The following is a 57,671-nucleotide window of genomic DNA, read 5'->3' on the forward strand; positions in this document are numbered from 1 at the left end:
TGCCACGGAAATTATAACATTTCCACTCAAGGGGAGGCTTTCCTCTTTTATTGTTTCTGGAAAAATTCCCCTACCGAGTAAAATTTTACACTAAGAGCCGCGACAGGGTAAGTCTTCCAAGCATAAGCCCGCCCTATATGTCAAAGCATAAGAGACTGCTTCTTTTAAAATCCCGCCCGCCTTCCGCCTATGGACTATTTCATCACTGCCGCTGCTGCCTGCGCCACGTCTATACCAATAGCCTCGATGCTTCGGAGTTTTCCATCTCTTGTACAGGAAATCCGTTTCCAGCCATACCGGTCCACCAGCTCCTGATAAGCGCCGCAGCATTTCTTCAGATAGTCCAGATGCTGCTCGTGGATATCCATGGATCCTCCCTGAAGGGCTCTTTTTTTAACAAGACCTTCGGACACCGAAAGAGGAATATCAAGAAGAATGACCAGATCGGGCCTTGGCAGCTCCAGTTCCTCATATTCCGTTTTTTCCAGCCAGGAGAGGAATTCTTCCCTTTTCTCTACATCTTCATACTTGGTCATCTGATGCACCATGTTGCTGGTAGTGTAGCGATCGGCAATGATGATGCCGCCCTTTTCGTAGAAGCTCTTCCATTTCATGCGATAGGAAGCGAAGCGGTCTACCGCATAAAAAAGGGAGGCTGCATAGGGATTGACATCAGAAGGGTCCCTGCCAAAGTCTCCTTTCAGATACATTTTCACCAGAGATGACGAGGGGCTGTCATAGTCAGGAAAGGATACATGCATGACTTCCCTTTTTTCCTGCCTCAGTTTCTTCTCCAGAAGGGCAGACTGGGTTTCTTTACCACTGCCATCAATTCCTTCCAGTACGATGAGGGTTCCTTTCATTCTTTCTCCTTCCATAAAAGAGGCAGTTTCCGGAGAAACTGCCTCTGTCTATTATCCTTTTCTTTTGGGATTGAACACATTCATAGCATGGTCCACTCCGTCCTTCAGGGCGGATTCAATGGAGTCTGCTGTATGAATCTTTGCGTCTTCAATTTTCTGGATATCTTCTCCGTAGGGACGGCTTAACACATGCTCCACCACTGTATGACCGTCTTGAGGATGGCCTACACCGATGCGGAAACGGTTGAAATTTTCACTTCCCAGATGGGCGATGAGGGATTTAATCCCGTTGTGTCCGCCGGAAGCTCCTTTTTTACGGATTCTTGTCTTTCCCGGCGGCAGGTCCAGATCATCGCAGATAATATAAATATCATCCAAATCCACCTTGTAGTAGCGGGCAATGGCCCCTACCGCTTCGCCGCTATTATTCATATAGGTCAGGGGCTTTACCAGGAGCACCTTTTCCCCGTTTACCAGGGTCTGACCGATTTCCGCCTTCATGTCCTCCTTCCAGAGAGTCACATGCCAGCGACGGGCCAGTTCGTCGATTACATCGAAGCCCATGTTGTGGCGGGTATGCTCATACTCTTTCCCCGGATTTCCAAGTCCTGCAATAATTTTCATTATTTATCGAAGAGCTGGCTTACGGAAGCATCGTGGAAAATACGGAGGATGGCTTCGCCCAGGAGCGGAGCGATGGAAAGAACGGTGAGTTTGTCCTGGATTTTTTCTTTCGGAATAGGAAGGGAATTAGTCACAATCAGTTCCTTAATGTTGGAATTTCTGATTCTCTCTGTAGCCGGGTCAGTAAGTACAGGATGGCATACGGCAGCATACACATCTCTGGCACCATATTCAGCAAGCGCTTTGGCACCTTCGCAGAGGGAGCCGGCAGTATCTACGATATCATCCACAACGAAGCAGTTTCTGTCTTTCACATCACCGATGATGTTCATCACTTTGGCAACACCCGGTTCCGGACGGCGCTTTTCAATGATGGCAATCGGTGCACCTACTCTGTCAGCCAGTTCGCGGGCACGGGTTACACCGCCCAAGTCCGGGGAAACGATGGTCAGGTTATCCAGGTTCTTGGATTTCACATAGTCTGCCAGAAGGGATGCAGACATGAGATGATCTACTGGTACGTCGAAGAAACCCTGAATCTGGCCTGCGTGGAGGTCCATGGTCACCACTCTGGTCACACCGGCGGTGGACATGAGGTCTGCCACCAGCTTGGCGCTGATTGGTTCACGGCCTCTGGTTTTTCTATCCTGACGGGCATAGCCGTAATAAGGCACCACCACAGTGATGTGACGGGCAGAAGCTCTCTTCAGGGCATCCACCATGATGAGCATTTCCATGAGGTTATCATTGACCGGTGCTCCGGTAGGCTGAATGATGAAGCAGTCCTTGCCGCGGACACTTTCATTAATCATGACCTGAATTTCACCATTGTTGAAACGTCCGCAGATAGCCTTTCCCAGCGGCACTCCGATGTAGTCAGAAATTTCCTTTGCCAGTGCCGGGTGTGCGGTTCCTGTAAAAATCTTCAGTTTAGAAGTGTCTTCCATGTCCATTTTGCTGCCTCTCCCTTTCCTTTCAATGTGAAAGTGTAAAAAGTTTTTCCATGGTCTGTGGATAGAATCCCATCATCCACTATCCTATGCTTTTATTATATACCAGTTTACCGGTAAAATAACAGTGAAAAATAAGATTTTATAAAAGGAAATCAATCCTTATAGGTGTCTTCCTTCACCCAATCTTCAATATTCGTCTGACGGGCCCTTGCCACGGACAGCGCCTTGGCTGGCACATCTTTAGTAATGGTGGAACCGGCGGCAGTGAAGGCCCTTTCACCGATATGTACCGGTGCTACCAGGTTCGTATTGCAGCCGATAAAGGCATGGTCATCCACCCGGCAGCGGTGCTTTGTCTTTCCATCGAAATTGACGGTAACAGTACCGCAGCCGAAATTCACATTCCTGCCTAAATCCGAATCACCGCAGTAAATGAGGTGAGGCAGTTTAGTGCCGTCATCTACTGTGGAATTCTTCACTTCTACGAAATTACCGATTTTAATATGGTCATGGAGCACCGTGTTCGGGCGGAGATGGACGAAAGGTCCGATTTCATCAAAATTCCCGATAGTGCATTCATGGGCATAGACCCGGTTGAGATGGGTGCCTTCCCCCACAGTCACATCGGTGAGCTGAGTATCAGGGCCGATAATGCAGTCTTTACCAATCACTGTCTTTCCCTGGAGAATGGTACCGGGATACAAAATGGTATCCTGTCCCACTTCCACATCCTGTTCCACGTAGGTGTTTTCCGGATTGATAATGCTGACGCCCCGGGCCATCAGCTCTTCTGCCTTTCTAAGACGGAGCACCCGGTCTGCAGCTGCCAGCTGGACTCTGGAATTAACACCCATGGTTTCGTCAGCATCCTCTGCTGCCACAGGAATGACCTTCTGCCCTTCACGAATCATAATTTCAAACACATCGGTCAGGTAATATTCGCCCTGAGCATTTTTGTTATCTATTTTCTTCAAAGCATCCAGCAAAGGGCCTGCTTTGAATACATAGGTGCCAGTATTGATTTCATGGACTGCCAGCTGCTCTGGCGTGCCGTCCTTCTGCTCCACAATGGAAGTCATCTGGCCTTTCTCATCCCGAAGAACACGACCGTAGCCGAAAGGATCAGTCAGAATGGCTGTCAGTACGGCAGCAGATGCATTTTCCTTCCGGCAGGTCTCTGCCAGGGATGCAATCGTTTCACTCCGAAGAAGAGGGGTATCGCCGCAGATGACAAGCACATAACCCTCCCGGTCCGTCAGGAGAGGAGCCCCCTGCATCACCGCATGGCCTGTGCCAAGCTGCTCTGCCTGGTGGACAAAATCCACATGCTGTCCTGAAAGATCCTTCCTCACCAGCTCTTCCTTAAATCCTGTAATTACCACACACTTTGCAAAACCGGCCTGCCGTACCACCCGGATTACCTGCTCCACCATAGGCACACCGCACACGCGGTGCAGAACCTTCGGTAAAGCGGACTTCATGCGAGTCCCCTGTCCGGCAGCCAGAATCAGGGCTGTTAAATCTGCCATTGTTCCTCCTGCTGCAAACGACCTGAAAACTATATATACACGGATATCATTGTCAAATATAAGTAAAACCCGTAGCTTTTATTTTAGCAAATGAGAATGATCATGGCAAGGTAAAATAGAGAGAGTCCTGGCCCATTCTGTTCACCCATCTGTTTCAAAAAGAATTATGAAACTTTCGCCACCAGTTTCCTGTTTATAAGGATACCATCTTCCTCACGCCAGGCAGAAATTTTTTGCCTCTCCTTTCCCGCCTGTGAAACAAAAAAGCAGCCCCACAAGGGAGCTGCTTTCGGCTCGCAGGAAACTCTGTCCTTTTCCCCACAGAAATGAGAAAGGCGGTTCCCTACATCTTTGATGCTATAGCATCATGGATCAGGGCTGCATAGGCTGCGGTGCCTTCGTTATTGGGATGGATATTGTCCCCTCCCAGCCATTCAGGATGCTTGGTCACTTCCCCCTGCCAGTCTACCAGTGTGACATTAGGATATGCCCGGGCTATCTGTCTCAAATAGGCATTGTTGCTGTCCTGCCAGCTGGTGGCGGGACAGTGGACAGTGACCCAGAAAATATGGCGGTCAGGGCCCAGATAGTCCAAAAGGCCCCGGGTTTCCTCTTCGTACTGACCATCCAGAGGACCATTGGTACCAAGAGAAACCACCACCGTATTTCCGAGGACTCCCATCTGGTTCATCTGACGGGCCACGTCAAGACCAGCGCCCACATAACGAGATACCTTGGCATCAATGTAGCAGTCCGGGAGCACATCTCTCAGTGCCATGGCAGAGCCAAGCATGACAGAATCCCCGATGCAGGCCACATGATCCAGAGCAGGCCGGCTCTCAGCCCCCTTCTCCTCAGGAATGGGAATAGCTTCAGTCTGCTGGGCTTCCAGCATCTTTTCATTTTCTGCAAACTGTTCCTTCATTTCAGCCATATCCGCAGCCCGGCTATCGGCGGAATTCCAGATGCCCCGGCACCCGTAGGCCATGAAGGGAAAGGCGGGCAGGGAAATCAGAAGGATGGCTGCCGCCTGAATCGCCATTTTTCTCGGGTGAAGAAAGAGCCGGGAAGGGACGGAAAGAAGCCCTGAAAGAAGCTCCGTCCACACCGAGAGAAGAAGGATGAGCAGAAGCTCCAGCGCTTCCATGGCATAAGGCATGGTTCCTTCCCATTTCATATAGCGGAAAAGGAAAATAACCGGGTACTGCCACAGAAAAATGCCATAGCTGTATTTGCCAATCCAGCGGAAAAGAGGATTATCCATGAGCTGTCCAAAAGGAAGCCTGCTGTCCGCTGTCCAGAGAAGAAGCAGCAGAAATACCAGTGTATAAGCCCCCATAGCCCACTGATAAACCTGGGGAAACTGGCCGTCCAGCAGCACATAACCGGCGCCTGTGAAAAGGAGGGCAAAGAGGTAGAGCAAAGAGACTCCGCTTTTCCGGAAAGTTCCCATTTCTTGGGAAGGAATGCGGCGAGCCAGATAAAATCCCAGAGCCCCGCCAAGAAGAAGGGCATAAATTCGGGTATCGGTACCGTAATAAAGTCTTGTCATATTCATGCCTTCCCCAAAATCAAAAGGCATGATTCCCATGGCTGCCACACCACCTGCCAGAAAGAGAAATGTGCCGGCCCGGGGACTCAGCACTCTGGAAACGGCTATATAGAGACCAAAAAGAAGAGGCCACAGCAGGTAGTACTGCAGTTCGATTCCCAAAAACCAGAGGTGGGTAAAAGGAGACTGATTGGCCATTCTGGTAAAATAATCAGCATTTTCGCTAATCTGCCACCAGTTATTGTATCCCAGCACCACCGATACCACTTCCATCCGGATGGCTTTAATCACATCCGGCGCCAGGACGGAATATATCCCTACCGTCAGTAAAATCATAATCAGGAGAGAGGGGTATATCCGTTTAATTCTTTTCCATATATAAGACCGGAGCGAAAAGGAATGGCTGATTCTGCTCTTTTCGCTCGTATAGGCCAAAAGACAGCCGGTCAGCACGAAAAAAAGGGATACCCCCAGCCAGCCGCCCCGAATCGTCTGGGGAAACATATGAAACAGGGTAACCCCCGTGATAGCCAGGGTTCGAAGGCCATCAAGTCCTGAAATACGGTTTTCCTTGCCGTCCTTGCAAGAACAGCTGTTTTCTGTATCAGAAGCAATGTCTTTCACTGCTGCATATTCGTTTTTCATTTGACTTCTTTCTATCCGGCATGTTCCGGAAATGACAGGTTATTTGAAAAAGCAGGAATCCCTTCGCCGGATCTGCCTTGTTGAAGATTTGGATGCCGTGGGCGCTCCTGAGATTTCTCAAGAAAAGCGCCTGTGATTTTCTGCAAGTGTCCTATATTTTATATCATTTCCTCCCCTTTTTCCATCAAAAAATCCCTTTTTTTCGATGGGGAAAAAGGGATTTTTTAATGATACAAAGAGTTCTTTCATCAGAAGGGGTCTTACTTTTCTGATAACTTCTTCAGCCTGTCCGAAAAGGCCGGCCTACCGCCCATGGATTCCGCACTCCTTACGGCATCCAGAATGGCCAGGCGGATTGCTTCTTCTGCCAGATAGCCCACCGTGTCCACCGGCGCTTCCACTTCGCCGGAGGCCATGGTGAATACCGTATCTCCGTCCATAGTGGTATGGACCGGACGGATGGCTCTGGCATAGCCATCATGAGCCATGCCGGATACTGCTTTGCATTCCGCCTTGGTAAGCCTGGCATTGGTCATCACACAGCCGATGGATGTATTAGTGCCCATGTGCCTTTGAAAGCCTTTCATCATCAGTTCATGGGAAGAAATAAAATGGCTGTCATCATCGGACAGTGCACCGGCCAGAATGTGATCTCCTTCATAGATTTCGCCGCAGGCATTAACTGCCATGTAGGCGCCTACATAGAGACCGCCGGGAAGTCCGAATTCCGCATAACCGGCGCCGCTTTTCATGGCATGGGCAAATCCCCTGAGCTTTCCTACGGACGCACCGGTACCGGCGCCATAGCAGCCCACAGGAAATGTATCAGAGGCTTTAGACGCTGCCAGATAGCCCATTTGTATATCCGGATGGGCATGGCTGCTGCCTATGGACAAATCAAAAAGTACGGCGCCGCAGACAATGGGCACTGTAATATCACCTACCGGAAATCCTGCTCCCTGCTTTGCCAGGTAATTCATAACGCCGCTGTCTGCCTCCAATCCGAAGGCAGAACCGCCGGAAAGAACGACAGCATGGATTTTCTGCACCGTCTTTTCCGGACTCAATAAATCAGTTTCCCTGGTGCCCGGTGCGCAGCCTCTCACATCGACGCCCGCCGAAGCGCCATCTTTAGGCGCCAGAATGACCGTCACACCGGTGAGGCCTTCCCTGTCTTCCGCCGTACCGATAGTAAAGCCCGGCACATGAGTTTTTCTGTATTCCATTATACTTCCCCTTTTCTGGCCATAGAAAGGCATCGCTTCAAATCTTCCGGCACCGGTGCTTCAAAATGCATGGGCTTTCCGGTGACCGGATGCGTGAGGTCCAGTGTCCAGGAGTGAAGAGCCTGTCCTTCGATGGGAAAATGATCTTTCTTCCACCCATAGAGAGGATCATTCACCACAGGATGGCCGATGTAGGCCATGTGCACGCGAATCTGGTGGGTACGGCCCGTTTCCAGCTTCAGTTCCAGGAACGAATAGCCCGGCATAAACTCCTCCACTCTGTAATGAGTGACTGCAGGCTTTCCTGTTTTAGGCTGCACGTCCCATTTCATACGGTCCTTCACGCTCCGCCCCAGAGGCAGGCGGATGACCCCTGTATTTCCTTCCATCTGCCCGTGAACCAGGGCCAGATAATGGCGCTGGGCTTCATGGGCCCTGATTTCTTCCTTCAGTACAGGAAATGCCCTTGCCGATTTAGCCGCCACCATAACGCCGGACGTGTCTTTGTCCAGCCGGTGCACAATGCCCGGGCGGATGGGATCCTCACAGGCAGTAAGGAGGGAAGGTCCGCAGTGATACAGGAGCCCATTGGCCAGCGTACCGTCAGGATTTCCAAAGCCCGGATGCACCACCATACCCCGGGCCTTGTTAATCACAATCATATCCTCATCCTCATAGAGAATTTGAAGGGGCAGGTCCTGGGGCACCAGCGTGAGCTCCTTCTTTTCTTCCCAGGAAAAGGAAATTTCATCTCCCGCTTTCACATGGTAATTGGGCCGAAGCATTTTGCCGGAGGAAAGGAGAGCCCTTCCCTCCTTCATCTGGTTCTGCACCTCCGACCGGGTCAGCCCCGAGGCATCCTGCAGCACCTTGTCCAGCCGGGTTCCCTCTTCTTTTTCCGTAATATGACAGGTTATCTGGTTCATTCACTGTGTCTCCAAAAGTAAAAAGCAATAAGACCTACGCCAAGGCAGATGAAAATATCGGCCACATTAAAAATAGGCCAGATGCGGAAATCAAAAAAATCTACCACCGCCCCCAGACGGACGCGGTCAATACCGTTTCCTAAAGCGCCGCCAAGAAGCATGCCTACCGCCGCGGGAAAATAGAAAGGCTTTTCCGGGATTCTTTTCCTCATCACGAAAAAAGCAACGAAAAGAACGGCCACAATGGCCAGGAAAAACCAGTCCTGATGGGGCAGAAGGCCGAAGGCAGCGCCGGGGTTCAGGATATAGGTCAAATGAAATACATTCCGTATGAGCGGAATCGTTTCACCCAGCTCCATGTGGCTGACTACAATCCATTTCACCAGCTGGTCGAAAACAGTTACGAAAATAGCAATCAGTACGGTCGTCATAAAATCCTCCTGGCTTGTATTATATCATATGGGAATCAGAGATTATACGAGGTTTATAGATAGACTGTACCGAAAGGGATGCCTGATGGCACTTGACTTTCTCGAAAATACAAAAACCGCAGAGCTCTGGGCTCTGCGGTTTCATATGTTTTTATTAATAATTTACAAAAACTTCCACATTCTGTCTTCCAAAATTGTAGCATTCTTCGAAGGTTTCCATGCACAGGTCGATACGGTCGCCGATAATGGCTCCCCCTGTATCGGCTGCCACTGCTTCGCCGTAGTTTGGAATATAAACGGTGGAGCCCAGGGGAATGACTCTGGGATCTACAGCTACCGTACCATGACCTGCCCTGGTGCCGGTAGCAGTGATACCGAAGCCATCGCCATCAGTGGGATGATAGGCGCTGGCATTCATGCTGCGTACATAGCCCTGGGTGCCTTCTACATCGCCGCTCTTGGCAATGCCCGGGGTTCCGTGGGCAATCACTTTTACATCTCCTGCTTCTGCCTTGATGACCTTGCCGTCAGAAACGTATTCTTCCATTTCCACTTCCCTGCGGCCCGGGGTGCCTTCCTGCACCACTTCCAGCTGTCCCGGCTGCAGGCTGGCATCATACCACTTCTGATAATGAACAGGAATGGATTCCGTCCGGTTCACCACCCGGGAAGTATAAGGCACCACATGGATCTGCATGCCCTGGGTGACCTTCATCATACCATCTTCGATGGGCATCATTTTCTTCCAGTCAAATCCCGCTTCGTTCACCACGCCCTGCACGGTCTGCTGGGTGGTATACAGGGTTTTGGCTCTGCCATCGGATACAATGGTGACCGGCACCGCTCTTTCCACTACCACCACAGCGCCATTTTTCACATCGCTGCTGCTGGTCCAGAATTTGTCATAGGCATTCAGAGTGACTTCTGATTCGCTCAGCACTTTTTTGAAGCTGTTTGACCTGGTGGTAACCACCTTTTTGGTTTTGCCATCATACACTGTGACCACTTTATCTTCATCGGCCGTGCCGAAGCCGAAAGCCATGGTAAGGTCCGTCTGGGCTGCCATGGACAGAAGAAGAAGGGAGCACAGTGCTGCTTTTGCTGCTTTTTCAAAGGTTGAATGTTTCATATGTTTCTCTCCTATGGCTGTCATTCTACCATAGGTAGACTTTTTGTCAAATTTCATTGAGTTTACATATTATAAAATCAGATTTTATTCAGTATTTATCGTGTATTTTCCATTTATTCATCCTATTTATTTCGTGCAATAAAATCATATCTGCAGTCATAAAATATCTATTTTATCCTGTTTTTATCGTATATTTCCAATATGGCTGATTGTCAATTTTGTCCCCCAGTAATGGACATTAATGAAAAATTAGTATATGATGAGTTCGGAATAGGCCGTTCTTTTCGAATTTCCGCCCTATCTGAACGTTTCCCGGGCCTCTGATTGTAAACTATTAGGAACGCGCTCTATTTCTTGGAGGTGGCCCTTTTTTGTCCCATGTCAAGGGCTTTATGAAACCTGTGTTCGCTTATATATTTGCCTTTAGTGGGACTCCATAGCATAAAAATCCCTGTTTTTTATAAGATTCTCCCAAAATCATTAATATTTCAAGGCAAAAGTGGAAAAGAGAAGGACTTCATTTCTTTCATGCTCTTTCTTTTTTCTATTGAAAATCATTCCGATTAATCTATCATTCTATGAAAAAAAGCCCCGAATTTCGGGGCTTTTTCCTCTTTATTCATGTTTACCGAATACCGGCACATAAGGTTCCATTTTCTGGGCCAGGGTCATTTCATCCTCCCGGTCCCTCTGTTCCGCCAGCTTCTGGAACCTAGCCTGGGCGGCCACCTTGTTTTCCGGGGCGATAAATTTCCGCCAGCTGCCGTCGGACTGCATAATGTGGGCTTTCTGGTTGTCAGCCAGTTCCAGATCAATCATGTTTTTCAGCCTTCTGCAGATATCAGGATCCTTCACCGGAATCATCAATTCCACCCGGTCATTTAGATTTCTCGGCATCCAGTCGGCACTGCCGATATAGAGCTCTTCCCTGCCGCCGTTGGCGAACCAAAAGACGCGGCTGTGTTCCAGGAAGCGGCCAACCAGACTTCTCACAGTAATGTTGTCGCTCACTCCCGGAATGCCGGGGATAATGACGCAGATGCCCCGGACGATAAGTTCGATTTTCACACCGGCCCGGGACGCTTCATAGAGTTTGGCTATGATTTCCTTATCCAGAAGGGAATTCATCTTGGCAATCATATGGGCCGGTTCTCCCTGCAGGGCAAAATGGATTTCCCGGTCAATGAGCTCCATGCACCGCTGGCGCAGGTTAATGGGGGCCACGATAAAAGAGTCCCAAATCGGCGGATCAGAGTAGCCGGAAAGGAGGTTGAAGAAGGCGGAGGCATCACTGCCGAAGCGGTCGTTGCAGGTGAAAATGCCGAGGTCCGTATACAGTTTGGCGGTGGAAGCATTATAGTTGCCTGTAGCCACATGGACATAGCGGCGGATGCCATCCTTTTCCCTGCGAATCACCAGGGTACACTTGGAATGGGTCTTCAACCCTACCAGGCCGTAAATGACGTGGGCCCCTGCTTTTTCCAGACGCCTTGCCATGAGGATGTTGTTGGCTTCGTCAAACCGGGCCTTCACTTCCATGAGCACCGTCACCTGTTTCCCGTTCTGCGCAGCTTTCTCCAGAGCCTGAATAATGGGGCTGGAAGAGGAAACGCGGTAAAGGGTCTGCTTAATAGCCAGCACATTGGGATCCGAGGCAGCGGAAGCCACGAAGTTGACCACGGAATCGTCGAAGGACTCATAGGGCAGATGGACCAGAAGGTCCTTTTCCCTGATCATATCAAAAATATTCTTCCTGCCGTCCTTACTGAGCTGAATCATGGACCAGGGGCGGTGAGGATGGGCCTCGGGGTAGCGAAGGTTATCATAGCCCTTGATACCGCAGAAGGAGAAGAAAGCGGTCACATCCAGAGGGCCGTCGATTTCATACATATCTTCGGACCCCAGATTCATTTCCGAGGTCATGAATCGGCGCATGAAACGGCTGGTGCCCCGTTCATATTCCAGTCGCACTGCTTCCCCGCGCTGTCTCTTTTTCAGCTGCTTTTCCACTTCCACCACCAAATCCTGAGCATCTTCCTCATCCAGGTTCAGATCCGCATCCCTGGTAATACGGAAAGGGCGGGCTTCCAGCAGGTCAAAGCCGATAAACAGGCGGGCTGCAAAGTGGCACAGCACCTGTTCCAGGAACATGAAATCATGGCGGGAGGGATTCTCCGGATTGTCCGGCAGCCGCACAATCCGGGGCAGCACCGAAGGCACCGGCACAATGGCCGTCTTCACGTCAATATCGTTTTCTTCATCCAGAGTCATGTCCCGCTCATTCCGTTCCAGCAGCAGGGCAATGTTCAGACTCTTGGAGGCCAGGAAAGGGAAGGGATGGGAGGAATCCACCGCCATAGGAGTTACTACCGGGAAGATTTCTCTTTCAAAATAATCATCCAGCCATTTCATCTGCCGCGGCGATGCATCTTCGGGACGGATGAAATACAGGCCCTCTGTTTCCAGTTCCTTCAGTATCATTTTCAGATACCGGTACTGCCTTGCCACCAGGCGCTGGCAGGTATCGGAGATGGCTTCCAGCTGCTCTTCCGGCGTCATGTTGGCAATATCTCTCCGCTTCACGCCGTTTTCCTTCTGATGCTTCAGGCCTGCCACGCGAATCATGAAAAATTCATCCAGATTGGAGCTGGTAATAGCCAGAAATTTCAATTTTTCCAGAAGGGGATTGTTGGGGTCCACCGCTTCCTGGAGAACCCTTCTGTTGAACTGGAGCCAGGACAGTTCTCGATTCAGATAATACCGATGATTCTTTACATCCACGTCCATAATTACCTCCGCTCAAGTTTGGCTTCCATGCCGAATATATTTTCAAAAAATTCTTTTTCCTTATCAAAGAGCCATGTTTCCAGGGCTGTATTCTCATCGCTTTCATATTCAATGAGCAGGCAGTCCTTCACGATTCTGGCGGACACATCCTTCAGCTTCTGCTTTCTGGACATATCCATGGCCCGCACCAGACGGAAAATGGCGATAAGCTTCAGCGCCGTCATCTTCGATTCATCAGAGAGGATGCGGAAAGGCTCATCATCATCGCTGGGCATGCCTTTGTGGTCATAGTACACAATGCAGGCCACAATGTCCTTTTCCTTGTCGGAAATACCGAAAATATCGGTACCCTTCACCATGCTCCAGGCCTGGATGGAAGAGCCCAAAAGGTTTACGTATTTCCCGATCTGGTACAGAATAATGGCCATGCGGAGCAGGAATTCGTCTCTTTCATTAAGGCCGTTGTACCGGTCAAAAGCGCGGATAATATGATAGCTGTACCGCTCCATGGCTCTGGCATGATCCGGTTCATAATAATAGGAAGCCGCAATGGAGCGGGTCAGTTCCAGATTCTGGGCCCGCATATACAGAAGGGCGGGATCCTTTGTTTTCTGGGCGCCGTAGAAAAGGCTTGCCGCCTCTACGAAGGTCATGCCCATCATCACCACATTCTTCACGGGCACATTATCCAGGATTTCCTTATAGATATGAATGGTAGGCGATACCACCGATGCCAGAGATTCTTCAATATGATACTTCTGCCGCAGCATGGACGTGGAAAGACTGCCTGCTTCCTCATGGAAGCGGATAATCACATCCTTCCTGACCTCGGTGATTTCCTTTTCAATTTCATAGCCCATGAGGCGGCCCACGATCCGTGCCTCCCGGCCGGATAGAATGACCGTATCAATATCATAGTTCCGAACCGTCACCCACAGCGGCTCCATAATGGCATGGATATATTCTCCCAGAGCCTGGGGAAAATCCATGGAATCCCGCTGGTTCAGCTTGAAGGTTTCCAGCAGGCGCAGGGTACCGATGTGCACATTATGCTGGTAGCACAGAGCCCCCTTCTCCCACACGGTGAGGCCGATGCAGCCGGAGGTGATATCCACAAAGAGGAAATTATTTCCCATGCGTCCGCCGATAGCCTTGTTGTATTCCTTGAACTGGTACTGCAGGCCGAAATGCTTGAAATAAATTTCCTGCGGCATATCTACCACCTGCACATTGAAGCCCGTATTCACCCGCACCAGGTCAATAATGGAGCGGCAGTTTTCCGCTTCTCTGAGCACCGCCGTGGCATACACGGCATACACCTTGACCTGGTAATCCATGAGAAGCTGCTTCAATCCCTCCAGCATACGGCACAGTTTCTTAATGGAGGGGAAAGAAAGGCGCTTCTGGTTAAATACCTCTTCGCCGAACGTAGTATCCTTGCGCACCGATTCAATGACCCGGATATCCTTTACGCTGTTGTACTGCACAATGCGCATGGATACATTGGATGAACCGATATGAATGATTCCATAAATGAGCGGCTTTTGATCCGACATAGCGAGCCCCCGTTTCTATGAGTAATGCATGGGAAATTCCCATATTCCTGTATGATTGTACACCGGGAAAGTAAAGCCTCTGTAAAACGCTGTGAAACCTTTCTTTCTGAATGATGAGTATTTCTTATTATATCATTATTGTAGCATATCTTAAGGGAAAAAGGAGCAGAAGAGAAAGGACCGGTCATATCTGTCAGAGGGGGCAGCCTGGGATTTCCAATTTCTAATGACTCTCTTCTACCGCCTCCCTCCCATCTGTTGTAAAATAGAATCATCAAAGGCAGTGTCCTCCCGTTTCCGGTCAGACTGCCTCTAAAGGAGAAACCATGGAACGTATAGCTATTATTGATTTAGGCTCCAACTCCATCCGCTTTGTTATCATGCAGATTGGAGCCCACGGTTCTTACAAACTGGTCTATCAGGAAAAGAAATCCATCCGCCTGGCGGAAGGCATGACCCTCGATTCCCGGCAGCTCACGGAAGAGGCCCAGCAGCGGGCACTGCAATGCCTTACCGTGTACGCCCATATCATGGCCGTGCAGAAAGTAAAAAAAGTGCTGGCTGTAGCCACCGCCGCCGTCAGAAATGCAGTGAACGGCGCTTCCTTCCTGAAACGGGTCCGTCTCAATACCGGCATTCCCATGACCATTATCAGCGGAAAAGCCGAAGCGGCCCTGGGATTTTCCGGCGTAGCCCATACCATTGACCGAAAGGATTTCCTCCTCTTTGATCTGGGCGGCGCCAGCGTAGAAATTTCCCTGGTCAAAAACAAGAAACGGGTTCACTCCATCAGTATTCCCCTGGGCGCCGTGACACTGACAGAAATGTTTCATTCCTCCGGGTCCGTGCCCTATGACATGATCAATGAAATCAAAAATTTCATCCAGAAAAAGCTGGCTGAGATTCCCTGGTTCCCCAAAGAGCCCATGGAAGTCATCGGCGTAGGCGGTACGGTCCGCAACCTGGCCAAGGTACACCAGCGGGCCTCCTCCTATCCCCTGCCCAAGCTCCATAACTACAATCTTCCGGTAGAAGACCTTTTCGCCCTGGTGAAATCCATCTGCGGCAAGACCTATGAGGAAAGGCAGAAAATTTCCGGACTGTCCGAAGAACGGGCAGACATCATCATTGCCGGCGCCCTGATGGTACAGGAAATCGTGCGAAAAGCGAAATCCTCCTACCTCACCATTTCCGGCTGTGGCCTCCGGGAAGGCCTTTTCTTCCACTACTATGATCCCATTTACGACAGGGAAGGCAGCTGGAAGCAGAACATGCTCATTTCCTCCGTGAAGAACTATCTCTATACCCTTCCCCTGGAATATGATTTCCACACAGCCTACGTGACAGCCATGGCCCTTTCCATGTTTGACCAGTGGAAAAAAATGCATCGTTTAAACGATCGCATGAGAAACCTTCTCTATGCTGCCGGCCTTCTCCATGACACCGGCACCATTGTCAATTACTACAGCCATGCCAGGCACAGTGCCTACATCACCGCTAACGCCCACATTTTCGGCTGGTCCCATAGAGAGCAGATCATGTGCGCCCTTATCTGCGCCTTCCATCACGGTTATTCCAGCAAATTCCTGAAATCCAACAGCCACGTCCGTATCCTCTCGGACCTGCAGATGAAAGAAGTCCGCATGATGGCCCTCTTTCTCTCCCTGGCGGAAGGTCTGGACGAAAGCCACGAGCAGTGCATCACCCGTCTTGTCTGCACCGCCTCCCGGGAAGCCCTGGACCTTCGTATCTACACCAGCCGGGATAACTTCGACGTCCCTGCCCATGCGGTGCAGCACCTGATCAAGGACTTCGCCAAAACTTTCCGCCGCCCACTGCGCATCCAGTGGTTCCCGGGAAGCAGCAGCAGGAATGAACTGGCTGAAGAAGCAGTGAAACTGGACTTTAAGCCCAATGAGTAAGAAGCCGCCTGTCGGCCCGAGTTTAAGAGGAGGCCCAATTGTGGTGGGAGATTTCTCGGTTCAGAGTAACCATAGTGCTCAAAACCCTTTGTGCTGCTTCCGACAAGTATCTCTGTTCCAGATGACAATGGAACAAACTGCTTACTGTTATTGACAAAAATAAAACACAAAAAGGGGGCTGTGAAAAAATTTTCATTATTTCTTCACAGCCCCTTTACTATGGTTTTATAAAATTATTTAGCACCGCACTTCTTTGCACTCACTGCATCTTCATACAGCTTGTTGACATAGTCCCAGTTGATAATGCGGAAGAAGTTTTCCACAAAATCCGGTCTGCGATTCTGGTACTGCAGATAGTAGGCATGTTCCCACACATCCAGCGCCAGCAGCGGTTTCTTTCCTTCCGTCAACGGATTGTCCTGGTTGGCCGTGGAAAGGACTTCCAGATGGCCGTCGCTGTAAACCAGCCATGCCCAACCGCTTCCGAACTGAGAAACGGCGGCAGAAGAGAATTTCTTTTTGAATTCTTCAAAGGAACCGAAGTCTTCCTTGATCTTTTCAGCCACCGGGCCCGCAAAGGAAGTGCTGCCCTCCGGTGCCATCATATCCCAGAAAAGGGCGTGGTTGAAATAGCCGCCGCCATTATTTCTGACAGCGCCCCGGATATCTTCGGGAAGAAGGTTAAGATGGGCGATCAGATAGCGGATAGACTTATCTGCCAGCTCCGGATGAAATTCCAGAGCCTTGTTCAGATTGGCCGTATAGGTGGCATGATGTTTGTCATGGTGGAAATGAAGGGTTGCTTCATCCATCACAGGTTCAAGGGCATTGTAAGCATACGGTAATTCCGGTAATTTAAACATGGTCATTTCTCCTTTGTTGGAAATATAGGAAATATATAAGATAAACTGATTAACGATATTTATCGATTCATTCTGTCAATATTATATCGAATATTTTTGAAACGGTCAAGTGCTTTTCGATATGCTTTTAAAAAGCCCCTGCCCGTTTCCCTTAGTTAAAGATATTGTTGGGTATCTCAAGATGTGTCATTCGATTTTGCCGATAAAGCGGTAGAAGATTTCCACTTCCTGTTCCCGGCTTCCGTCCTCACTTTTGACCGCTTCATGGACAAGGATTTTTTCAATCAGCGTATTCAGAAGTTCAGCCGTCAATTCTGTGGGATTGACATACTGTTTCATCAGACCTATCCACTTTTCAGCGTCAACCGCTGTCTGGGCGGCGGTCTCCATCGCTTCGTGAAGCCGTTCAATTTTTACGTCCAATTCTCGCTGTTCGCCCTGATACTTTTCGGACAGCATATTGAAATTGTATTCTGTAATGCGTCCGGCAGACCAGTCCTCATACATTTTTGCAAACAGGGTGTCTACTTCTGCTTTGCGCTTTTCCGCCTTTTTCAGTTCGGCTGTCTGCCGCTTCCTTGCAGTATTGCGTTCCTTGTCGCTGGCGTTAAGTAGCCGTTTCAGAAGTTTGTCCCCATCCTGCTGTGCCAGCACAGACCAGTATTGCAGACGGGAAAGGACATAGGCGTAAAGCACATCATAGCGGATATAGTGCATGGAACACTGGTGCAATCCTTGCCCGTACTTGCTACAATGGTAGTGGGCATAGGGATTTTTGTTCTGGCTGTTCATACCATAGGCCAGCGACCAGCCGCAGTCCGCACATTTTACCAGCCCGGAAAATATCTGTGTTGTGCCGTTCTTCTGCCGTCTGCGCCTGTTGCAAATCTGCTCCTGTACTTGACGGAACACATCTTCGGAAATAATCGCTTCGTGGGTGTTCTCCACACGATACCATTCCTCTTTTGGCTTGCGTACTTTCTTCTTGTTTTTGAATGAAATGTTGGTCTGCTTATTGTGGACGCTGTGTCCGATATAGGTTTCCTCTTTCAGAATACTTTTCACCTGCGCTATCGTCCACGCATAGGCTTTTTCCTCCGGCGCTCCGGCATAGATATTTGCGAAAGTGCCGTATCTCTGGAAATTCAGCCAGCCGGGAGTAGGTACTTTTTCTTCGACCAAAATCCGTGTAATGCTGGCGGCTCCCCGGCCATGAACGGCAAGGTCAAAAATCTTTTCGATAATCCACCTTGTTTCCGGGTCAATCAGAAGATGGCCTTTCTTATCTGGGTCTTTGACATAGCCAAGCGGAGCATAGGCTCCATAGTGTGCGCCATTTGCGAACCGTGTCCGCATGGCCGCCTTTACCTTTTTGCTGGTCTGGCGGGCGTGCATTTCATTCAGAATGTTGAGGAATGGGGCAAGCTCATTCTCTCCGTTGATGGTGTCCACATTGTCATTGACAGCGATATAGCGGACGCCTTTGCTGGGAAAGTAGATTTCCGTGTACTGGCCGGTCAGAATGTAGTTTCTGCCTAAGCGGGATAAATCCTTCGTAACAACGCAGTTGATTTTCCCGTCCTCAATGTCATCAATCATTCTCTGAAAATCCGGCCTGTCAAAGTTCGTTCCAGACCATCCATCGTCGATATATTCATCTATGACATTCAGGCCATGCTCGGCGGCATATTGCCGGAGCATCATGCGTTGTGTCTGAATACTCCCGCTTTCTCCTTGCAGTTCATCGTCCCGGCTCAATCTCATATAAAGCGCCGTGTTGTAAATCGTAGTATTGTAAGGTTGTTTCACCGTAAAAATCCTCCTTCTAAAGAAACAACCCACGCTTACAATACTTTTGCTCTATGGCAATTATATCATAAGCGTGGGCGTGTTATCAATGATGGGCTATCAGGTTGAAGCGGCTTTTTCTGCGGTATGCCGCACCACATCTACAATCAGATCACCGAGGGGCTTCCCGCCTGCGGCGAAGTGTTCGGAGATTTTTATACGGTTGTTCCCACATACAAAATACTGCGTGCCGTTCTCTGCTTGTATAACCTGCCCTGTTCGGGGTGTAAAAATATCGCTTTCACTTTTTGCCATCCAGTGTCCTCCATATTCAGTTTTCAAGGTACAATGCCGCACAGAGGCGGCGAAAATTTCTGCTTATATCTATCACCTTTCCTTTACCGTGTGCCGCTGCTGACGTTTCAGTTCCGCCAGTATATCCGGCGGGATACGGTCAACCAGCCGCTGTAAATTGTCCAGTTCGCTTTTCAGCTTTGCCCGTTCCATCGTATCTTTCATCTTTCCTTTTTCGCTGGCCTTTGCCCTTGCTTCCAACTTCTCATTCTCCGCCAGCAGGTCATTGATTGTGACCTTGTACTTTTTCAACTGCCCGGAGAAATTCTCCATCTGCGGGAACCACTTTTTCAGCATGGAGAGGGCTTCCTCTTTTTTCTTTCCGGCGTTCAGCGGGTTAATGCCGTCCAGTGTGGCTTCAATGGCTCTTGCCTGCCGGGAGAGGGAAACCGCCTGTTTGAAAAGCCGGGTGGGGATATGCTTCCGGCCTGTCCTGCTGGCGCTCTCCCCACGCTCCAAGTCAGGATATTTCTCCACCATATAGGCGTGAAAATCGTCCTGCCACTTCGTCAGGTTTGCCCGGTTGCCGATAATCTCCTTTGCACACAGGCGGTTGTCCTTTGTCAGCGGAACAAAGGTCAAATGCAGGTGGGGCGTTTTCTCGTCCATGTGTACCACCGCCGACACGATATTTTCCCGTCCTACCCGGCCAATGAGGAAGTCCGCCGCCCTCTGGAAAAACGCCTGTATCTCCTTTGGGGATTTCCCCTTGAAAAACTCCGGGCTGGCAGTTACCAGCGTATCGACAAACCGTGTGCTGTCCTTGCGGGTTCGGCACCCGGCCTGTTCAATGCGGTTTTGAATGAAATGATAGTACCTGCCCTCTGGCTTGACGATATGAAAGTTGTACTTGCTCCGGCTTGTGTCAATGTCGGGGTTGCTGGCGTATTGTTCTTTCTGTCTTTCGTGATGGGCTTCCAGCGGCCTTGCCGGGTTGCCCTTGTGCTTCTCAAACCGCAAAATTGCGTGTTGTGCCATTCTGCTCCTTTCCCCATTCCTTTCCTATCCGGGGTTTTCCACAGGGAAAATCCCGCAGAAATTAGCTCGGATAGGATTGGAATGGATAGAATATAAATAAATCTTTTTAATCTTTGTATTTCTATATACCGTCCGGTTTTCGTACTTCCGGGGAGTGATTTCCTCACTTCATAAGTACGGTTTTCAGCCCTCCGGCGTACCAGAACCGGATTTCTTGAAGTCGGTGTTTGGAACCGCTTCATAGGATTTTGGGAAAATGCGGTTGGGTTTTCCACAGCCCTGCTTCTGGATCTCCACCAGCCCGGCGTATTGCAGTTCCCGCAGGGTGTTTACCGCTTTCTGCCGCCCACAGTGGAGCAGGTCAACCACCTCGCAGATGGGATAGTACAGATAAATCCGTCCGCAATCATCCGCCCACCCATTCTTGCGGGATAACTCTGTCCGGCGCAGGATAAAGGCGTACAGAACCTTTGCCTCGTTGGACAAGGGCTTGAATGTGGGGGCTTCAAAGAGGAAATTCGGGAGCCGGGTGAAGCTGAACGCCTTTTCCGGCTGATGGATATAGATGGTATTTGTCATAGTGCGTTTTGTGGACGGTTAGAAGCCCGTTTTCCGGGGCGGGCGATACTTTATACCACCAGCCCCGGTTTGGGGCTTGCGAAGCCTGATAAATCAAGGCTTTTTTCGCTCCTAACTGTCCACAGCAGACCTCCTTTTCCGTTCACTTTCTGTTTTCTGCCGCCTGTGAACTCTGGCGGCACAGCCGGGGCAGTATTTTGCCCGGTTGGATTTGGGGACGAACACACCGCCGCAGACCTCACAGCGTTTCAAGTCCTTATCCCGGAAAATCTCCGCTTCCAGCGTCCCGTCCAGCGGCAAGACCGCCCAGCGGAACCACTTACAGCAGACCGAGAAAGAAATCGTCTGCGGACAGGTGCAGGTGTCCCCATCGTCAAGGACAATGCAGTTGCCGTCCTCACAGCAACAGCACTCCCGGCGTATCAGGCTGGCCGCCTGTTTTCTCTGCGCCGGGGTCATGCGGTAAAGGGAACCGTCCGGCCTGCGTTCCAGCGGCGGCAAGTCTTTATAGGGGTTATCTCTCATGCGTTCCCTCCATTTTGCTTTCCGTTGCCGTTCTCCCCGAAAAGGTTTCCTGCCCCATTCCTGCGGCGTGTTCCGGCGTTGGCACGCTCCTCGCAACTTCGGGACATTTTGTCCCGAAGTCCGACTCCTTGCGGTGCTTCCCCAGCCGGGGTATTCCTTTTCGGACGGTCATTCTGTTTTCAAGGTGCCGTCCATCGATGAACTACCCTAAGTCTACACGAAAAAAATGCAATTCCCGGAATATTGCGAGAATTGCATTTTGATGAAGTTTACACTTTGGAAATTGCATTTTTGCAATCATTCTGTATAATGGAAGTATGCGGAGGAGGTGCGTATCTATGGCTTTACCCGGAACGCCCGGACAGCGGATTTCCGATTTATGCAACGGGAACCACATCACACAAAAGGAACTTGCGGAGAAGATAGGCGTTTCCGCTTCCCAGTTGAGCCGCATTGTCAGCGGCGAAACAAGAACGGTCAGCAGTGATATTCTCATAGGTGTGGCAAAGGAATTTAAGGTATCGACAGACTACATACTGGGCTTGTCTACCGTGAGCGTTCGTAAAAGCTACGATATTTCTGAATTAGGCTTGTCCGAGGGAGCCGTGAGGGGGCTTGTGACGGGTGCTGTTGATGTGCAAATCCTCAACCGCCTGTTGGAACACAGGAATTTTCCTAAGCTGATAGATTTGATACGGATTTATTTTCAGGATACGGCGGCAAAGGGCATAACAGCAAGAAACCAGCTTATCGAGATGGCAACGGCTTCCCTGTCCGACCTGATGAAAGAACACCCGGAACACCGGGCAGAAGCGAAGCAGGATTTACAGCTTTTGAACGCCCAAAAGATAGGGGAACATGAAGCGGAGATTGAAAAAATCAAAAATGTGTTCCTGGCTATCCTGCGGGACATTAAGAAAGACATTGACAACGGGGAACAGCCGGGAGAAGCTGTGACCGCCGCTATGTTCCAAGCCATGCGGGACGCACTGGCGGAACAGAAACAAAAACCACTTTCCATTGACGATGTAACGGCGATGATAGCTGGACAGATCGGACAGCTTACACCGATGGATAAAGAAACTGTTGAAATGTTCCAGCAGTTTGCGAAGAAGATGATTGAGCAGGCAGGAACAAAGTGATAAATTTGAATTGTGAGGGAAAATACAGATGAATCAAGGAAGAATTATTGTGATTACAGGCTCACCGGGGACAGGAAAAACAACAACTGCGTCAATTGTCGCAAAGGAATCAGATATGGATAAATCAGTGCATATGCACACCGATGACTTTTTTCATTACTTAAGCAAAGGCGCAATACCACCACATTTGCCAGAATCCAACGAGCAAAATCTGGTTGTCATTGAAGCCTTTTTAGAAGCTGCAAAGCGATATGCTCGTGGCGGATATGATGTAATTGTAGATGGGATTGTCGGGCCATGGTTTTTGGAGCCATGGAAAGCTCTTGCCCAAGAAGATTACGAGGTACACTATATTGTATTAAGAGCGAGTAAAAAAGAAACTATGAAGCGAGCTGTGGAACGCTCAAAATTAGATAGAAAAACAAATATTGAATTAGTGGAAACAATGTGGGAGCAATTTTCCGGTTTGGGAGTATATGAATCAAATGTCATAGACACAACTACATTCACAATTAAAGATACGGTTTCCGCAATAAAAGAAAGAGTTGCATGTGGGACGTCTTTACTATCTTAGACATTCCCATTTGTCAGGAAGATAGCAAAGCCAGCCGAGCCAGTCAACGGTCAAGATGAACGGCGCATTTCATGCGCCGCCGTTGACAGTCCCGCCCGTCTTTGCTAAAGGGTAATCAAGGCGGGAAAGCCCTAAAATGGCTTCACACCTATTTCAATAATTGGAGGAGATAAAAATGAGATCAGAAAAGGAAGTTTATGATATTGTTTTGAATTTTGCAAAAACAGACAAACGCATTCGCATGGTTACTTTGGAAGGATCTAGAACAAATACAAATATTCCGCCTGATGATTTTCAGGATTTTGATATTACTTTTTTTGTTACGGATATGGACAGCTTCACAAGTGATGATAAATGGCTAGATATATTTGGTGAAAGGTTGATTCTGCAAAAGCCGGAAGATATGGAATTATTTCCAGCTGTAGAAAAGGGATTTTCATATTTAATGCTGTTTACTGATGATGTTAAGATAGATTTAACTTTGCTGCCGCTGGAACTGATAGACGAGTATTTTACATGGGATAAACTGGTAAAGTTACTGTTGGATAAAGACAACCGTATCGTAAAGCCGCCAATACCAACGGATATAGACTACCACTTGCAGAAGCCTACTCAAAGAATGTTTGACGATTGCTGTAATGAATTTTGGAATACTACAACATATGTAGTAAAGGGCTTATGCCGCAAAGAAATTCTTTTTGCTATTGACCATATGAATGATATAGTACGAAAAGAATTGCTTCGCATGATTTCCTGGCTGATTGGTATCAAACAGGGATTTCATTTCAGTTTGGGAAAAAACTATAAATTTATGAAGCAATATGTCCCAGAGGAATTGTGGGAACGACTTATGTCCACTTATAATATGGATTCCTATCCCCATATGTGGGAATCCTTTGAACAATGTATGGCATTGTTCCGGGAGGTTTCGTCAGAAGTGGCATGCCAGTTGGATTACCAGTATCCACTATATGATGAAAAAATCAGTAATTATGTGATTCGGCAAAAGAAAAAATATGGCATTGAAGATGATAACAAATAAAATTTTTTCAATCGAAAAAATTTATTTTGATTATTCAATTTTGAAAAACTGAATACCTCAAAATCAGAAAGAGAGCGGCCAAGCACTTTGAGGGATTGGCCGCCTTGTCCACCCATCCAGCGGGACAGCGGGCGGAGGTCAAGGCCGGGTGTAAACCCGTTCATTTCAGCCTTGACGGTTGCCCGTTGTCCTGCTACTTTTCCGGGAGTGTGGCCACAACTTCGGGACACTTTGTCCACAAGTTGGAGCGTAGGACGAGGAACTGGGGCTTTCATATACGCCCTGTCTGCTGATGAGTCCAGACCTGCGCTTGCGGCTCCACGCCACGCAAGCACAGCCCTGTTTTCCTGCCGCTTCAAATGCCCTTGCCCTCCCCGGCGGCAACGGCATTTTCACGGCAACGCCGGCAGAGCGTATAACACACTACACTTTGCTTCGCAAAGTCGTGTGCCAAATGGGGGCGTTGCCCCCTTTGGAAACCCCCACAAGAAAAGGCGGTACGCTACCCCTCCACGGGGCGCATACCGCCTTTTCTTGTTATCCAGCCCTCCGGCTGTATCGGTTGAGCAAAAGTCCGCGTGGGATTGATGTGGTATCTTTAACTTTGGGAAACTCCCCTTTCCCATTCTTATGTCAAATTAAAAATCCCCCAAAGTTTCCTTTGGAGGATTTTTTCATTCATGAATCATTACACCAGTTTGCTGAAGTCACCCCAGGCATCGAAGAAGGAGAGAGTCTTAAGAAGCTGGGAAATACGGTTGTTCTTCACCGCTTCATCCTTCACCATAACCATGACGTTGTCCAGGTAATCATTGATGGGCGCCGTCAGTTCTTTCAGATAGGGAAGGGCATCAGCGTAGCGGTATTCCCTGTACAGCGGTTCCACGGCTGCCATGGCTTTGGCAAGAGCAGCTTCCAGATTCTTTTCCGCATCTTCCTCAAAGAGGGCCGGATCCACCTTGCCGCCGGTTTTACCTTTGGTAATGTTGGCCAGACGGGTTACAGCCTGACGGAGATCGGCTTCCTCTTTCAGATGGCTTTCCGTCATAGCCTGGGCCCTCAGGAAGATGGCATAAATGTCATCCACCGGACCTGCCAGTACGGCATCGATGATATCGTAGGCAATGCCATTGTCCAGAAGAATAGCGCGGATACGCTGACGGAAGAAATCTTCCACCTGGGAAAGGACCTTGTCCTTCAGTTCCTGTTCACCGGGAAGCAGTGCCAGGGCTTTGGCAATGCCCCGGCGAATATCCCAGTGAATCTTTCCATCGGTCAGGATATTCACAGCGCCGATGGTCTGACGGCGGAGTGCGAAGGGATCCTGGGAACCGGTAGGAATCAGACCTCTCAGGAAGGTAGCAGAAAGGTTGTCCAGCTTGTCAGCCAGAGAAAGGGCACGGCCGATAGATTCCTTTGGCAGAATATCTCCGGAAAAACGGGGCATGTACTGTTCGAAAATGGCCTGGGCCACTTCCGGCTTTTCCCCATCCAGCAGAGCATATTCCTTTCCCATTTCACCCTGGAGTTCCGTGAATTCAGTAACCATGCCGGTAGCCAGATCCGACTTGGACAGGAAGGCAGCTCTGTCAGCATCCTTCATTTCCTCATCGGTGAAATTCCAGTCTTTTCCAATGAAAGCAGTAAGCTTCTGCAGACGGTCTGCCTTATCCCGCATATCTCCCAGGCCTTCCTGGTAGTTAATGCGGGTGAGATCATCCCGATGACCTTCCAGTGTCTTCTTCCGGTCATTTTCAAAGAAGAATTTCGCATCATCCAGACGGGCCCGCAGCACCTTTTCATTGCCATGCTGCACGTTTTCCAGAGCCTTGGTGCCGCCGTTTCTCACAGTCAGGAAATAGGGCATAAGGCTTCCGTCTTCCTTTCGTACCGGATAGTACCTCTGATGGTCACGCATGGGGGTAACCACAGCCGGTACCGGCAGCTTCAGGAATTCATCATCGATTCTGCCGTAAAGAGGCGTGGGGTATTCCACCAGGTAGTTGATTTCTTCCAGAAGATCCGCATTGTGCCATACATGGCCGCCCAGTTTTTCTGCTGTTTCCAGAAGGCCCTTCTGAATCATGTTCCGTCTTTCATCATGATCCACAATAACGAAGGCCTTTCTCATGGTTTCCTTATAATCTTCCGGTTTGTCAATGGTCACCGGTTCTTTGCAGAGGAAACGATGGCCCCGGCTTACGCGGCCGCTCTTCACATGGGCAAATTCCACAGGAATTACCTTGTCATCGGCCAGTGCCACAATCCACCGTACAGGACGGATGAAATGGGCTTCTTCATCGGCCCAGCGCATGCTTCTGGTGAAATTAAGACCTGTAATGAGGGAGAGGAAAAGATCCGGCAATACATCTTCCACTGCCTTGCCCTGGTTCACCACATGGGCCCAGGTATAATCCCCTTCCTTCACCAGCTGGGACGGGTCAATGTGCTGGCCCCGGGCAAATCCCTGGGCTGCGCGGGTGGGGTTTCCATCAGCATCAAAAGCCGCTTTAATGGAAGGGCCCCGCTTCTTGACTTCTTCATCCGGCTGGCGGTCGGCAGCATCCTTCACCAGCACTGCCAGCCGTCTGGGGGTGGCATAAACTTTGATTTCATGGAAGGAAATGCGATTTTCTTCAAACTTTGCACGGGACAGTTCCTTCAGCTGTTCCACTACGCCAGCCATAATGTTGGCAGGCATTTCCTCTGTTCCGATTTCCAAAAGAAGATTCTTACTCATTTTCCTTCACTTCCTTTCAGCATGGGGAATCCCAGTTCCTTTCTCTTCTTCAGCCAGCCCTTGGCGCACATTCTGGCCAGATTTCTGACCCGGGCAATATATTCCGTCCTTTCAGACAGGGAAATGGCACCGGCAGCGTCCAGAAGATTGAAAGAATGGGAGCATTTCAGTACATAATCATAGGCAGGAAGCACCATGCCTGCTTTCACTACCCTCTTGGCTTCTGCTTCATACATGTCAAAGAGCTTGAAAAGCATGTCGTGATCCGACAGCTCATAGCTGTATACAGACTGTTCATATTCATTTTCGTGCCAGATATCGCCGTAGGTCACGCCGTCAGTCCATTCCAGATCATACACATTGTCCTTTTCCTGAATGTACATGGCAATACGTTCCAGGCCGTAGGTGATTTCCACAGCCACCGGATGTTCATCAATGCCGCCTACCTGCTGGAAATAGGTGAACTGGGTGATTTCCATGCCATCCAGCCATACTTCCCAGCCGATACCCCAGGCCCCCAGTGTCGGAGACTCCCAGTTATCCTCTACGAAACGGATATCATGTTCTTCAGGGTCAATGCCCAGTTCCTTCAAAGATTCCAGATAGGTTTCCTGAATATTGTTGGGAGACGGCTTCATAATAACCTGGAACTGATGGTGCTGGTAGAGACGGTTCGGGTTTTCACCGTAACGGCCGTCATCAGGACGGCGGGATGGTTCTACATAGGCCACATTCCAGGGTTCCGGTCCGATAACCCGAAGGAAAGTGGCAGGATTCATGGTGCCTGCACCCTTTTCCGTGTCGTAAGCTTCGCCAAGTACGCAGCCCTCTTTCGACCAGAACTTCTGGAGTGCTAAAACAATCTGCTGAAATGTCATATGTCCTCCTAAAACAATATAAAAATCCCTGTAACAAGTAAGTTACAGGGACGAGTTACAGGGATACCTGACCCGCGGTTCCACCCTCATTGGCCAATGGCCCGCCTTCATTCATAGCAGCCCTACTCCGTTCAGGCAGCAGCTCCGAAACGCCTTCCGCATCCTGCCGGTCTCTCACCCTCACCGGCTCGCTGCTTATGCGTACTCCTTTTCATCATCACCGTAGTTATGGAAACATTCTAGCAAATATGAGAAGGATTGTAAAGGGGATAAACGAAAGGTTCTTAAGATGGGTAAGCCCTGGGACGGAAGGTTCCAAGGCTTGACAGCACCTGTGGCGCCAAAGATTGTGGACTGCCCTTCTGGCAATAATGATAAGGTCAGCGTTATGTGCTGACCTTCCTGCCATCATCCTGAGTAAAGCAAAGGATAATGTCTGACTGTCTGTTCTCTATGGTCTCTTCCGGAAATACAGTCCAGCGGTAAGCCGCCCCATCTACTCTTTAATCTCCTTCCCCACATGAGGCGAGATGATTTTTTCTCTGGCGTATTCCCAGAGGATTTGAGAGCCTTCGGCAGTATGCTCGTTTCTTTTTAAAATCTGGGACAGATGGACGCCATGCTCTTTCCATGCCTTCCCGCCGGTATAGTCATTCAGCATCATGGGCTGGATATTGTCCATGGTGTGGGCGAAACGGGCTTCCGGTGTGTCGGCCCTTTCAAATTCATCCCACAGGGCCCGAAGTTTCTTTCCTTCTTCCGGAATCATGCCGAAAAGTCTATCGGCGCTTTGGGCTTCTCTATCGTGCTGTTCCTGTTTGCTGACTCCTGCATAGGCATAGGTGTCACCGGCATAAATTTCCACCAGGTCATGAACCAGCAGCATGGACACCGTTTTGAGCACATCGATTTTCTCATTGCTGTATTCTGAAAGCATAATGGCCATAATGGCCATATGCCAGGCATGTTCCGCATCGTCCTCCATGCGCCGGGCGCCGGTCACGTAGGTCTGGCGGGTAATCAGTTTTTCCTTGTCAATTTCACGGAAGAAATCAAAAAGGCGGTCCAGCTTTTCTTCTTCGTTTTTGTCCATCATCATTCTTCACTCACTTTCCTATTTCTCCTGTCCCATATGAAAAAGATGGCATATAAAAGGATGGAAATCCCGATAACCACGCCCAGGCGCAGGGGATTCTGGTGGATGGTCACCGTATCATGGCCAATGAGCGCCTCCAGGGCAGTGGCAGGAAATTTGCCGATAAAGGAAGCCAGTATATAGTCCCGAAAGCTCATTTTCGAAAGGGCGCCAAAAGCATTCAGCGCTGCTGCCGGGAAATAGGGAATCACCCGGGCTATCATCATGATCCGGAAGCCCTCGCTCCTGCTTTTCTCATCCCATTCCTGCAGTTTCCTGTTTCCTGAAATCAGTTTTTCCGCTGTATCCCGAAGGAAAGTACGGAAAAAGAGAAAACTGATGCCGGCACCCACAGTCTCCGCTGCCCAGGCCAGAAGGATGCCTGGCACAATGCCGAAAATCAAAGTGCAGGCCGTAGAAAAAATCATGGCCGGCGGAAATCCCACCGCGTTCATGACGGCAGTCAGCAGGAAAGCAAACGCCACCGCCCACCGGCCGAAGGAATGGATATAGGCTGCAATCTCAAAAATTTCTCCCCGCTGCAGAAGATGCCAGATTTCATAAAAAGTGGCTGGACTTGCCAGATAAAAGCCGCCAAAAAGGAAAATCACCGCTAAAGCCAGGGCTATTTTCACCAGCAGCTGCTTATGGTCTTTCATAGAATACCTCCTGATGGGGATTATTATATCATACGGGGAAAGAGAGATGTCGAACAGTGTGTATGCACCGGCTGGGCGGTGTCTCATAAAAAAATGGACCCCCTGCTGTTCTTTTTCACCCTGAGCCAGAAGAAAAGGCTTTTTCATTCCACTATAAAAACCGGCAGGCCTCTGAAGCAATGCCTGCCGGTAATAGAGTCAAGTTTACAGAATATCCAGATCATCATAGGAAGGTTTGACTACAAACCGTCCCGTTGTATCAATGAGGCCCCACTTGCCTCTGATTTTCACGCCGGCCCTTCCATCATGGAACGGTGTCACATCGGAAGCTTCTTCCTGGAAAGTAATGCGATCTTTACCGTCAGGGCCTGCAAATTTCCAGCCCTCCTTCGTCTTCACCGGAATGAGACCGTCCCCTTCCCTGGAAAGGGCCCGGAACACCGGCTCTGTGATGACAGTGCCATCTTTGGAAATCAGACCCCACCGGTCTTTCAGCTTATAGCCGTAGATCCCGTTTCCAAGAGCAGAGAAGGAATCATAGGAAAAGGGGACAAGGGTGCTGCCATTATACATGGAAAGGATGCCCCATTTCTTACTGTCATTCTGAGCCAGAAGCACATGGTCCTCTTCTTCCGGAATCAGACCGGGGTACACGGTGTGGGCAATGAAGGTGCCTTCTTTGTTTACCCAGCCGTACCGGCCGTTATTGCGAATCAGGATGCCCTGTTCACCCCGTTTGAAGACCCTGTCATTGGAAGGACTGGCAATGACCCTTCCGCTGCTGTTGATGTAGCCCCGCTGCACCCGGATGGTAGACACCGTTTCATAATCATAATACCAGGGATCCCACACAGGGAAACCGATGCCCCAGCCAAAGGGATGGTGGTAATGATGATGGTGGTGATACCAGTGTCCCCAGCCCCAGCCGATGCCGATGGTTACCGGGAAGCGGCGCATGACGGCCGTTTCCCCTACCTCACCGGTGCGGACTTCGGCCAGCCCTCCTTCAAAAGGATAGAGCTTGTCAAATTCCGCCATGAAAGCTATGGTGCCATCCGGTCTGGCATACCCATTGCCATCGGTAGTTTTCACGCCGGCCAGCCCTTCCGAGAAAGGCGTCAGCACTGCCTTGAACTGGGGTTTTGCCGTAATCTGGCCTTCATTGTTCATAAAGCCCCAGAGCTTTCCTGCGTCCTCCACGGCCGTCATATGCTCACTGAATACAGGCACCACCGCCTTGTACACCGTGGGCACCACTTCCTGTCCCTTTCCATCGATGAAGCCCCAGTGATTCTGGTTATCTTCCACCGCCAGAAGGCCATCGCTGTATGAAGGACCGGAATCTTTGTAATGAGGCGCCACCACTTCTTTTCCTTCTCTGTCAATGACGCCCCAGCGGCCTTTGCTCCTCACCGGCGCCAGGCCATCCTCAAAATAACGGGCCTCCTGGTACACCGGAGTGATTTCCTTTCCATCTATGGAAAGATAGCCGTACTTCCCGTCCACCTTCACAATGGCCATATCATTTTGGAAATCAGAAACCTGCTCGAAGGTTTTATCGGAAATCTTCGTGCCGTCCTTCCGGTAGAAAGAAATACGTTTATCCTTCCCCTGCACTGCCAGGGCGCCGTCCTTCCACACGGAACGGGTTTCATAGGAAACAGGAACAACCACATGTCCCTGCCGGTTATAAAAACCGCGAAGGCCCTTCTCCTCTACTTCCACCAGATTCTCCCGGCCCGGCTCGCTGTCCACATCATCATCCTTCACATCAGGATCCGACAGACTGATGCCCACCTTATCATAGGAAAGAGGAATCACCTGTTGTCCACTGCCATCAACAGCTCCCCACTTTCCATTCGACTTCACCGCTGCCGCAAAAGGCAGGGCCTCTTCCTTCGGTGCGTCAGGCCCTTCATTGGCATAGGAGGAAAAAGAAAAACATAAAAACCCTGCCGCCAGGGCAGCCATTATTTTTTTATGTACCATGGAAATCACCTCACCATGAAATAGTAACGAATAGTCAATACCCATCTCTATTGTAGCACATGGAAGAAAAGTTTCCTGTCGCTATGAATATCATCTTTCCCACGCCGCACAAAAAACTTGTCGCAAATAGTTTCCTGTTGCTATGAATACCATCCTCCCTGCGCCGCGCAGAAAACCTGTCGCAAGCAGTTTCCCATCGCTATGAACATCATCTTCCCCACACCATGCAGGAAACTTTTCGCAAGCAGTTTCCCATCGCTATGAACATCATCTTCCCCACGCCGGATAGGAAACTTTTCGCAAGCAGTTTCCTGTCCATAGGAATACCATTCTCCCTCGCCGGACAGTCCCCCCTTGCCCCATTCCATTCCATAGTCCATAATAAAGAAAAGCAAAAGGAGTGCATACCATGGAACACAATTATCTTTTTGACGGCGTGGCCGTCCTCATCATTCTCTGGTTTATTAAGTCCTATTTTCTCGGCAGAGCCTCTACGGAAGAGGAAAAATTTTTATATCGGGAAGCGCCCAGATGGCTTCTCTATTTCACCAGCGGCCTTGTCTGCGTCACCCTGCTGATGATGGTATTGGTGGATTTCGGCATAGTTCCGGGCATTCCCCAGGAAAGCACCTTCCGCCTCACCGTGGCATCCCTGCTCCTGTGGCTCGCCATGGCCCTGTATACCCGATGGAACTGGGGCGTCCACATAGCAGACCGTGACCTCAGGGGAAAGAATAACCGGAAAATGCTTCTTCTCCTCCTTCTCATGGCCTTCCTGGCATCCACATTGTAAATAAAACCCATGTCAAATGGCGCCTGTCACAAAGACAGACGCCATTTTGACATGGATGGGCCATAAGCGCAATGCCCACTACTCCACATAATCCTTCATTTTCACCGTAATCAGGGAAGATACCCCTTTTTCGGCCATGGTGACGCCCTGCAGGGTGTCTGCAAATTCCATGGTCTTTTTTCTATGGGAAATGACGATGAACTGGGTTTTCTTTTTATAGTCCGCAATCATGCGGCTGTACCGTTCCACATTGGCATCGTCCAGGGCTGCATCGATTTCATCTACGAAGCAGAAAGGCGCTGGGCGGAAGGCCATGAAGGAAATGAGGAGAGCAATCACTGTCAGAGCCCTTTCGCCGCCGGACATGAGGGACAGGGGCTGCCGTTTCTTGCCGGGAAGCTGGAGGTACATTTCCACGCCGCCCTCCAGCGGATGGGCTTCGTCGGTAAGCTCCAGCCGGGCCCGGCCGCCCTGGAACATGAGCTGCATAATGCGGCCGAATTCCTGGTTAATTTCCTTGAAAGCCCTGCTGAACTGGTCAGTCATAGTTTGATCAATGTCGCGAATCACCGTTTCCAGACCGTTTCTGGCCTTCGTCAGATCCTCTATCTGTTCTTCATAGAATGTCCGCTTGTCCAGCTGCTTCTGGTAGTCCTCCTCGCCATTGGGATTCACCTGGCCCAGAGCGGAGAGCTTCTGGGAAAGGCTTTCCTCTTCCTTCCTCATATCTGCCATAGAGCCGGGAAGCCGGAGAGCTTCCGCCTCCTGTCGGGTCATATGGTTTTCCGAAAGCCGGCGCAGCTCCTCTTCTTCCTGGGCTTTGAAATTGTCAATTCGTCCCTGTCGTTCCGCCATATCCCGTTTCACTTTAGACGACTGTTCCTGGGTCTTTCGCCAGGATTCCTCCAGTTTCTTCTGTTCCATGGCGAACCGGTCCGAATCATCCTGCATGCGGGACTGATTCTGCTGCCGGTCCTGCCACAGGGACTCGGCTTTCCGGAATTCCTCCTTCAGCCTTTCCATGTCCTCCTTCAGCACCTGCAGAAGTTTTTCATTTTCTTTCTTTTCTTCTTCCAATTTGGCCCGGTCCGCCTGCTGCTCTGCCAGCGCTTTTTCCCGGTCCTCTTTCATGCGCTTTCCGAAGGCCAGGGATTCCCGGGCCTTGGTAAGGGACACATGGATGGAAAGGATTTCTCCATTCTTTTCTTCCAGTTTCTTTTTCAGCTTTTCGCTTTCCTCATCTTCTTCCATTTCCGGAATTTGCGCCAGCTTTTCCAGATTTTCGGAAATATGGGTTCTCCGCTCTTCTCTTTCTCTCAGTTCCAGGTCCCGTTTTTTCTTCAGCGCCATTTCCTCTTCTGTCGCCTTCTCTTGGTCTTCCAGGGTCTTTTCCATCCCTTCCCTCCGGGCAGTGAGGGAGGCCAGGCTGACTTTCAAGGTCTGCCATTCTTCCCTTTCCTTCATGACCTTTCCCGCCAGGGTATCGCAGATATGGCCCTGCTCCTCCAGCTTTTGGCTGCATGTTTCCAGCACCTTTCGCCCCTCTTCTTCCTCTCGGGAGAGGCGGCGGATTTCCTGTTTCCTGCCAAAAAAGGTATTTTCCTTCTTCCTCATGGAGCCGCCGGTCATGGAGCCGCCAGCATTGATTAGCTGGCCGTCCAGGGTGACAATGCGGAACCGGTAGCGATATTTCTTTGCCACCCTTCTGGCATCATCCAAGGTTTCCGCAATCAGGGTCCGTCCCAGAAGGGACGTGAGGAGATCCCGGTACCGGTCATGGCAGGTTATCAAGTCCGATGCAATGCCGCAGATGCCCTTTTCCCCGGCAGCCTTCTGTTCCTCTCCGCCGTAGGCAGAAGGATGCATGGACTCCAGAGGAAAGAAGGTGGCTCTTCCGAGATGCCGTTCCTTCAGCCAGCGGATAATCCGGCCTGCCGCTTCAGTGGTATCCGTAACAATACAGGAAATCCGGCTGCCCAAGGCCACTTCCGCCGCTGTCGTATAGGCTTCCGGCACCTGCACCAGGTCCCCCAGAGGGCCATGAATGGATGTGCCAAAGAGATCCCGTCTGGCCATGATATTTTTGACTGCCATGGAAAAATCGGCATATTCCTTTTCCGCCCGATCCAGATAATTCTTCCTGGATCGGATGGCGGAAAGGGCAGACTCCTGCTTTCCCTTTTCATTCATCAGAGCAAAGCGCCGGTTTTCCTCCTCTTTCAAAAGAAGACTGTCCTTCTTTCCTGCTTCTTCCAATTCTGAAAGGCGCGCTGCCCCTTCTTTTTCTTCCTTCAGTGCGTGAGAAAGCTCCTTTTCCAGCGCTGCCAGTCGGTTTTTCTTCTCCTCTAGTGAAGAGAGAGCTTCTTCCCGTTCTGCTTCCAGCCTCTGCAGGGTCTCTTCCACATGGGACAGCTCCTGCTCCATCCGCATCTTTTCAGACATCTGCTGCCGGTTCACTTTCAGCTTTTCCGCATAGGAAGCCTCTGAACGGGCCAGGGCTTCTTCCAGAGCTTTCTTTTTCTCTTCTTCCTTCTCTTTCTTTTCGTTCCACTGGCGGCAGTCATCCACATAGCCCTGATACTCCTCTTCGCCGCTTCGAATTTCCTCTGCCAGTTCTGCTTCCGCTTCCTTCTGGTCCTCTTCAGCTGCTGCCAGTTCCCCTTTCTTTTCCTCGGCATGATGGAAACTTTCTTCCTTCACCCGGAAATCGCCGCGAAGCTCTTCCATTTTTTGCTGGGCTTCGGCGGTTTGCTGTCCCAGGCTGCGAAGGCCTTCCTGAAAATCAAGGGCCTGCTTTTCCAGCTTTTCCCTTTCCGCTGCCAGAGAGGACAGGGTGGTATCCCATTTTACATCTTCCTCTTCCAGATTCCGGTACTCCGTTTCATAACGGGACAGCATGCGGCCGATAGATGTCAGCTTCAGCACCGCCATAGAGGCAGTGACAGCGCTTTTCTTCTTCATAAGCTCCTTATAGACCCTGGCCTTTTCCGCCCCTTCCTTCAGAGGAATGAGCTGCTCATCCAGAAGAGCCACCATGTCCTGCACCCTGTCCATATTTTCTGCTGTCTTTTCCAGCTTCCGGAGGCCTTCGTTCTTCCGCATGCGGTACAAGCTGATGCCCGCCACGTCCTCAAAAATCAGACGCCTCTCATCAGGCCGGGCCGTCAACACCTGGTCCACCCGGTTCTGCCCGATAATGGCCAGGGATCCCCGCCCCAGACCTGTATTGGCCAGAAGCTCCTGTATATCCTTCAGCCGGCAGCTTCTTTTGTTGATTTTGAAATCACTGTCCCCGCTGCGGAGAAGCCTTCTGGTAATGGCCACTTCCGTGGTATCCAGCGGCAGTTCATGAGACGAGTTATCCAGCACCAGCTGTACTTCCGCTCCATTCTTTGCCTGCCTGGTTTCAGAGCCGGAAAAAATAATGTCCTCTGCCTTCTGTCCCCGAAGGTTCCTCACATTCTGCTCTCCCAGCACCCAGCGCACTGCATCGGATATATTACTCTTTCCGCAGCCGTTGGGTCCCACGATCACCGTCATGCCGTCAGCAAATTCTATGGTAGTTTTATCTGCAAAAGACTTGAAGCCCTGCAGTGTCAAACGCAGTAATTTCATAGTATCTCCTTGTGTTCCTTTTCAAAGCTGTATCGCTCCTTATTATACAGGAAATGGGGGAAGTCTGCTTGTGAAAGGTTTCCTGTTCAGCTTGAAGCAATGGTATCCACCCCAACAGGAAACTATTCTCAATAGGTTTCCCCTTCGGTATGAAACAAATGGTATCCATCCCGACAGGAAACTGTTTGCAAGAGTTTTCTATTCGACTTGAATCAATGGTGTGAATCTCGAAGGGAAACTATTTGCGAACATCCCATCAAAAAACTGCGAAAGGAAGTCCTTTCGCAGTTTTCATCACTTATTCTCCAAACACCGGAGGCAGGGGGCTGTCGTCAGAAGGTGCAGGCGGAAGCGGGGAGTCGCTGCTGTCTGTGTCATCCTTCTTCGGTTCCTCGCCGGGCGCGTAGATGGAGTGATACTTGAAGAGGTTTTCTACCTGGGTATGGTTGATGGTTTCTACTTCCATCAGGGCCTTGGCCATGGCATGGAGCACTGGCAGATTGTCTGTCAGTGCCTGCATGGTGTCATTGTAGGCCTCATCCAGGTACTTGTGCATTTCTTCATCGATAATGGTGGCTACTGTTTCGCCGTAGTTTCTTTCAGAACCCAGCTGCTTGCCCAGGAAAATCTGCTCCTGGTGTTCACCGAAAATCATGGGTCCCAGGCGGTCGCTCATGCCCCATTCCATAATCATCTTGCGGAGGATGGAGGTGACCTGCTGCAGGTCTCCGGAAGCGCCGCTGGAGATTTCGTTGAAAATAATCTTTTCAGCGCAGCGTCCGCCTAAAGCTACGCGGATCTGGGCCAGAAGATGGGATTTGGTAATGAAGGACCGTTCTTCATGGGGCAGCATCATGGTGTAGCCGCCGGCCTGTCCACGGGGGATAATGGTGACTTTATGCACCGGATCCGCATCCTTCAGAAGGGTGGCCATAATGGCATGGCCCGATTCATGGTAAGCCGTGAGTTTTCTTTCTTCATCGCTCACCCGGTGGCTCTTTCTTTCAGGACCGTAGGAAACTTTTTCAGATGCCTCTTCCAGATCTGCCATGGAAATGGTTTTTCTGTTATCCCTGGCTGCCAGAAGGGCTGCTTCATTCAGCATATTGGCCAGGTCGGCGCCGGTAAATCCCGGTACTTTCTTGGCAATGGTAGGCAGGTCCACATCCGGTTCCAGCGGTTTGTTTCTTGCATGGACACGGAGAATGGCGATACGGCCTCTGAGGTCCGGACGGCCTACTACTACGCGGCGGTCAAAACGACCGGGGCGCAGGAGGGCAGGGTCCAGGATATCAGGACGGTTGGTAGCTGCCAGAGTAATGATGCCTTCATTGGAACCGAAACCGTCCATTTCTACCAGGAGCTGGTTCAATGTCTGTTCCCGTTCATCATGTCCGCCGCCCAGTCCGCTTCCGCGCTGACGGCCTACGGCATCAATTTCATCGATAAATACAATGCAGGGCGCATTCTTCTTTGCCTGGGCGAAGAGATCACGCACGCGGGACGCACCGACACCTACGAACATTTCCACAAAGTCGGAGCCTGAGATGGAGAAGAAGGGTACCTTGGCTTCCCCGGCCACTGCCTTGGCCAGAAGGGTCTTGCCGGTACCTGGAGGTCCCACCAGCAGGACGCCCTTGGGGATCTTGGCGCCGATGGCAGTGTACCGTCCCGGATTCTTCAGAAAATCCACCACTTCCGACAGTTCTTCTTTGGCTTCATCTTCACCGGCCACATCGTTAAAGTTCACGTGCACCTGGCCTTCACCGGTCATTTTAGCTCTTGACTTGCCGAAGCTCATGACCCGTCCGCCGCCGCCCTGGGTCTGGTTCATCATCCAGAACCAGACGGCAATGAGGATGATAATGGGAAGCAGATTGGACAGAAGGCTCATCCACCATGCCGGCTGTTCCGGCGGTTTGGCAGTAATGGCCACATTGCCGTCACTCAGCTTATTGAGAAGCTGGGTATCATTGTCAGGAATGTATGTGGCAAATTCAGTGCCGTCTTTCATCTTCCCGGTAACTGCGTTATTTGTCATCACCACCGAGGATACATTCTTCTTTTCCACCTGTGAAATAAAGTCACTGTAGGTGATTTCCGAATGTTTTTCCTGGGGATGAACAAATGTATTGAATATGGACACTGCGATGATGATGAGAAGCACGTAGAGTGCCACATTCTTAATAAATTTATTCAATATATTCCTCCTTCTCATGATCTGTGCAATAAAAGCCCATTTGACCGGTTGGGGAAGCGCGATTCAATCGGTGCTTTCCACCATCCACCCCGCTGACTAAATTGAGACTTTTCAATCAGTAATTAATTTTACCATTTTTTAGAAATTTAAGCAACAGGATTGTTTGAAATCCTATGCCCGCTTCAGTCACCCTGCATCACGCAGGAACAGCTTCCTGCCTGCAGGAATGTAAAAGGTTGAAAAATAGTGATTAGCGGCAAAGTAAGCCCTTCACGCCCAAAGGGAAAGCCCTCTTCGAACTGTCCGAGCCCGGATGCTCCGGAAAGGAGCGTCCAAATATTTACGCTTTGGTATACACCCGGCTGTCCAGGACGCATACGTCCGGCAGATTTCTGTATTTTTCCGCATAGTCGCAGCCATAGCCTACGATGAATTCATCAGGAATATCAAAGCCCACGTATTTTACGTCCACTTCTTTTTCCCGTCTTTCCTTCTTGTTAAGACAGATGGCCAGTTCCACAGAAGCAGCGCCCCTCTGTTTGAGAAGGGGTACCAGGGCGCTCATGGTAATGCCTGTATCGATGATATCTTCCACCACGATGACATTCTTGCCTCGGATATCCCGGTCCAGATCCTTTTTAATATTCACATGGCCGGAAGAAACGGTGCTGTTGCCGTAGCTGGATACGCACATGGTGTCCAGTGTGACAGGAAGGTCAATGGACCGCATCAGGTCACAGAGGAAAGGCATGGCACCTTTCAGAATGCCAACCAGCACCACATCTTTTCCTTCATAGTCTTTCGTAATCTGACGGCCCAGTTCTTCCACTCGTTTTTCAATCTGTTCTTTCGTAATGAGTACGGTCTTAATATCTTTTCCCAGGTTTTTCATGTTGTTCATTCATTCTCCTTATCCCTTAAGGTGAGTGTCAGAAGGAGAAAAGACTTCGTACCTTCCGTCACCCGGCCCTGTCTGCTTCCCCGAAGAAAGCAGGTCCAGTAAATATGATGTTCATCGGCCACTACCGGCCATTCTCTGCGAAGCACCGAAGGGATTCCTTTTTCCTGAAGGATTTGAAATACCCTCTTCCTTCCCTTCATGCCCAGAGGCTCCATGGAGTCATCCTTTTCCGCCTTTCGAAGGACCAGCGGTCCTACACTGCCGGCATCAAGAAGATACTGGTTTCTCCCTGTAACCACCGGATGGGAAAGGACTTTCCCAGTCAGTACCCAGGGAGGAGCGGTCAGAAGAACTTCATGGTTATTTGTTATTATACCAGTTTCCCCGTGAAGGGGCTTTTCTTTTTCTCTACAAAATTCATAAAAAAGATGGAGCAGGTCTTCTGCAGGCATAGTATCTTTCCGGGAGCTGCCGGGGAAAAAACAGAGAAACTGCCCTGCCCTTTCCATCATGGCACCGGAGGAAGAGGTTTTCCTGCCTTCCCTTCCTTCCAGAGCCAGCTTACGCATCCGCTCCACCCCTTCTGCATCCGGCGTATGATGGGAGACTCTCATCACCGCCCGCCGGATGAGGCGGCGCTGCATCGCAGGATGGAGCGCCTGCAAGCGATGGAAGGGATAGGCCAGAAGACGGCCCCGCTGCCGGAAGAAGGCTGCTTCCTTCGCCTCTTCTCCCTCCATGAAATCCTCTTCGTCCCTCAAAAGGGAAGCCATATGGGTAAGGCCTGTGACCAGGGACGGATTGTACTCCCTGAGACGGGGCAGGAGGGTGAGACGGATCTTATTCCGAGTGGCATCGGGAATATCATTGGTTTCATCATGACAGGGATTCACTGGATAATCAGAAAGGAAACGGCCGATATCCTCTCTTGTAACGCAGAGGAAGGGGCGGACAAATCCATCCCGCTTCGGCTGTATGCCGGTCAGTCCCTTCAGGCCGCTGCCCCGGAGGAAATGGAAAAGAATGGTTTCCGCCTGGTCATCTTCATGATGGGCCAGGGCGATTTTCCGGTACCCGCCGGCCTTTGCCGCCTCCTCCAGCGCTTCATACCGAAGAATGCGGGCCACGGTTTCCACTGAGCCTTTCTCTTCCTTTCTTGCCTCCGGCACATCTACATCTTTTCTATAGAAAGGAATATGGAAACGGCGGCACACCGATGCCACATAGGCCGTTTCCTCTTCCGCCGCTTTCCGCAGATGATGGTTCACGCAGCAGCAGCCCAGACGGATTCCCTCTCTTTCCTCTATATCCTTCAGAAAAAGAAGGAGTCCCAGCGAATCAGGGCCGCCGGAAACGGCAGCGAGGATTCCATCTCCCTTTTCCCACAAATGATTTTCATGGGCAAAGGCAAGCACCCTTTTAAGAAAGTCCTCTTTCTTCATTCGTTATTGGGCCTTAACACGTCCGCATCCAGAAGTCCCTCAGAAAGGTCCCTGTCGCTCACCATGATTTCCGGCAGGGCAAAGTATTCCATGAGACTGTCAAGAATGGCCACACCGGCCACGATGATGTCCGCTCTTTCCGGCATGAGTCCTGTCAAATGGCATTTGTCATCATAGGACATGGAAGAAAGCTTCTTCAGCATGGCATTTACATCTTCCTGATGGATGATGAAATCCTGCACTTTGGAGGAATCATAGACCTCCAGCTCCTGGAGCATGGACGCCATGGACGTCACCGTGCCTCCCACGCCGATCCACCGTTTCACATTCTTCACACTGTCCATCAGTTCTGTGTGGCGGAAAAGGTCGAAGCAGTGCTTCTTCAGCTCCGCCAGTCCCCGGGGCGTGGTGGTATCGAACTGCTTGGAACAGCGTACACAGCCCAGCTTGAAGCTGTGACGCATGCCGATATCCGTGCCGAAACCCATGCAGATTTCCGTAGAACCGCCGCCGATATCCACTACCGACGTCACCACGCTGGACGTACCGGCTGCGCCGATATAGCTGTAATAGGCCTCTTCCTTTCCCGAAAGGATCCGTACCGGAATGCCGGCAACCGCAGTCACCTCATCGGAAAATTCACCGCCGTTAGCCGCATCCCTCATGATAGAAGTGCCGTAGGCAAAGATTTCAGAAGCCCCTGCCAGGCGGGCGGCCGCCGTAAATTCTTCGATAGCCTTCAGCGTCCTTTCCCGGGGTCCCTTCCCGATGAAAGCCTTGTCCGTCATGCCTTCCCCGAGCCTGGTACTGCGAAGGTCCTTCTTCAGGATCTTCCACTCTCCCTTTTCATCCTTTTCTGCAATCAAAAGACGGACTGAATTTGTCCCGATATCAATAATCGCACGCATCATATCCCCCAAATAAGGTTAAACAATGAGCCAACTGCTTAAAATAATAAGGGAGCATGGAATGCTCCCTTATTTCTCTCAGTCAGAACGCCTTGCGCCCCTTCCGCCTCTCTTGGATTCCACATTTCTCTTGAGATCGAGAAGCCTTTCATCGCTGTCTTTCAGGAAACGGCTGAGCTTATCCTCAAAAGAAGCCGGTGCTTCCCTGCGGGCCGTACGGAAACCGCCGGAAAACGGACGGCTGTACTGGGTCCTTTCAGAATGGAAGGATTCCTCTCCCTCTTCCTGACGACGTTCAAAGGAGCGATGGCCTTCGCGGCTGCGGAACTCATTTTTTTCATGGAAATCACGGTGTCCCTGATGGTCATGGTGGAAACGATCCTGCTTCTTTTCCCCTTTTTCAGAAGCTGGCTGGGCCTGTTTGATGGATAAAGCGATTTTGCCTCTTTCATCAATGGTAATGACCTTGACCTTCACCTTGTCTTTGACCTTGAGATAATCATTCACATCACTTACATATTCATTAGCCACTTCAGAAATGTGAATCAGACCCACCTTTTTATCCGGCAGTTCTACAAATGCGCCAAACTTTGCGATACCGGTTATGGTACCTTCTACGATATTGCCGACTTCTAAAGCCATGAGAAAAAAATACATCCTCCCTAAAAACCTAAATGGAAATATTAATTTGATTATACGAGATTTCCCGGGGAATAGCAATAGGAATTATAAAGGAAAAAGCCCCCTCTGCTCATATAAAAAGCACTGATTCATTCCGTATCTGCTTTCATCAGAAATGGTATGCTGCAGGTCATGGAAATTCTTAAACAGCCTGCTGTTTTCCTTTTCCTTCCCTGCATCGCATAAAAACAGAAATCAAAGCAGATACGCATGAAATCAGTGCTTTCGGTATCTCACAGAAATCGAAAGCAGAAAGAGGCTTCCTTTTACCTTTCAATCACCGTAAAATGACGATCCTCTTTCCTCTTCTTCCCATCCAACGGCGAATGGCCCACAGCCACTGCCAGAATAGGAGACACCCCTTCAGGCAGATGAAGCATTTTGAGATAATCTGCATCCTTTCCCAGAAGACGGATGAAGCCGAAAAGAATGATGGACGACAGCCCCAGGTCACTGGCCTTCAGATGGATATGCTCTGCGATAATGCCGGCATCAAAGCCCTCCAGCGTTTCCATCACATCCTTCGTGCGGCAGATGAGGATGAGAAGGGGCGCTTCGTAAATCATGTGGGGCTTTCCCACCCTTTCTCCCCCTTCGGTGCTGATCCGCTTCAGTACCTCCGGATCCCTTACCACTACCAGGGCATAGCCCTTATCATTATGATGGCCTACGGAAGATTCCTCGGCTGCATGAATCAGCGCATGGATTTCCTTTTCGGAAACGGCCTCGCCGGTATAGGAACGAGCCGACTTTCTAAGCGATAAAACTGTATCAAACTCCATAATAAGACTCCTTCATTCTTTCCCGTCAATACGGAAGGTGGGAATCCTTGCCACAAACCGCCGCTCCCGCTGAACCATGGGCGTATGCCCCACAGCCACCGCCATGGCCGGCTTCAGCCCCTCCGGCAGGTGCAGGGCCTGGAAATATTTTCCGTATCCCTCTTCCCGGTTCAGCGTGCGGATAAAGCTGTAAATACAGATGGACCCAAGCCCCAGGTCCACCGCTTTCAGATGCATGTTTTCCGCCATAATCCCGGCATTGAGCTTGATAGAATCTTCCCGTGCCTCCGGGGTGTTCATGATCAGCAGCAGAAGCGGCGCCCCGTAAATAGGATCCCCTCTCCCCGACAGCGCCTGATTCTCCTCAGCCAGAAGCCTTAGCACCTTCTTGTCCGTAATGGCGGCAATAGCATAATTTTTGAAATCAAAATGCCCCACCGGCACCTCTTCCCCTGCCTTCACAATCTTCTGGATATCCTCCTCAGACACCGGCTCTTCCGTGTACCGGCGCACCGAGCACCTCACTGAAAGCACATGATCGAATTCCATGGTTAGTCTCCTTTCCTTGTTTTGGCAGAATCATAATGTTGAAAAGTTTCCCATCCGACATAGCACCACTGCCTCCCATCGCGGCAGGGAAACTTTCGCATTCAGTTTCCCATCCGCCATGGCACTGCTGCCTTCCATCGCAGCAGGGAACTTATCGATTCAAAAGATTCGAAAGCAGAGCTCCTGCCATTTCATAATCATCGATGGCCACGCACCAGGGACTGTCCTTTCCCTTCTCATACACACAGAGAGGGCCCTGGCCCGTTTCCACACGGTCCACATCAGAAAGCTCAGTCTCCATCCTCTCCTTCCGGCTTCTAAAGCCTATTCGCTCTGAAGTCAGCCAGAAAGCTCCCTTGTCTCCTTCCTCAAAGAGACTCTTATCCTCCTTATTTTCCCACTGGCCCACCTTGAAAGAATGGCCCCGGGAAATCAGGACAGGACCGATGACAGGCTTCTTCGGCTTCATGAGCCGGCCGGCAGCAGTAAAATGCAGTTCCTCCCCTTCCCGGTACTTCACATTGGCATATTCCCTGCTCACCGTGGGCATAAGCCCCTCCTCCTGGATTTTATAGAGGGCATTGCACCTTTTGGCAATGGTGGTGTACTTGTACTTTGCCTCTTCCTTCATCATGTAGCAGAGCTTCAGCAGATCGGAAAACATGCCGTATTCGTCATCATTCATGTAGCCGTCATGGTAAAGCTTCTCAAAAGCCTTGTCACAGGCCAGCGCCTGGGCCCGGGCCAGCTGTTTGTTGCCCAGGTCCTTTTCCTTCGCATAGGCGATGAAACTTTCCAGCCGATCTGCGTCCAGCTCATCATTGACTGCCGCCTCCGCCATACGGCTGGCATACTCTTCTATATACTGATCTTTTCCTCCGCCAAACAGATTAAAAAACAAGGATACCACCTCCAAAGCCGGTATGAATTACAAAGAAATGGACGCCGCCGACTGGGCAATCACCTGATCGGCATAGGTCTTTTCTTTTACATTATAAATATAGTCAAAGGAAATATATTTCCCATCTTTCACAAAAATATAGCTTGTATTATGATCTCCCTGGTCATCAAAGTCCAGCTTCAATCCGGGGAGCCCGTGAAAAGAATCAAAGAGGAACGTCACATTCTTCACATATTTCCCGGAACTTTCGCTGGCCAGCTTCGCCCGGAAATGGGATTCAATGTCCGCCTTTTCCTTATCACTCAAAGAAGCGAGGCTTGACGGAAGGAAACTGAACTCCCGGTTTTCCGAAATCGGCAGCGCTGCCACTCCCGTCATAAGGAGGTGGTTTCCCGCCACCAGCACATGGCCCGGCGCCACCGGCGGGTCATAGTCCACCTGCATGGACGACGGAATATCATAGGTATAGGCCGTGCCCTTCACGCTCACCTTCTGCATAGGCGTATAAAAAGACAGACTGTTTACCATGTTTTCCACCAGCGGCCGATTCCGCTTCACATCCTCTTCCTTCATGGTGAAGGAAATCATGGCGGTCCCTTCCTGGCGGAGGAACAGATACCGGATTACTGAAAAGTTGCCATCTTCTCCCTGTCCCTTCGTTTCCGCCCGGAGCGCCCTGCCGGCTTTCGTTTCCACAGACTTCATGGACACCGGCTTTTCTCCGGATTTTTTAATATTTTCCTGAAGGAACTTTTGCGCTTCCCTCGCCTGCTCCTTCATCTTTCCCTCACTGTAAGGCTGGCCATAGGCCCTGGACAAAATGGAAAGTGAGATTCCTTCATCCGGAAGAAACGCCTGATACACTGCCGGCGAAGACTTCTCATTTTCCACCCGGTTCCCCGGAATCACCATGGTGAGCCCGCTGACTTTATTATCATAGGTATAGGCTGCCTCCGAAACCGGCGCTGCCTCTCCTGCCACAGGTTCTCTGGCCCAGGTCCCCTGAAAGGACAGTGCCGCCGCCAGAACCATGGCAGAAATCACTGCTGCTTTTTTCATAATCCTATTTCCTTCCTCCTGCAGGGAAAACCACGATTTCATAAGCCCCCATCACGGGCAGTAAGACAGCAGTCCCTGCAGAACCCATGACCGGCAAAAAAATCTTCCAAAAACAGATTCTATACAGGAATCTGTGCTTTCCCGGATGATGTGATGATATAATTATTATATACCATAAAAGGAAATTCCAGATAAGGAAATCCGTTTTCAAAAGGAGGTCTTTTCCATGCAGTTCAAGAAAATCCTTGTTCCCGTAGACGGCTCCGGCACCGCAGACAACGCCCTCCGCTACGGCGTAGAAATGGCAAAAACCTACGGGGCCCAGCTTTTCGTTATCGTAGTGGCAGACATAGGCGAAGCCGCCTACCCCTTAATGCAGGTCAACCTTGATAGAAACGGCTTCGCCTCGGTCCGGGAAAAAGCAGAAGCAGTCATGGAAAGAATCAAAAAACAGATTCCCCAGGGCCTTCCCTTCACCCCCATCATCCGCACCGGCGTCCCCGGCAGCGTCATCACCTCCCTGGTTGACGAAGAAAATATAGACCTCATTATTATGGGAAACAGCGGCAAAGGCTCCCTTTCCTCCTTCATCATGGGCAGCGTCAGCCAGTACGTGATCCATCATGTGAAAGTACCGGTGCTGATTATTAAGTAAACCGACCTTTTTAAAGCAGGGCAGCTGATGGAGCGGCCTACGCCTGGACGCCCGCATGGTCCTTCCCTGTATCAGCTCTTTCCGAAAAAGCAAAAACAGTGAAACCGATATCCCCTCGATTTCACTGTTTTTTTAATGATTCTTTTCCAGGACTCCCAAAATCCTTCCCGTCACCAGAGTCAGGAAAAGATAAATCACCGCCGTAGTAATAAAAGTCTCCCATACCCGGTAGTACTGCGCATTGGCCGCATTGGCCCAGTACATGAGCTCCGGCGTGGCTATTACCGACGCCAGCGACGAATCCTTGATGAGACTGACGAAAGAATTTCCCAGCGCCGGAATCACCGAGCGGATTGCCTGAGGCAGGATGACATACCGCATGGCCTGGAAATGAGAAAGCCCCAGAGCGCTGGCCGCCTCCATCTGCCCCGGGTCTGTGGCCAGAATGCCGCCGCGGATGGTTTCCGCAATATACGCGCCCGCATTGATGGAAAGCGCAATCACCGCTGCCAGCACACCGTCCGGTTTCCTCATAATCAGCGGAATCACGCCGAAATACGTAATCAGTATCTGCAGAAGAAGCGGCGTTCCCCGGATGCTCTCGATAAAGCACACCGCCGGAATAGACAAATATTTCTTAGATGAAATCCGGGCCAGCGCCAGGAAAAGGCCGATGAAGAATCCCGCCGCAATGGCAATCACCGACAGCTTCACCGTCAGCAGAGCACCGGAAATAAAGAAAGGCGTATACTCCTCCACAATGGACACTTTGAAATCAAACATCTCTATCACTCCTGCTTCAAAGAAGCCAGCATCTTCTCATCGGGACTGCTGTGGAACCACTTTTCATAGATACGGCTGTACGTGCCGTCACTGACCATATCCGAAAGAGCCTTGTCCAGCTTCTGCTGCAGCGCCTGTCCCTTATCTTTCGGATAAAGAATACCGAAATACTCCGGCGTAAAAGCAGCGTCATCATAGAGGATTTTCAAATGCTGATCCGGATACTGGGCCTTGATAGCCTTCACCGACGTTTCATCCCCCACCAGCGCATCCACCTGACCGCCGATGAGCATCTGAATGGACATAGGCGTTTTGCGGATGGCCGGATTATTTTTCCCCATCAGTTTCTCCAGCGCCTCCTGGCCGGTGGAACCATTCTGCACAGCCACTGTCTTCCCGTCCATCAGATCCTTCGCACAGGAAATATCAGTATCCTCCCGCACCAGAATCGCCTGCCGGGACACAAAATAAGGTTTGGAAAATAGATAAGTCTTCTTCCGGTCATCAGTAATGGTAATCCCCGAAACAGCGGCATCTGCCTGCCCCGTGCGGATCTGCTCAAAAATAGCCTCCCATCCCGCATCGGTGATATCCGGCGTAAGCCCGGCCCGCTTCGATGCCTCTTCGATGAGATCGATATCAAAACCCGTGATCTTCCCATCCTTCAAATACTCGAAAGGATTCCAGTTCGCATGAGTCACAATATGCACATGCCCCTCGGAAGAAGTCCCCGCTTCAGGCGCCTCCTTCCCGCAGCCCCCTGCCAGCAGGCACCCTGCCGCCAAAAGAGCCGCCGCCGCTGCTATCCAAAGTTTCATTTTCCTCTTTCCTTCCTGAACTAAAGCCGCCACCAAAGCACCAAAGCCAGTGGCTATTATTTTTCATGTTCATTATACTCCCTGAAAAGATATAATACAAGTTGTTCACTAAAATAATGTTTGTTAGATGAGCAGTCTACGGATAGCAAAGCCTATGACTTGCCCGCCCCTGCCTGCAGAAAGCAAGCGCCAATGGGCAGAAGGGCATCCAAAAACCGATAGCCGTAAGCGGATAGCGCACAGCCGAACTCTTCCTGCCGTCTGATTATCACCCGTCGAAATGCCTCTACTCCTGCAAACCTTAATTTTCTTTTCTCAACATTACGCCATACCAAAAGGACGCCTTCTATCCAAAGGCGCCCTCGCGATTCCAGCTATGCTTTTATTTCTTTTTGCAAATCGTAGTCTTCTTTGTCTGTACGGACATTTCCCTTTCTATTCCTACTACTTTTCTATAATCTTAAATCCATTCCCAAGTCCCCACTCCCCAAAAGCCAGCGGGCAGCCTTCAAACCTGAGAAAAAAGCAGAGCACCTCTTTTTGCCTGCCCATCCCCATTCAGGAGGTGGGTAGCGGGCCGGAAGGGGGCCATAAGCAGCCAGCCGCAAGCAGGAATCTGACAGCCCATAGCGAACCGCTGAACACTCCCCACCTGACGTCTGATAAGTCTCTCCCCTTTCCGCCATTTCGAGGGAAACCGAGAAATCTCCCACGCACAATTTCACCACCGTAAGTAGAATCTACGTTACAAGCCACACTGATAGTCTGAAGTCTGACCGTCTGATGTCTCCCACCGAATTGTCTCTACCTCCTCAAACCTCAAATTTCTTTCCTCGAATCTATCTTGAGCGTCTGTCTATCTCCTGCCGATACATCATAAAAAAATCTTTTTCCATCATGTTCACATAAAAGCCAATTTTTCTATTCATATAGTAGAAGGTAACAAATCATGAGACCATGCTTCGGAAATCAAACCTTTTCCTGCTAATCCTAGGCAATACAGAAAAAGGCATTCCATTGCAACAGTCGGGATCCCATGTTCCTTCTCTCCAATCCGGGATGGTAGTAAAAAGCAAACACAAAGAAACTCAGGACTCCAGAAAATCCCTACAGGGCAGAAATGACGGGAGACTCCTGTATGGCGCGCGCCGTCGTACCTCGTACAGCAGCGGCCGTAGACCATGCAGACACCGAACTCATTGGGCATGATGGGAAGCTTGGAGACACCGGGTTTCTTTGTAGTGGTTTTAAGGAAATGATTTCCCGCCTCTGCGCCTACTTCCCCCTGCCCAAGGAATGGGCAGCAAGCACAATGATACGAAAAGGGAGCAATTATCACAATCTCTTATCTCCCGGCACTCAAAATCTTGGACAGCATCAAAACGATCTTATAATCAACTTTTAATCAAAATATTTTAATACCATCTTATAATGATCATTCATTCTGAGCCCCTCAGCTCTCATACCACCGGCTTGCCCCCACAAAGCATGTCTTCTATGGTTTTGGCTACACCGTCTTCTTCATTGGAGGGACAAAGGGCCCGGGCCGCTTTTTTAGCTACTTCATCAGCATTGCTGACGGCATAGGAAAGGCCGGCCATCCGAAGGAGGGGCACATCGTTTTCCGTATTTCCAAATGCCATGACTTCATCGGGAGAGATACCTTTCTGGTCACAGAGGAAGCGCACGGCTGCTCCTTTATTGACTCCTTTTTTATGGACATCCACGAAATCATCGCCAGGGAAAACTACATCCACCAGACCGCTGAACTTGTCTTCCACTACCTGCCGGATAGCCATCCTTTTTTCCAAAGATGGATCGGCAAAGACGATGCGAGTCACCAGTTTTTCGGGATGGTAGAAATTCTCACCCAGGTACACCGGTTTTTTGGAGCGGTATTTCTGGTACTTTTTCTCTGTGCCATTGGGTCTATCCATGTAAATCACATCATCCATGAAGGAGGTGGCATTCCACCCTCTTTTTTTTGATTCCAGAAGGATGGCGGAAGCCAGGTCCGGTGAAAGTCCTTCCTGCCGCACAGGCTCTCCGGTTTCACTCATCATAATCCAGGCTCCGGTGTAGCAGATAAGGGGCACATTGCCCAGCTGGAGCGTATCCGCCTTTGCTTTGGCCGAGTCCCACATGCGGCCAGTGGCCACTACGATTTCATAGCCCTGGCTTTGGGCCTTCTTGATGACCTGTCTGGAATAATTAGAAATCGTCATATCATCATGAAGCAGTGTGCCATCCAAATCGATGGCAATCAAACGAACAGCCATAGGAAACTCCTTTCAGAAAATCACTGATTTCTCCGCCGAAGGCCGGAGAGCAGGACGGGACTGGGAATCTGGGAAAGAAAGACGCCCAAGGTCATGGCAATGACACCGATGGTCTGCCTGAGGGTAAAGGATTCATCCAGGAAAAAAAGGCCTGACAGCCCTCCGAATACCATTTCCATACTGAGAATCATGGACGCCTCGGTAGGCGGCATGTACTTCTGCCCCACTGCCTGCAGGGTATAGGCCACACTGGTGGAAAGAATCCCTGTATAGAGAATGGGCCACGCCGCCCCTTTAAGACCTGCCAGGTCCGGCGTTTCAAAAAGAAAGGCCAGCATGAGGTTCAGCACCCCCGTCACCATGAACTGCCCTGCCGACAGAAGCACCGGAGAAAAACGCTGAGTCAGATAATTCAGCATATGGATCTGCACCGTAAAGGACAGAGCGCAGAGCAGCATGAGCCCATCGCCCAAACTGATGGAAAAGTCGCTGGTTATGGAAATGAAATAAACCCCTGCCATGGCCAGGATGGCGCCAATCAGATGATTGCGAAGAAGGGGCTGTCCCAGAAAGAGGCCTGTGATGGGAACCATGAGAAGATAATTGGCCGTGAGAAAGCTGGCCTTGGAAGCAGTCGTATACTGCAGCCCCACCTGCTGCAGGGTAGCTCCCAGAAAAAGGGGAATCCCCACCATAAGGAACGCAGCCCAGAGAGGGATGGACGTGGGCAGAGGACTTTTCCCCTCCCTGTGAAAATAGAGAAAAGGCAGAAGAGCCAGAGAGCCGATGACAAAACGAACCCCGTTAAATGTAAAAGGGCCCACCGTATCCATGCCCACTACCTGGGCCACAAAGGCGAAGCCCCAGATGAGGGCCGCCGCCAGCAAAAGCAGACGATATTTCATATACATGCTCCTTAGGGTATAATAGAGAAAGCTTTCCTTATTATATCAGATTCAAAGGTTCCATACCCCAAGAAAGGAGAACATGATGAAAGAAATCGTAATCGCCCAGCCCCTGGGCGTATCCAAAGAAACACTGGACACCCTCCTTGCCCCTCTCACCGGCAGGGGATACCATCTCACCCTCTGGGACAGCCTCCCAGAAAACCAGGAGGATCTGGGAAATCGCATTTCCAAAGCAGACCTGGTGGTCATTGCCAACTACCCACTGAAAAAAGAAGCCCTGGACAAAGCCTCTTCCCTCAAATACCTCTGCGTCGCTTTCACCGGCGTGGACCATGTAGATATCGATACCTGCCGTGAGAAAGGCATCGCCGTCTCCAACTGCGCCGGCTACTCCACCGAATCCGTGGCAGAACTGGCCATAGGTATGATGCTTTCCCTCTACCGGAAACTGGCGGAAGGCAAAGACGCTGCCACCCATGGAAAAACAGGCGCCGGCCTTCGGGGCATTGAAATCAAAGACCGCACAGTAGGCATCATCGGCACCGGCGCCATCGGATACCGCACCGCAAATCTGGCCAAAGCCTTCGGCGCCAAAGTCATCGGCTATAACCGTTCCCACAGCCATGACGATATCACCTACACCAACCTTAACACCCTCCTTCAAACAAGCGACATCGTATCCATCCACCTGCCCCTTACCATAGATACAAAGCACTTCATTGACAAAGACAAACTGTCCCTCATGAAAAAAGATGCTATTCTGATTAACACCGCCAGAGGCGGCATCATCGACAATGAAGCCCTGGCAGAAGCGCTGAAAAAAGGTGAAATCGCCGGCGCCGGCATCGATGTATTCGATATGGAGCCGCCCCTTCCCGAAGACTATCCCCTCCTTTCCGCCCCTCACACCGTCCTTACGCCCCATGTAGGATTTGACACGGAAGAAGCCATGGAAAGAAGAGCCGCCATTGTGGCAGACAACCTCAAGAGCTTTGTAGAAGGAAAACAGAAAAATATCATATGCTGACATAAAACAGAAAAGCCTATCAGGGGAGTATGGACCAGCTTTTCCCGACTTGCGTATCCTACCCAGTATACGCACACTAATGAGGAAAATCCTGCGATTGCTCTTCCTTATTGCTTTTCTGTTTTTGCTTTGCCTTTGCTTCTGTCTGTTGCCGGCCGGGTTTAGGAGAAGTGAGGGTAAAAAGGAAAATCCCCTGATTTTTTCCCCTCGCCCCTGTCCTCTTCTCCACCGCGGATGTGGAAAAAGCCATTTGAGAAATGGAATCCATCATCTCATGAGGTCTTTTCATTCCTCTGATATGAATATCGCAGAAGTCTCACTTCTTTGCCCCCCTGGATGGAAATTTTTTAAATTCTATTTTCTCGAGCCTATCCTCATCGCTGATACGTAAGGGCAGTGAAGAAATGAAAATCATTTTTTCACTGCCCTTTTGGTATACATTCATTTTCACGGAAATTAATTAAATAACAGCCTGCGTCCTCTACGTCATTTCGAGTGATGCTGCATGTGGTTATGAATGATCATACTTTTTGTTCTATTAAGGCTCTGAACCCGGAAATCTCTCACCGTAATGAGGCTTGTACCATGGTGAAATGAGATTTCTCCACTCCGCTCCGCTACGGTCGAAATGACGGTGAGGCGGAATAGAAAATCTATTGAGATGAGGTTGTAAATCGGATACCATCCATGTTTTTGTGCTGCCTTTTGACAGTATGAAAAAAGCAGCCCCTCATGGACTGCTTTTTTTCATTGTAAAAACTCCTGATTGGTCCCATACTTATGCACGGTAGGGCGTCAAGGCATCTGCTTCGATGAATCGGCCAGGGATAGCCGCCTAAGCGGAATGTCTGTGTCGTCAAGGAAGAAAAGATGCGCTATATTGCCACCAGGATGTCTAGCAGGTCATGCCTCAGGAGTTTTTATGGAGTTTTCGGCGCGCCGGAGAGGAAAAATTCATGAAGGCTCACAGTCTTTCCTCCCCACTTCCATGGATTGTGCACCGCGGGAATTGGAAAGACTTTCGCCAGGCCTTTTCGCCTCTCTGGTCATATAGTCAGGGAGCCTGGGTAAGTGTATCAGTCAGGATTTGTGGATATACCCTTGGACACACCTTCGGCGTGAGGGTTGACGGGCTATCGGTCAGTCAACTAAAAGGAAGGTACTTGTATGCTGCAGGCTAAGGACCAGCTTCGCCCGACTTGGAAATCCCCTGCATTGTCTTCACAAGGGAAAACAGGAAAGCCGGGCTTTGCCCTTTGGAAATGTACCCTTTTATGCTAAAAAGGGCTGTGAAAAAATGGGAATCATTTCTTCACAGCCTTTTTCATTGACAACCTGCAGTTTATCCATTTCATGACTGCCGCTTATCTTCGAAATTAAATTTTTCCATATCCGCCGGCAGCCTGGCAGTGAACAGTTTTCCGGAGAGCACTTCCAGAGGAGGATTCAAATGTTTTGGAAACCGGACTTTTCCTGCATGGAGCAGCTGCCGCCTGATATGATTTCTATCCGAGAAGGCTATGCTTTCCTTTGTACCGTACTTCCTGTCTCCCAAAATGGGATGACCGGCGTGAGCGAAGTGGACGCGGATCTGGTGGGAGCGTCCGGTAATGAGATGGACTTCCACCAGGGTGCAGAGGTCCTGCCCCATTCTTTTCACGGCGATTTGCTTATATCTTGTTTCCACGGGCCTGGCGCCTTCTTCTTCATGGTCCAGACAGCGAACCTGATTTTTTCTTTCATCTTTAACCATCCAGCCTTTGAAGGTACCCTGTTTTTCTGTTTCGCCCCAAACCATGGCGATGTAAGTTTTGCTTACTGCCCTGGTGCGGATGAGCTCACTCAGCTGCTGCAGGGCAGCCATGGTCTTTCCGGCCAGCACAATGCCGCTGGTATTTCGGTCCAGCCGATTACAGATGGAGGGACGGAAGGCCGGGGTGATTTCATCTTTTAAATAGGCAAGAAGACCGTCGTTCAGGGAAGGGCTGCCGCTGCCGTCCCCCTGGGAAAGAAGACCGGCCGGTTTATTCAGCGCCAATACGTTCTCATCTTCATAGAGAATGGAGGAGAAGAAAAAGGAAAGGTCCTTCCCTTTCGGTTTCATTTCGTCCTGAAATTTTGAAATAGTATCATCGGAAAACCAGATGTCTATTCGGTCGCCGGAAACTAGTTTTTCTTTTCCTTCCATCTTTTTCCCGTTCAGAGTGATGTTCTTTTTTCTCATGCTTTTCCGAAGCAGACCTGCAGCAGCATTCGGAAGAATATGGGTTACATATTTCCATGCAGTAGTACCTGCTTCTGCCTGTGATACGATCCAGGATTTCATAGATTCACCTGCCTGTCTTCATAAAGGAATCCCGCTTTTCGAAGGGACTCTTCCACCCTGTCCATATCTTCTTTCTCTTTCGTTTCCACCAGATGGCTGTGGATGCCTCCGCTCATGGACGAAAGAAGGGGCGCATTCTTTGTTTTCATTCTTTCAATGAAAGCCTGAATGTCTCCCCTGTTCCTGATTTCCAAACCGGCGGTAAGGGTACCGTACACTTCGTGCTCTACGGACACGTTGTGCACCATGCCGCCGGCAGAAATAATCATTTCCAGTTCTTCTGCCGTATGACGGCGGTCATGGCAGCAGACCAGGGTTTTACGGTATCCCTTTCCTCCCTGTTCGGTCAGGTAGTATCCCCGGGGTGTGGATACCACAGGCAGTCCCCGAGCCTTCAGAAGGGCCATGTCTCCTACAATGATCTGCCGGCTGACATGCATCTGACGGGCCAGCTCGCTTCCCCGCACTTTCCCCTGCTTTTCCTTCAGAATATGTGCTATCTTTTCCCGCCGTTCTTCCCCATTCATCTATACCACCTCTTATGGGTATTGTATCACAAAAGGACTGCCCCGCGGCCTTGGTTCATAGCGGACATATTTTTAAACTGGACCGGCCTCTGGACAGCCCGCAGCGGCTGCCCCGATTCCAGCCCTCAGCCTTCCGGCTTCCCTGCCAGTTCTTCCAGTTTCTTTCTGTCCGCTTTCCCTGTAGATGTACGAGGTATGGCGGGCAGCACCATGAAGCGGGAGGGAATTTCCCAGGGTTTCAGATGGCAGGAGAGGCGCTTTACCAGCTGTTTTCTTTCCATCACCTGTCCCGTGAGGAAGGCAATCAGGGTATCGTCGCCGTTTTTCTGTTTCAGCGCGGTGACTTCCGCGTCTTCCACGCCATCCACCATGAGGAGGGTGGAGAGTACTTTCTGTCTTGATACGTGATTTCCCTGTACATGGTACATGTCTTCCCTTCTCCCCAGAAAATGGAGCTCTCCCTTTTCATCCAGCCGACCCAGGTCGTGGCAGGTATAGGGCATGTAAATCCCTTCGATGCCATAGGGGGTGTCTACAGTAATTTCTCCATTTTCGATGGAAACTTTCACATGGGGGAAGGGTTTTCCCACTTTGTCCGGGGAATGAAGGATTTCTTTTCCCTCAGTGAAGGAGATATAGCTCAGCTCAGAGGCGCCGTAGTATAAAATCACGCTGGCCGCCGGAAACCGTTCTGTGAGCCGCCGGTAAAGGGAAGCAGTCATAAGCTGGGAACCGGTGAGGATGTGGGTCACCGGTTCCGCCTGTCCCTTTGTTTTGGACAGCAGGGAAAGCTTGGAGGGAATCATGTAGATATGGGTGATTTTCTCCTTTTGAATCCGTTCCATCCATGTTTTCGGTGTCAGGCGGCTGCTGCCATGCAGAGAGGCACCTTCGGAGAGAAAATCCATGACCATATTCAGATTTCCAGTAAAAGCCAGAGATCCATGAAAAAAGAGACGGGACCTGCCATCTACTTTGAAAATCCGGTCCTGCAGGGGAAAGAAATCTGTCCAGCTCTCATCCCTGCGGTAAAGGATTTTCGGAAGGCCTGTGCTGCCGGAAGTGAGCACCCCGAAGACGCCGGACCGGGGTGCAGTTCTGTCCCAGGTCCGAAGGAAAAGATGTTTCTCCTGTTTCAAAGAAAGGGAAGGCAGCGGTCTGTCGGAAAGGAAAAGGCCTACCGGCTGTTTTTCCAGCATCACCGACAGCTCTTTTTTCTCCAGATATTCATGGTAAAGGACTGGTACACTGCCGGCATAGGAAAGGGCCAGAAAATAGAGAAGCTGTTTCAAAGGCTGGTGCAGGTAGAGCGCTGTGAGCTTCCCTTTCACGCCCAGGGCTGAAAGGGCTTCTTTTTCTTCTTCTACAAACCGGAGGGCTTCACCCCAGGTCATGGAAAAGCCATCATCCTCATAAAAGGTATCATCCTTTTTTTCTTTCCCCCACCGGAGAAGGTATTCATAGCATTTCATAGCTTCACCTCCAGAGGGATGGAAAAGGCGGTGTGTCTTTCCCTTTCTTCTGTCCATTCCCTTTCATCCACGTGATGAATGAGGACCGCTTCTCCCACACCACCGGCGGCTGGAATGGCGGCCACTCCCAGATTTCCATCTTCCCTTTCCAGAATTTTCATAAGGTGTATCATGATTTCCGCGCCGCTGGCTCCATAGGGATGCCCGTAGGCCAGGGCGCCGCCCCAGCGGTTCAGCCGGTCTGCCACGTCTCTGTGCTTTTTCCGAAAGTCGGCACTGATCACTGCAAAGGCTTCATTATACTCAAAAGCATCCAGATCACTGTAAAAAAGGCCTTTGTCTCTAAGGAGTAAGGAAACTGCCAGGTCTGCTGACAGCGGCGGCACTGCAGGATCTGCGCCGATCATGGAAAAGCCTTTGATTTCAGCCGACGGCACCAGGTCCCTTTCCCGGAGCCATCTTTCCGATGCCAGCATCACAAAGGCAGCCCCATCATTGATGGTACAGGTATTGGCAGCGGTAAGGATGCCTTCGGGAAAATCAGTGACCCTGGGAGCTCTTGCCAGCAGTTTTTCAGACATTCTTTTCCGAAGAGCCTCGTCCCGGCTGCTGCCAAAAAGGGGGAGAATCACATCCTTCAGCCATCCTTCTTCGGCCGCCTTTTTCGCTCTTTCCTGGCTCAGAAGGGCTGCCTCGTCTGCTTCCTCTCTAGTAATACCGGCTGCTTTTGCCGCCCTTTCCGCTCCAAGAAGCATGGCGTCATCACCAAATTCGCCGGGCCGGAACTGGGCCGCCGTGAACACAGGATTTCTAAGGCTGCTTCTTTCATCATTGTCTGCGTATCGCCTCTGGGGCTGAAGGGATGCACTTTCTGCACCGCCTGCCAGCACCACATCCCACTCCCCTGCCATAATGGAAAGGGCCGCCATGTGGATGGCCGCCAGACCGGAAGCGCACTGCAGGTCAATCGTAAAAGCCGCCGCCCTTTCAGGAAGACCGCCTTCCAGAAGAAGAAGGCGCCCTATATTTCCGCCAGGCCCCACAGCGTTGCCGCAGATGAGGGCATCGGGCCCCTGAATGCCGTACCTCTGGCAGAGGGTACTGGCCACCCTGCCGCCCAGCACTTCCGGTCTGATATGTTTGAAAATGCCGTTCCGGATGCCGATATGGCTCCGAAGACCGCCTGCAAGAAATACCCGGTTCATTCAATCACCGCCTCAAAACATAATACCCGGGAAAATCCATAAATGGTTTTTCCTTCTTTTTTCAAATACACCGCTTCACCAGCATACAAGGGATGGTGGAAGCGGATATGGAAGGTTTTAAAATTTTTCTTTTCTGCCAGGGCAAGGGCGATCTGGAATCCGCTCACCACAGGGCGCAGGGTCTGATGGATTTCATTGTGGTCCCCCAGGGAAAGGCTGAAGGAACGCACCTCTTCTGCAGAAAACCGGCACCACAGGGATCCCTGGCCGTTCCTTTCCTTCCCCGCTTTTTCGGAAGGAGGAAAGAGCAGGATGGACATGTCTGCTGTGCCCTTCGTCACCCTGACCCTGACAATCCGCCTTCCGCTGCAGCTGACTTTACAGAGCCCATGGGTATCCCCTTCTCCTCTACTGTAGCGGAGTACTCCCATCACCATGCCCTGCCACTCCT

Annotated in this window: 50 protein-coding genes (1 of these 50 cut by a window edge); 7 read left to right on the forward strand and 43 right to left on the reverse strand. The window is 50.4% G+C overall.

Translation table 11 applies throughout. The annotated features are described in order from the left end of the window. Positions 1-194: 194 nt before the first annotated feature. From HMPREF9453_RS04370 to HMPREF9453_RS04420, 11 genes are all read right to left on the reverse strand, one after another. Positions 195-863 carry a dTMP kinase gene (locus HMPREF9453_RS04370; protein ID WP_008859365.1) on the reverse strand — a complete coding sequence of 223 codons (669 nt, stop codon included), beginning with the start codon at positions 861-863 and terminating at the stop codon, positions 195-197. Between the two features lie 51 nt (positions 864-914). Then, a complete protein-coding gene (pth, locus tag HMPREF9453_RS04375; RefSeq protein ID WP_008859366.1) occupies positions 915-1,487 on the reverse strand; it encodes an aminoacyl-tRNA hydrolase in 573 nt (190 codons plus the stop codon). Beyond that, positions 1,487-2,440, reverse strand: coding sequence for a ribose-phosphate diphosphokinase (locus HMPREF9453_RS04380; RefSeq protein ID WP_008859367.1), 954 nt, complete (start codon positions 2,438-2,440; stop codon positions 1,487-1,489). Before HMPREF9453_RS04380 ends, pth begins: the two co-directional genes overlap by 1 nt. A 152-nt stretch (positions 2,441-2,592) precedes the next feature. Further along, positions 2,593-3,969 (reverse strand): bifunctional UDP-N-acetylglucosamine diphosphorylase/glucosamine-1-phosphate N-acetyltransferase GlmU, encoded by a 1,377-nt coding sequence (gene glmU / locus HMPREF9453_RS04385; protein WP_008859368.1) that lies wholly within the window; start codon positions 3,967-3,969, stop codon positions 2,593-2,595. Positions 3,970-4,312: 343 nt separating this feature from the next. Next, complete coding sequence (locus tag HMPREF9453_RS04390; RefSeq protein ID WP_008859369.1) at positions 4,313-6,166, reverse strand: acyltransferase family protein; 1,854 nt, start codon at positions 6,164-6,166, stop codon at positions 4,313-4,315. Positions 6,167-6,426: 260 nt separating this feature from the next. Next, positions 6,427-7,392, reverse strand: coding sequence for a P1 family peptidase (locus HMPREF9453_RS04395; protein WP_008859370.1), 966 nt, complete (start codon positions 7,390-7,392; stop codon positions 6,427-6,429). Beyond that, on the reverse strand, positions 7,392-8,318 hold the full coding sequence (locus HMPREF9453_RS04400; protein WP_008859371.1) for an RluA family pseudouridine synthase: 927 nt from the start codon (positions 8,316-8,318) through the stop codon (positions 7,392-7,394). The genes HMPREF9453_RS04395 and HMPREF9453_RS04400 overlap by 1 nt, the downstream gene beginning before the upstream one ends. Then, the gene (gene lspA, locus HMPREF9453_RS04405) at positions 8,315-8,749 is read right to left on the reverse strand and encodes a signal peptidase II (RefSeq protein ID WP_008859372.1); all 435 of its coding nucleotides are present in this window, start codon (positions 8,747-8,749) and stop codon (positions 8,315-8,317) included. The genes HMPREF9453_RS04400 and lspA overlap by 4 nt, the downstream gene beginning before the upstream one ends. A gap of 154 nt (positions 8,750-8,903) precedes the next feature. Next, on the reverse strand, positions 8,904-9,878 hold the full coding sequence (locus HMPREF9453_RS04410) for a G5 and 3D domain-containing protein (RefSeq protein ID WP_008859373.1): 975 nt from the start codon (positions 9,876-9,878) through the stop codon (positions 8,904-8,906). 615 nt (positions 9,879-10,493) lie between these two features. Beyond that, entirely contained in the window at positions 10,494-12,665 is a 2,172-nt protein-coding gene (gene ppk1, locus HMPREF9453_RS04415; RefSeq protein WP_008859374.1) for a polyphosphate kinase 1, read from the reverse strand. Between the two features lie 2 nt (positions 12,666-12,667). Next, on the reverse strand, positions 12,668-14,221 hold the full coding sequence (locus HMPREF9453_RS04420; protein ID WP_008859375.1) for a Ppx/GppA phosphatase family protein: 1,554 nt from the start codon (positions 14,219-14,221) through the stop codon (positions 12,668-12,670). Between the two features lie 326 nt (positions 14,222-14,547). On the opposite strand from HMPREF9453_RS04420, the gene HMPREF9453_RS04425 reads away from it, so the two are divergent. Then, positions 14,548-16,143, forward strand: coding sequence for a Ppx/GppA phosphatase family protein (locus tag HMPREF9453_RS04425; protein WP_008859376.1), 1,596 nt, complete (start codon positions 14,548-14,550; stop codon positions 16,141-16,143). Positions 16,144-16,376: 233 nt separating this feature from the next. On the opposite strand, the gene HMPREF9453_RS04430 is transcribed toward HMPREF9453_RS04425, so the two are convergent. The 6 genes from HMPREF9453_RS04430 to HMPREF9453_RS04455 all read right to left on the reverse strand — a co-directional run bounded on the left by HMPREF9453_RS04430 (position 16,377) and on the right by HMPREF9453_RS04455 (position 21,230). Continuing rightward, on the reverse strand, positions 16,377-17,012 hold the full coding sequence (locus HMPREF9453_RS04430; RefSeq protein WP_040379582.1) for a superoxide dismutase: 636 nt from the start codon (positions 17,010-17,012) through the stop codon (positions 16,377-16,379). Between the two features lie 180 nt (positions 17,013-17,192). Further along, the gene (locus tag HMPREF9453_RS04435; protein WP_154410947.1) at positions 17,193-18,770 is read right to left on the reverse strand and encodes a recombinase family protein; all 1,578 of its coding nucleotides are present in this window, start codon (positions 18,768-18,770) and stop codon (positions 17,193-17,195) included. Between the two features lie 144 nt (positions 18,771-18,914). Beyond that, the gene (locus HMPREF9453_RS04440) at positions 18,915-19,109 is read right to left on the reverse strand and encodes a hypothetical protein (protein ID WP_002334813.1); all 195 of its coding nucleotides are present in this window, start codon (positions 19,107-19,109) and stop codon (positions 18,915-18,917) included. Positions 19,110-19,181: 72 nt separating this feature from the next. Beyond that, entirely contained in the window at positions 19,182-20,126 is a 945-nt protein-coding gene (mobV, locus tag HMPREF9453_RS04445) for a MobV family relaxase (RefSeq protein WP_002334814.1), read from the reverse strand. 183 nt (positions 20,127-20,309) lie between these two features. Further along, entirely contained in the window at positions 20,310-20,705 is a 396-nt protein-coding gene (locus HMPREF9453_RS04450; protein ID WP_002588752.1) for a replication initiator protein A, read from the reverse strand. 111 nt (positions 20,706-20,816) lie between these two features. Next, positions 20,817-21,230, reverse strand: coding sequence for a cysteine-rich VLP domain-containing protein (locus tag HMPREF9453_RS04455; protein WP_002588751.1), 414 nt, complete (start codon positions 21,228-21,230; stop codon positions 20,817-20,819). Between the two features lie 338 nt (positions 21,231-21,568). Here HMPREF9453_RS04455 and HMPREF9453_RS04460 point away from each other — a divergent pair, with 338 nt between their 5' ends. The 3 genes from HMPREF9453_RS04460 (at position 21,569) to HMPREF9453_RS04470 (ending at position 23,988) form a co-directional block, all read left to right on the forward strand. Beyond that, positions 21,569-22,372 carry a helix-turn-helix domain-containing protein gene (locus HMPREF9453_RS04460; protein ID WP_002334816.1) on the forward strand — a complete coding sequence of 268 codons (804 nt, stop codon included), beginning with the start codon at positions 21,569-21,571 and terminating at the stop codon, positions 22,370-22,372. A gap of 28 nt (positions 22,373-22,400) precedes the next feature. Next, positions 22,401-22,946, forward strand: coding sequence for a P-loop nucleotide/nucleoside kinase family protein (locus tag HMPREF9453_RS04465; protein ID WP_001071501.1), 546 nt, complete (start codon positions 22,401-22,403; stop codon positions 22,944-22,946). Between the two features lie 175 nt (positions 22,947-23,121). Further along, positions 23,122-23,988, forward strand: a complete 867-nt coding sequence (locus HMPREF9453_RS04470) for an aminoglycoside 6-adenylyltransferase AadE (RefSeq protein ID WP_001255868.1) — start codon at positions 23,122-23,124, stop codon at positions 23,986-23,988. On the opposite strand, the gene HMPREF9453_RS12260 is transcribed toward HMPREF9453_RS04470, so the two are convergent. The 6 genes from HMPREF9453_RS12260 to HMPREF9453_RS04495 form a co-directional block, all read right to left on the reverse strand. Beyond that, positions 23,937-24,347: a hypothetical protein gene (locus HMPREF9453_RS12260; RefSeq protein WP_002334817.1), complete on the reverse strand. Its 411-nt coding sequence runs from the start codon at positions 24,345-24,347 to the stop codon at positions 23,937-23,939. The two genes, HMPREF9453_RS04470 and HMPREF9453_RS12260, sit on opposite strands and share 52 nt — an antisense overlap. 329 nt (positions 24,348-24,676) lie before the next feature. Then, on the reverse strand, positions 24,677-26,728 hold the full coding sequence (gene glyS, locus HMPREF9453_RS04475) for a glycine--tRNA ligase subunit beta (protein ID WP_008859379.1): 2,052 nt from the start codon (positions 26,726-26,728) through the stop codon (positions 24,677-24,679). Next, positions 26,725-27,606 carry a glycine--tRNA ligase subunit alpha gene (gene glyQ / locus HMPREF9453_RS04480; RefSeq protein WP_008859380.1) on the reverse strand — a complete coding sequence of 294 codons (882 nt, stop codon included), beginning with the start codon at positions 27,604-27,606 and terminating at the stop codon, positions 26,725-26,727. Before glyQ ends, glyS begins: the two co-directional genes overlap by 4 nt. A gap of 496 nt (positions 27,607-28,102) precedes the next feature. Beyond that, complete coding sequence (locus HMPREF9453_RS04485; protein WP_198004132.1) at positions 28,103-28,705, reverse strand: HD domain-containing protein; 603 nt, start codon at positions 28,703-28,705, stop codon at positions 28,103-28,105. Next, on the reverse strand, positions 28,702-29,400 hold the full coding sequence (locus HMPREF9453_RS04490) for a TVP38/TMEM64 family protein (RefSeq protein ID WP_008859382.1): 699 nt from the start codon (positions 29,398-29,400) through the stop codon (positions 28,702-28,704). The genes HMPREF9453_RS04485 and HMPREF9453_RS04490 overlap by 4 nt, the downstream gene beginning before the upstream one ends. A gap of 204 nt (positions 29,401-29,604) precedes the next feature. Beyond that, positions 29,605-31,389 carry a WG repeat-containing protein gene (locus HMPREF9453_RS04495; protein ID WP_008859383.1) on the reverse strand — a complete coding sequence of 595 codons (1,785 nt, stop codon included), beginning with the start codon at positions 31,387-31,389 and terminating at the stop codon, positions 29,605-29,607. Positions 31,390-31,798: 409 nt separating this feature from the next. Between HMPREF9453_RS04495 and HMPREF9453_RS04505 the strand changes: the two genes are divergently transcribed. Then, complete coding sequence (locus HMPREF9453_RS04505; protein ID WP_008859384.1) at positions 31,799-32,182, forward strand: hypothetical protein; 384 nt, start codon at positions 31,799-31,801, stop codon at positions 32,180-32,182. A 78-nt stretch (positions 32,183-32,260) separates the two neighbouring features. Here HMPREF9453_RS04505 and smc read toward each other — a convergent pair whose 3' ends face one another. From smc to HMPREF9453_RS04555, 10 genes are all read right to left on the reverse strand, one after another. Continuing rightward, entirely contained in the window at positions 32,261-35,797 is a 3,537-nt protein-coding gene (smc, locus tag HMPREF9453_RS04510; RefSeq protein ID WP_008859385.1) for a chromosome segregation protein SMC, read from the reverse strand. A gap of 298 nt (positions 35,798-36,095) precedes the next feature. Beyond that, positions 36,096-37,997 carry an ATP-dependent zinc metalloprotease FtsH gene (ftsH, locus tag HMPREF9453_RS04515; RefSeq protein ID WP_008859386.1) on the reverse strand — a complete coding sequence of 634 codons (1,902 nt, stop codon included), beginning with the start codon at positions 37,995-37,997 and terminating at the stop codon, positions 36,096-36,098. Positions 37,998-38,337: 340 nt separating this feature from the next. Beyond that, positions 38,338-38,898 (reverse strand): hypoxanthine phosphoribosyltransferase, encoded by a 561-nt coding sequence (gene hpt / locus HMPREF9453_RS04520; protein WP_008859387.1) that lies wholly within the window; start codon positions 38,896-38,898, stop codon positions 38,338-38,340. Next, on the reverse strand, positions 38,895-40,340 hold the full coding sequence (gene tilS / locus HMPREF9453_RS11035; protein ID WP_008859388.1) for a tRNA lysidine(34) synthetase TilS: 1,446 nt from the start codon (positions 40,338-40,340) through the stop codon (positions 38,895-38,897). Before tilS ends, hpt begins: the two co-directional genes overlap by 4 nt. Then, positions 40,337-41,251 (reverse strand): Ppx/GppA phosphatase family protein, encoded by a 915-nt coding sequence (locus HMPREF9453_RS04530; protein WP_040379614.1) that lies wholly within the window; start codon positions 41,249-41,251, stop codon positions 40,337-40,339. The genes tilS and HMPREF9453_RS04530 overlap by 4 nt, the downstream gene beginning before the upstream one ends. Positions 41,252-41,326: 75 nt before the next feature. Then, positions 41,327-41,890, reverse strand: a complete 564-nt coding sequence (locus tag HMPREF9453_RS04535; protein WP_040379929.1) for a S1 RNA-binding domain-containing protein — start codon at positions 41,888-41,890, stop codon at positions 41,327-41,329. A 305-nt stretch (positions 41,891-42,195) separates the two neighbouring features. Next, positions 42,196-42,711, reverse strand: coding sequence for a nitroreductase family protein (locus HMPREF9453_RS04540; protein WP_008859391.1), 516 nt, complete (start codon positions 42,709-42,711; stop codon positions 42,196-42,198). 12 nt (positions 42,712-42,723) lie between these two features. Further along, positions 42,724-43,260, reverse strand: a complete 537-nt coding sequence (locus HMPREF9453_RS04545) for a nitroreductase family protein (RefSeq protein WP_008859392.1) — start codon at positions 43,258-43,260, stop codon at positions 42,724-42,726. Positions 43,261-43,411: 151 nt separating this feature from the next. Continuing rightward, a complete protein-coding gene (locus HMPREF9453_RS04550) occupies positions 43,412-44,161 on the reverse strand; it encodes a hypothetical protein (RefSeq protein WP_008859393.1) in 750 nt (249 codons plus the stop codon). Between the two features lie 27 nt (positions 44,162-44,188). Beyond that, entirely contained in the window at positions 44,189-45,220 is a 1,032-nt protein-coding gene (locus tag HMPREF9453_RS04555; RefSeq protein WP_008859394.1) for a hypothetical protein, read from the reverse strand. 226 nt (positions 45,221-45,446) lie between these two features. On the opposite strand from HMPREF9453_RS04555, the gene HMPREF9453_RS04560 reads away from it, so the two are divergent. Beyond that, a complete protein-coding gene (locus HMPREF9453_RS04560; RefSeq protein ID WP_008859395.1) occupies positions 45,447-45,875 on the forward strand; it encodes a universal stress protein in 429 nt (142 codons plus the stop codon). A gap of 132 nt (positions 45,876-46,007) precedes the next feature. Here HMPREF9453_RS04560 and HMPREF9453_RS04565 read toward each other — a convergent pair whose 3' ends face one another. The 4 genes from HMPREF9453_RS04565 to HMPREF9453_RS04585 all read right to left on the reverse strand — a co-directional run bounded on the left by HMPREF9453_RS04565 (position 46,008) and on the right by HMPREF9453_RS04585 (position 50,660). After that, complete coding sequence (locus tag HMPREF9453_RS04565) at positions 46,008-46,658, reverse strand: amino acid ABC transporter permease (RefSeq protein WP_008859396.1); 651 nt, start codon at positions 46,656-46,658, stop codon at positions 46,008-46,010. A 5-nt stretch (positions 46,659-46,663) separates the two neighbouring features. Further along, positions 46,664-47,476: a transporter substrate-binding domain-containing protein gene (locus HMPREF9453_RS04570; protein WP_008859397.1), complete on the reverse strand. Its 813-nt coding sequence runs from the start codon at positions 47,474-47,476 to the stop codon at positions 46,664-46,666. Between the two features lie 1,460 nt (positions 47,477-48,936). Beyond that, the gene (locus HMPREF9453_RS04580) at positions 48,937-49,755 is read right to left on the reverse strand and encodes an HAD family hydrolase (RefSeq protein WP_008859399.1); all 819 of its coding nucleotides are present in this window, start codon (positions 49,753-49,755) and stop codon (positions 48,937-48,939) included. A gap of 20 nt (positions 49,756-49,775) precedes the next feature. Beyond that, on the reverse strand, positions 49,776-50,660 hold the full coding sequence (locus HMPREF9453_RS04585; protein WP_008859400.1) for a DMT family transporter: 885 nt from the start codon (positions 50,658-50,660) through the stop codon (positions 49,776-49,778). An 85-nt stretch (positions 50,661-50,745) separates the two neighbouring features. On the opposite strand from HMPREF9453_RS04585, the gene HMPREF9453_RS04590 reads away from it, so the two are divergent. Further along, positions 50,746-51,690 carry an NAD(P)-dependent oxidoreductase gene (locus tag HMPREF9453_RS04590; protein ID WP_008859401.1) on the forward strand — a complete coding sequence of 315 codons (945 nt, stop codon included), beginning with the start codon at positions 50,746-50,748 and terminating at the stop codon, positions 51,688-51,690. Positions 51,691-51,766: 76 nt separating this feature from the next. On the opposite strand, the gene HMPREF9453_RS04595 is transcribed toward HMPREF9453_RS04590, so the two are convergent. The 6 genes from HMPREF9453_RS04595 to HMPREF9453_RS11040 all read right to left on the reverse strand — a co-directional run. After that, complete coding sequence (locus HMPREF9453_RS04595; protein ID WP_148363692.1) at positions 51,767-51,961, reverse strand: hypothetical protein; 195 nt, start codon at positions 51,959-51,961, stop codon at positions 51,767-51,769. A 1,080-nt stretch (positions 51,962-53,041) separates the two neighbouring features. Beyond that, on the reverse strand, positions 53,042-54,016 hold the full coding sequence (locus tag HMPREF9453_RS04600) for an RluA family pseudouridine synthase (protein ID WP_008859402.1): 975 nt from the start codon (positions 54,014-54,016) through the stop codon (positions 53,042-53,044). Next, positions 54,013-54,543 carry a transcription repressor NadR gene (locus HMPREF9453_RS04605; protein ID WP_008859403.1) on the reverse strand — a complete coding sequence of 177 codons (531 nt, stop codon included), beginning with the start codon at positions 54,541-54,543 and terminating at the stop codon, positions 54,013-54,015. The genes HMPREF9453_RS04600 and HMPREF9453_RS04605 overlap by 4 nt, the downstream gene beginning before the upstream one ends. 125 nt (positions 54,544-54,668) lie before the next feature. Next, the gene (locus HMPREF9453_RS04610) at positions 54,669-56,015 is read right to left on the reverse strand and encodes an AMP-binding protein (RefSeq protein ID WP_008859404.1); all 1,347 of its coding nucleotides are present in this window, start codon (positions 56,013-56,015) and stop codon (positions 54,669-54,671) included. Further along, complete coding sequence (locus HMPREF9453_RS04615) at positions 56,012-57,220, reverse strand: thiolase family protein (protein ID WP_008859405.1); 1,209 nt, start codon at positions 57,218-57,220, stop codon at positions 56,012-56,014. The genes HMPREF9453_RS04610 and HMPREF9453_RS04615 overlap by 4 nt, the downstream gene beginning before the upstream one ends. Further along, a protein-coding gene (locus HMPREF9453_RS11040) for a hotdog family protein (RefSeq protein ID WP_008859406.1) crosses the window boundary here: on the reverse strand, positions 57,217-57,671 show its 3' portion. 40 nt of this gene lie beyond the right edge of the window; 455 of the gene's 495 nt are visible here — the last part of the coding sequence; its start codon lies beyond the right edge, outside the window; its stop codon occupies positions 57,217-57,219. Before HMPREF9453_RS11040 ends, HMPREF9453_RS04615 begins: the two co-directional genes overlap by 4 nt.

The sequence above is a fragment of the Dialister succinatiphilus YIT 11850 genome, assembly GCF_000242435.1.
Taxonomy (GTDB): domain Bacteria; phylum Bacillota; class Negativicutes; order Veillonellales; family Dialisteraceae; genus Dialister; species Dialister succinatiphilus.

What these genes read in the sequence shown, in the direction of transcription:
- HMPREF9453_RS04565 (WP_008859396.1), bottom strand. Translation starts at nt 46,658, where the DNA reads ATGTTTGATTTCAAAGTGTCCATTGTGGAGGAGTATACGCCTTTCTTT.
- glmU (WP_008859368.1), bottom strand. Translation starts at nt 3,969, where the DNA reads ATGGCAGATTTAACAGCCCTGATTCTGGCTGCCGGACAGGGGACTCGC.
- HMPREF9453_RS04395 (WP_008859370.1), bottom strand. Translation starts at nt 7,392, where the DNA reads ATGGAATACAGAAAAACTCATGTGCCGGGCTTTACTATCGGTACGGCG.
- mobV (WP_002334814.1), bottom strand. Translation starts at nt 20,126, where the DNA reads ATGGCACAACACGCAATTTTGCGGTTTGAGAAGCACAAGGGCAACCCG.
- HMPREF9453_RS04560 (WP_008859395.1), top strand. Translation starts at nt 45,447, where the DNA reads ATGCAGTTCAAGAAAATCCTTGTTCCCGTAGACGGCTCCGGCACCGCA.
- HMPREF9453_RS04495 (WP_008859383.1), bottom strand. Translation starts at nt 31,389, where the DNA reads ATGGTACATAAAAAAATAATGGCTGCCCTGGCGGCAGGGTTTTTATGT.
- ppk1 (WP_008859374.1), bottom strand. Translation starts at nt 12,665, where the DNA reads ATGGACGTGGATGTAAAGAATCATCGGTATTATCTGAATCGAGAACTG.
- HMPREF9453_RS04590 (WP_008859401.1), top strand. Translation starts at nt 50,746, where the DNA reads ATGAAAGAAATCGTAATCGCCCAGCCCCTGGGCGTATCCAAAGAAACA.
- HMPREF9453_RS04535 (WP_040379929.1), bottom strand. Translation starts at nt 41,890, where the DNA reads ATGGCTTTAGAAGTCGGCAATATCGTAGAAGGTACCATAACCGGTATC.
- HMPREF9453_RS04615 (WP_008859405.1), bottom strand. Translation starts at nt 57,220, where the DNA reads ATGAACCGGGTATTTCTTGCAGGCGGTCTTCGGAGCCATATCGGCATC.
- HMPREF9453_RS04435 (WP_154410947.1), bottom strand. Translation starts at nt 18,770, where the DNA reads ATGAGATTGAGCCGGGACGATGAACTGCAAGGAGAAAGCGGGAGTATT.
- hpt (WP_008859387.1), bottom strand. Translation starts at nt 38,898, where the DNA reads ATGAACAACATGAAAAACCTGGGAAAAGATATTAAGACCGTACTCATT.
- HMPREF9453_RS04430 (WP_040379582.1), bottom strand. Translation starts at nt 17,012, where the DNA reads ATGACCATGTTTAAATTACCGGAATTACCGTATGCTTACAATGCCCTT.
- HMPREF9453_RS04460 (WP_002334816.1), top strand. Translation starts at nt 21,569, where the DNA reads ATGGCTTTACCCGGAACGCCCGGACAGCGGATTTCCGATTTATGCAAC.
- HMPREF9453_RS04420 (WP_008859375.1), bottom strand. Translation starts at nt 14,221, where the DNA reads ATGTCGGATCAAAAGCCGCTCATTTATGGAATCATTCATATCGGTTCA.
- HMPREF9453_RS04400 (WP_008859371.1), bottom strand. Translation starts at nt 8,318, where the DNA reads ATGAACCAGATAACCTGTCATATTACGGAAAAAGAAGAGGGAACCCGG.
- HMPREF9453_RS04505 (WP_008859384.1), top strand. Translation starts at nt 31,799, where the DNA reads ATGGAACACAATTATCTTTTTGACGGCGTGGCCGTCCTCATCATTCTC.
- HMPREF9453_RS04570 (WP_008859397.1), bottom strand. Translation starts at nt 47,476, where the DNA reads ATGAAACTTTGGATAGCAGCGGCGGCGGCTCTTTTGGCGGCAGGGTGC.
- HMPREF9453_RS04470 (WP_001255868.1), top strand. Translation starts at nt 23,122, where the DNA reads ATGAGATCAGAAAAGGAAGTTTATGATATTGTTTTGAATTTTGCAAAA.
- tilS (WP_008859388.1), bottom strand. Translation starts at nt 40,340, where the DNA reads ATGAAGAAAGAGGACTTTCTTAAAAGGGTGCTTGCCTTTGCCCATGAA.
- HMPREF9453_RS04455 (WP_002588751.1), bottom strand. Translation starts at nt 21,230, where the DNA reads ATGAGAGATAACCCCTATAAAGACTTGCCGCCGCTGGAACGCAGGCCG.
- smc (WP_008859385.1), bottom strand. Translation starts at nt 35,797, where the DNA reads ATGAAATTACTGCGTTTGACACTGCAGGGCTTCAAGTCTTTTGCAGAT.
- HMPREF9453_RS04390 (WP_008859369.1), bottom strand. Translation starts at nt 6,166, where the DNA reads ATGAAAAACGAATATGCAGCAGTGAAAGACATTGCTTCTGATACAGAA.
- glyS (WP_008859379.1), bottom strand. Translation starts at nt 26,728, where the DNA reads ATGAGTAAGAATCTTCTTTTGGAAATCGGAACAGAGGAAATGCCTGCC.
- pth (WP_008859366.1), bottom strand. Translation starts at nt 1,487, where the DNA reads ATGAAAATTATTGCAGGACTTGGAAATCCGGGGAAAGAGTATGAGCAT.
- HMPREF9453_RS04450 (WP_002588752.1), bottom strand. Translation starts at nt 20,705, where the DNA reads ATGACAAATACCATCTATATCCATCAGCCGGAAAAGGCGTTCAGCTTC.
- HMPREF9453_RS04585 (WP_008859400.1), bottom strand. Translation starts at nt 50,660, where the DNA reads ATGAAATATCGTCTGCTTTTGCTGGCGGCGGCCCTCATCTGGGGCTTC.
- HMPREF9453_RS04540 (WP_008859391.1), bottom strand. Translation starts at nt 42,711, where the DNA reads ATGGAGTTTGATACAGTTTTATCGCTTAGAAAGTCGGCTCGTTCCTAT.
- HMPREF9453_RS04370 (WP_008859365.1), bottom strand. Translation starts at nt 863, where the DNA reads ATGAAAGGAACCCTCATCGTACTGGAAGGAATTGATGGCAGTGGTAAA.
- HMPREF9453_RS04580 (WP_008859399.1), bottom strand. Translation starts at nt 49,755, where the DNA reads ATGGCTGTTCGTTTGATTGCCATCGATTTGGATGGCACACTGCTTCAT.
- HMPREF9453_RS04530 (WP_040379614.1), bottom strand. Translation starts at nt 41,251, where the DNA reads ATGATGCGTGCGATTATTGATATCGGGACAAATTCAGTCCGTCTTTTG.
- HMPREF9453_RS04595 (WP_148363692.1), bottom strand. Translation starts at nt 51,961, where the DNA reads ATGATGGATTCCATTTCTCAAATGGCTTTTTCCACATCCGCGGTGGAG.
- HMPREF9453_RS04610 (WP_008859404.1), bottom strand. Translation starts at nt 56,015, where the DNA reads ATGAAATGCTATGAATACCTTCTCCGGTGGGGGAAAGAAAAAAAGGAT.
- HMPREF9453_RS04410 (WP_008859373.1), bottom strand. Translation starts at nt 9,878, where the DNA reads ATGAAACATTCAACCTTTGAAAAAGCAGCAAAAGCAGCACTGTGCTCC.
- glyQ (WP_008859380.1), bottom strand. Translation starts at nt 27,606, where the DNA reads ATGACATTTCAGCAGATTGTTTTAGCACTCCAGAAGTTCTGGTCGAAA.
- HMPREF9453_RS04555 (WP_008859394.1), bottom strand. Translation starts at nt 45,220, where the DNA reads ATGAAAAAAGCAGCAGTGATTTCTGCCATGGTTCTGGCGGCGGCACTG.
- HMPREF9453_RS04440 (WP_002334813.1), bottom strand. Translation starts at nt 19,109, where the DNA reads ATGGCAAAAAGTGAAAGCGATATTTTTACACCCCGAACAGGGCAGGTT.
- HMPREF9453_RS04425 (WP_008859376.1), top strand. Translation starts at nt 14,548, where the DNA reads ATGGAACGTATAGCTATTATTGATTTAGGCTCCAACTCCATCCGCTTT.
- lspA (WP_008859372.1), bottom strand. Translation starts at nt 8,749, where the DNA reads ATGACGACCGTACTGATTGCTATTTTCGTAACTGTTTTCGACCAGCTG.
- HMPREF9453_RS04545 (WP_008859392.1), bottom strand. Translation starts at nt 43,260, where the DNA reads ATGGAATTCGATCATGTGCTTTCAGTGAGGTGCTCGGTGCGCCGGTAC.
- HMPREF9453_RS04490 (WP_008859382.1), bottom strand. Translation starts at nt 29,400, where the DNA reads ATGAAAGACCATAAGCAGCTGCTGGTGAAAATAGCCCTGGCTTTAGCG.
- HMPREF9453_RS04605 (WP_008859403.1), bottom strand. Translation starts at nt 54,543, where the DNA reads ATGAATGGGGAAGAACGGCGGGAAAAGATAGCACATATTCTGAAGGAA.
- HMPREF9453_RS04485 (WP_198004132.1), bottom strand. Translation starts at nt 28,705, where the DNA reads ATGATGATGGACAAAAACGAAGAAGAAAAGCTGGACCGCCTTTTTGAT.
- HMPREF9453_RS04380 (WP_008859367.1), bottom strand. Translation starts at nt 2,440, where the DNA reads ATGGACATGGAAGACACTTCTAAACTGAAGATTTTTACAGGAACCGCA.
- HMPREF9453_RS04465 (WP_001071501.1), top strand. Translation starts at nt 22,401, where the DNA reads ATGAATCAAGGAAGAATTATTGTGATTACAGGCTCACCGGGGACAGGA.
- HMPREF9453_RS04600 (WP_008859402.1), bottom strand. Translation starts at nt 54,016, where the DNA reads ATGAAATCCTGGATCGTATCACAGGCAGAAGCAGGTACTACTGCATGG.